At 71.5% G+C, this 57406-nt stretch carries 47 protein-coding genes, 1 tRNA gene and 1 riboswitch (2 of these 49 only partly in view); of the genes, 27 read left to right on the top strand and 21 right to left on the bottom strand.

Going from position 1 to position 57406, the window contains the following annotated elements:
- Positions 1–1698, bottom strand: the 5' portion of a protein-coding gene (locus ACFY0K_RS14580; RefSeq protein ID WP_390640114.1) for a sodium:solute symporter family protein. 3 nt of this gene lie to the left of the window's left edge; the window shows 1698 of its 1701 coding nt (coding positions 1–1698); it begins with the start codon at positions 1696–1698; its stop codon lies off the left edge, out of view.
- A 125-nt stretch (positions 1699–1823) separates the two neighbouring features.
- Between ACFY0K_RS14580 and galT the strand changes: the two genes are divergently transcribed.
- Genes galT through galK form a run of 3 tightly spaced genes read left to right on the top strand, consistent with a single transcriptional unit; the run spans position 1824 to position 5008 of the window.
- Positions 1824–2882, top strand: a complete 1059-nt coding sequence (gene galT / locus ACFY0K_RS14575; protein WP_382733395.1) for a galactose-1-phosphate uridylyltransferase — start codon at positions 1824–1826, stop codon at positions 2880–2882.
- Entirely contained in the window at positions 2882–3850 is a 969-nt protein-coding gene (gene galE / locus ACFY0K_RS14570; RefSeq protein ID WP_390640113.1) for a UDP-glucose 4-epimerase GalE, read from the top strand. Before galT ends, galE begins: the two co-directional genes overlap by 1 nt.
- Positions 3851–5008 (top strand): galactokinase, encoded by a 1158-nt coding sequence (gene galK / locus ACFY0K_RS14565; RefSeq protein WP_390640112.1) that lies wholly within the window; start codon positions 3851–3853, stop codon positions 5006–5008. It begins immediately after the preceding gene.
- A gap of 3 nt (positions 5009–5011) precedes the next feature.
- Here galK and ACFY0K_RS14560 read toward each other — a convergent pair whose 3' ends face one another.
- Positions 5012–5458, bottom strand: a complete 447-nt coding sequence (locus tag ACFY0K_RS14560) for a GNAT family N-acetyltransferase (RefSeq protein WP_390640111.1) — start codon at positions 5456–5458, stop codon at positions 5012–5014.
- 273 nt (positions 5459–5731) lie between these two features.
- Here ACFY0K_RS14560 and ACFY0K_RS14555 point away from each other — a divergent pair, with 273 nt between their 5' ends.
- A complete protein-coding gene (locus ACFY0K_RS14555; RefSeq protein WP_390640110.1) occupies positions 5732–6505 on the top strand; it encodes a LuxR C-terminal-related transcriptional regulator in 774 nt (257 codons plus the stop codon).
- A gap of 213 nt (positions 6506–6718) precedes the next feature.
- On the opposite strand, the gene tamR is transcribed toward ACFY0K_RS14555, so the two are convergent.
- Positions 6719–7216 carry a MarR family transcriptional regulator TamR gene (tamR, locus tag ACFY0K_RS14550; protein WP_093501945.1) on the bottom strand — a complete coding sequence of 166 codons (498 nt, stop codon included), beginning with the start codon at positions 7214–7216 and terminating at the stop codon, positions 6719–6721.
- Positions 7217–7304: 88 nt separating this feature from the next.
- Between tamR and ACFY0K_RS14545 the strand changes: the two genes are divergently transcribed.
- The 3 genes from ACFY0K_RS14545 (at position 7305) to ACFY0K_RS14535 (ending at position 8735) form a co-directional block, all read left to right on the top strand.
- The gene (locus ACFY0K_RS14545; RefSeq protein WP_390640109.1) at positions 7305–8120 is read left to right on the top strand and encodes a trans-aconitate 2-methyltransferase; all 816 of its coding nucleotides are present in this window, start codon (positions 7305–7307) and stop codon (positions 8118–8120) included.
- Positions 8120–8482, top strand: a complete 363-nt coding sequence (locus ACFY0K_RS14540) for a VOC family protein (protein ID WP_390640108.1) — start codon at positions 8120–8122, stop codon at positions 8480–8482. The genes ACFY0K_RS14545 and ACFY0K_RS14540 overlap by 1 nt, the downstream gene beginning before the upstream one ends.
- 79 nt (positions 8483–8561) lie before the next feature.
- Positions 8562–8735 (top strand): CsbD family protein, encoded by a 174-nt coding sequence (locus ACFY0K_RS14535; protein ID WP_093501951.1) that lies wholly within the window; start codon positions 8562–8564, stop codon positions 8733–8735.
- 28 nt (positions 8736–8763) lie between these two features.
- Here ACFY0K_RS14535 and ACFY0K_RS14530 read toward each other — a convergent pair whose 3' ends face one another.
- A complete protein-coding gene (locus ACFY0K_RS14530) occupies positions 8764–9438 on the bottom strand; it encodes a TetR/AcrR family transcriptional regulator (protein WP_351957297.1) in 675 nt (224 codons plus the stop codon).
- A complete protein-coding gene (locus ACFY0K_RS14525) occupies positions 9435–10448 on the bottom strand; it encodes an acyl-CoA desaturase (RefSeq protein WP_390640107.1) in 1014 nt (337 codons plus the stop codon). Before ACFY0K_RS14525 ends, ACFY0K_RS14530 begins: the two co-directional genes overlap by 4 nt.
- Before the next feature lie 308 nt (positions 10449–10756).
- Here ACFY0K_RS14525 and ppc point away from each other — a divergent pair, with 308 nt between their 5' ends.
- On the top strand, positions 10757–13507 hold the full coding sequence (gene ppc, locus ACFY0K_RS14520; RefSeq protein WP_390640106.1) for a phosphoenolpyruvate carboxylase: 2751 nt from the start codon (positions 10757–10759) through the stop codon (positions 13505–13507).
- Between the two features lie 72 nt (positions 13508–13579).
- Here ppc and ACFY0K_RS14515 read toward each other — a convergent pair whose 3' ends face one another.
- The 7 genes from ACFY0K_RS14515 to ACFY0K_RS14485 form a co-directional block, all read right to left on the bottom strand.
- Positions 13580–14080: a hypothetical protein gene (locus ACFY0K_RS14515; RefSeq protein WP_351957300.1), complete on the bottom strand. Its 501-nt coding sequence runs from the start codon at positions 14078–14080 to the stop codon at positions 13580–13582.
- Between the two features lie 53 nt (positions 14081–14133).
- On the bottom strand, positions 14134–14751 hold the full coding sequence (pth, locus tag ACFY0K_RS14510; protein WP_352366917.1) for an aminoacyl-tRNA hydrolase: 618 nt from the start codon (positions 14749–14751) through the stop codon (positions 14134–14136).
- A 74-nt stretch (positions 14752–14825) separates the two neighbouring features.
- Positions 14826–15422: a 50S ribosomal protein L25/general stress protein Ctc gene (locus tag ACFY0K_RS14505; protein WP_390640105.1), complete on the bottom strand. Its 597-nt coding sequence runs from the start codon at positions 15420–15422 to the stop codon at positions 14826–14828.
- Between the two features lie 203 nt (positions 15423–15625).
- Entirely contained in the window at positions 15626–16606 is a 981-nt protein-coding gene (locus tag ACFY0K_RS14500) for a ribose-phosphate diphosphokinase (RefSeq protein ID WP_294004061.1), read from the bottom strand.
- Positions 16607–16747: 141 nt separating this feature from the next.
- On the bottom strand, positions 16748–18196 hold the full coding sequence (glmU, locus tag ACFY0K_RS14495) for a bifunctional UDP-N-acetylglucosamine diphosphorylase/glucosamine-1-phosphate N-acetyltransferase GlmU (RefSeq protein WP_390640104.1): 1449 nt from the start codon (positions 18194–18196) through the stop codon (positions 16748–16750).
- 114 nt (positions 18197–18310) lie between these two features.
- Positions 18311–18385 (bottom strand) — tRNA-Gln (locus ACFY0K_RS14490).
- 14 nt (positions 18386–18399) lie between these two features.
- Entirely contained in the window at positions 18400–19263 is an 864-nt protein-coding gene (locus ACFY0K_RS14485; protein ID WP_390640103.1) for a hypothetical protein, read from the bottom strand.
- Between the two features lie 166 nt (positions 19264–19429).
- On the opposite strand from ACFY0K_RS14485, the gene ACFY0K_RS14480 reads away from it, so the two are divergent.
- Positions 19430–20764 (top strand): sensor histidine kinase, encoded by a 1335-nt coding sequence (locus ACFY0K_RS14480; RefSeq protein WP_390640102.1) that lies wholly within the window; start codon positions 19430–19432, stop codon positions 20762–20764.
- 14 nt (positions 20765–20778) lie between these two features.
- On the opposite strand, the gene ACFY0K_RS14475 is transcribed toward ACFY0K_RS14480, so the two are convergent.
- Positions 20779–21276, bottom strand: coding sequence for an SUKH-3 domain-containing protein (locus ACFY0K_RS14475; RefSeq protein WP_390640101.1), 498 nt, complete (start codon positions 21274–21276; stop codon positions 20779–20781).
- Between the two features lie 88 nt (positions 21277–21364).
- Positions 21365–21904 carry a YwqJ-related putative deaminase gene (locus ACFY0K_RS14470; RefSeq protein WP_390640100.1) on the bottom strand — a complete coding sequence of 180 codons (540 nt, stop codon included), beginning with the start codon at positions 21902–21904 and terminating at the stop codon, positions 21365–21367.
- 299 nt (positions 21905–22203) lie between these two features.
- Between ACFY0K_RS14470 and ACFY0K_RS14465 the strand changes: the two genes are divergently transcribed.
- From ACFY0K_RS14465 to ACFY0K_RS14455, 3 genes are all read left to right on the top strand, one after another.
- Complete coding sequence (locus tag ACFY0K_RS14465; protein ID WP_390640099.1) at positions 22204–23229, top strand: SMI1/KNR4 family protein; 1026 nt, start codon at positions 22204–22206, stop codon at positions 23227–23229.
- An 8-nt stretch (positions 23230–23237) separates the two neighbouring features.
- Complete coding sequence (locus tag ACFY0K_RS14460) at positions 23238–25868, top strand: SUKH-4 family immunity protein (RefSeq protein WP_390640098.1); 2631 nt, start codon at positions 23238–23240, stop codon at positions 25866–25868.
- Positions 25869–26182: 314 nt separating this feature from the next.
- On the top strand, positions 26183–27070 hold the full coding sequence (locus ACFY0K_RS14455; protein WP_390640097.1) for a cellulose-binding protein: 888 nt from the start codon (positions 26183–26185) through the stop codon (positions 27068–27070).
- A gap of 16 nt (positions 27071–27086) precedes the next feature.
- Here ACFY0K_RS14455 and ACFY0K_RS14450 read toward each other — a convergent pair whose 3' ends face one another.
- Both ACFY0K_RS14450 and ACFY0K_RS14445 read right to left on the bottom strand, forming a co-directional pair.
- A complete protein-coding gene (locus ACFY0K_RS14450; RefSeq protein WP_390640096.1) occupies positions 27087–28697 on the bottom strand; it encodes a cation acetate symporter in 1611 nt (536 codons plus the stop codon).
- Entirely contained in the window at positions 28694–29149 is a 456-nt protein-coding gene (locus tag ACFY0K_RS14445) for a DUF485 domain-containing protein (RefSeq protein WP_390640095.1), read from the bottom strand. Before ACFY0K_RS14445 ends, ACFY0K_RS14450 begins: the two co-directional genes overlap by 4 nt.
- Positions 29150–29449: 300 nt before the next feature.
- Here ACFY0K_RS14445 and ACFY0K_RS14440 point away from each other — a divergent pair, with 300 nt between their 5' ends.
- Positions 29450–30595 carry a hypothetical protein gene (locus tag ACFY0K_RS14440; RefSeq protein WP_390640094.1) on the top strand — a complete coding sequence of 382 codons (1146 nt, stop codon included), beginning with the start codon at positions 29450–29452 and terminating at the stop codon, positions 30593–30595.
- 58 nt (positions 30596–30653) lie between these two features.
- Here ACFY0K_RS14440 and ACFY0K_RS14435 read toward each other — a convergent pair whose 3' ends face one another.
- Entirely contained in the window at positions 30654–32180 is a 1527-nt protein-coding gene (locus ACFY0K_RS14435; protein ID WP_390640093.1) for an MFS transporter, read from the bottom strand.
- A gap of 469 nt (positions 32181–32649) precedes the next feature.
- Here ACFY0K_RS14435 and ACFY0K_RS14430 point away from each other — a divergent pair, with 469 nt between their 5' ends.
- The 4 genes from ACFY0K_RS14430 to ACFY0K_RS14415 all read left to right on the top strand — a co-directional run bounded on the left by ACFY0K_RS14430 (position 32650) and on the right by ACFY0K_RS14415 (position 40983).
- Positions 32650–33438, top strand: coding sequence for an ABC transporter ATP-binding protein (locus ACFY0K_RS14430; protein WP_351957312.1), 789 nt, complete (start codon positions 32650–32652; stop codon positions 33436–33438).
- The gene (locus tag ACFY0K_RS14425; protein WP_390640092.1) at positions 33435–36014 is read left to right on the top strand and encodes an ABC transporter permease; all 2580 of its coding nucleotides are present in this window, start codon (positions 33435–33437) and stop codon (positions 36012–36014) included. The genes ACFY0K_RS14430 and ACFY0K_RS14425 overlap by 4 nt, the downstream gene beginning before the upstream one ends.
- Positions 36015–36355: 341 nt before the next feature.
- Complete coding sequence (gene mfd, locus ACFY0K_RS14420; protein WP_390640091.1) at positions 36356–39913, top strand: transcription-repair coupling factor; 3558 nt, start codon at positions 36356–36358, stop codon at positions 39911–39913.
- Between the two features lie 383 nt (positions 39914–40296).
- Positions 40297–40983: an HNH endonuclease family protein gene (locus tag ACFY0K_RS14415; protein ID WP_390640521.1), complete on the top strand. Its 687-nt coding sequence runs from the start codon at positions 40297–40299 to the stop codon at positions 40981–40983.
- Between the two features lie 24 nt (positions 40984–41007).
- Here the strand turns inward: ACFY0K_RS14415 and ACFY0K_RS14410 are convergent, their stop codons facing one another.
- The 3 genes from ACFY0K_RS14410 to ACFY0K_RS14400 are packed head-to-tail and all read right to left on the bottom strand — an operon-like array spanning position 41008 to position 44735.
- Positions 41008–42132 (bottom strand): hypothetical protein, encoded by a 1125-nt coding sequence (locus ACFY0K_RS14410; protein WP_390640090.1) that lies wholly within the window; start codon positions 42130–42132, stop codon positions 41008–41010.
- Positions 42129–43994, bottom strand: coding sequence for a M48 family metalloprotease (locus ACFY0K_RS14405; RefSeq protein ID WP_390640089.1), 1866 nt, complete (start codon positions 43992–43994; stop codon positions 42129–42131). The genes ACFY0K_RS14410 and ACFY0K_RS14405 overlap by 4 nt, the downstream gene beginning before the upstream one ends.
- A 27-nt stretch (positions 43995–44021) precedes the next feature.
- The gene (locus ACFY0K_RS14400; protein ID WP_390640088.1) at positions 44022–44735 is read right to left on the bottom strand and encodes a hypothetical protein; all 714 of its coding nucleotides are present in this window, start codon (positions 44733–44735) and stop codon (positions 44022–44024) included.
- A gap of 180 nt (positions 44736–44915) precedes the next feature.
- Between ACFY0K_RS14400 and ACFY0K_RS14395 the strand changes: the two genes are divergently transcribed.
- From ACFY0K_RS14395 to ACFY0K_RS14375, 5 genes are all read left to right on the top strand, one after another.
- Positions 44916–47102, top strand: a complete 2187-nt coding sequence (locus ACFY0K_RS14395; RefSeq protein ID WP_390640087.1) for an N-6 DNA methylase — start codon at positions 44916–44918, stop codon at positions 47100–47102.
- A gap of 208 nt (positions 47103–47310) precedes the next feature.
- The gene (locus ACFY0K_RS14390) at positions 47311–47922 is read left to right on the top strand and encodes a hypothetical protein (protein WP_390640086.1); all 612 of its coding nucleotides are present in this window, start codon (positions 47311–47313) and stop codon (positions 47920–47922) included.
- Between the two features lie 38 nt (positions 47923–47960).
- On the top strand, positions 47961–49448 hold the full coding sequence (locus tag ACFY0K_RS14385; RefSeq protein ID WP_351957367.1) for a protein kinase: 1488 nt from the start codon (positions 47961–47963) through the stop codon (positions 49446–49448).
- 103 nt (positions 49449–49551) lie between these two features.
- Entirely contained in the window at positions 49552–50376 is an 825-nt protein-coding gene (locus tag ACFY0K_RS14380) for a glycoside hydrolase domain-containing protein (RefSeq protein WP_390640085.1), read from the top strand.
- A 170-nt stretch (positions 50377–50546) separates the two neighbouring features.
- Positions 50547–51194, top strand: coding sequence for a SurA N-terminal domain-containing protein (locus ACFY0K_RS14375; RefSeq protein ID WP_390640084.1), 648 nt, complete (start codon positions 50547–50549; stop codon positions 51192–51194).
- Here ACFY0K_RS14375 and ACFY0K_RS14370 read toward each other — a convergent pair.
- Complete coding sequence (locus ACFY0K_RS14370; protein ID WP_390640083.1) at positions 51163–51345, bottom strand: hypothetical protein; 183 nt, start codon at positions 51343–51345, stop codon at positions 51163–51165. The genes ACFY0K_RS14375 and ACFY0K_RS14370 overlap by 32 nt on opposite strands.
- 72 nt (positions 51346–51417) lie before the next feature.
- Between ACFY0K_RS14370 and ACFY0K_RS14365 the strand changes: the two genes are divergently transcribed.
- From ACFY0K_RS14365 to eno, 5 genes are all read left to right on the top strand, one after another.
- Positions 51418–52425, top strand: coding sequence for a nucleoside triphosphate pyrophosphohydrolase (locus ACFY0K_RS14365; RefSeq protein WP_390640082.1), 1008 nt, complete (start codon positions 51418–51420; stop codon positions 52423–52425).
- Positions 52422–53675, top strand: coding sequence for a cytochrome P450 (locus ACFY0K_RS14360; protein ID WP_390640081.1), 1254 nt, complete (start codon positions 52422–52424; stop codon positions 53673–53675). Before ACFY0K_RS14365 ends, ACFY0K_RS14360 begins: the two co-directional genes overlap by 4 nt.
- A gap of 210 nt (positions 53676–53885) precedes the next feature.
- Positions 53886–54884, top strand: coding sequence for a transglycosylase family protein (locus ACFY0K_RS14355; RefSeq protein WP_390640080.1), 999 nt, complete (start codon positions 53886–53888; stop codon positions 54882–54884).
- A gap of 193 nt (positions 54885–55077) precedes the next feature.
- Positions 55078–55252: riboswitch (cyclic di-AMP (ydaO/yuaA leader) on the top strand.
- A 4-nt stretch (positions 55253–55256) separates the two neighbouring features.
- The gene (locus ACFY0K_RS14350; RefSeq protein ID WP_390640079.1) at positions 55257–55949 is read left to right on the top strand and encodes a transglycosylase family protein; all 693 of its coding nucleotides are present in this window, start codon (positions 55257–55259) and stop codon (positions 55947–55949) included.
- A gap of 418 nt (positions 55950–56367) precedes the next feature.
- Positions 56368–57406: the 5' portion of a phosphopyruvate hydratase gene (gene eno, locus ACFY0K_RS14345; protein WP_351957329.1), read on the top strand. It continues 248 nt past the right edge of the window; only the first 1039 of its 1287 coding nucleotides appear in the window; it begins with the start codon at positions 56368–56370; the stop codon falls past the right edge of the window.

Raw genomic sequence — 57406 nt, 5'->3', positions numbered from 1 at the left:
GAACGAGAACGGGATGTAGCAGGCGGCGGCCAGGATCACCGCACCCCAGCCCAGCAGCGCCGGCCGCCGGTACCAGGCCTCGTCGCCGGGTGCGGGCGCCTCCGTCATGCCGGGCGAGCGCGTGCCGTAGACGAGCCCCGCGAGTTCCGCCTCCGGCTTGGGCGCGGTGAACAGGGACACGATCACCATCACCACCGCGCCGGCCACGAACCCGGCGATCGCGGAGACGAAGTTGGCGCCCTGGTCGGAGGGGATGCCGATGATGCCCTTCTTGTACAGGACGAAGTAGTTGACCATCGCGGTCACGGTGCCCGCGAGCAGCCCCCAGAAGCCGGACTTCGCCGAGGCCCGCTTCCAGAACATGCCGACGATGAAGACGACGAACATCGGCACGTTGAAGAAGGAGAACAGCGTCTGGAGGTAGCTCATGATGTTCGAGAAGGAGGACGCGAGGAACGCGGTACCGATCGACGCGCAGACGCCGATCGCGGTGATGAGGCGTCCGAAGCGCACGTAGTAGCCGTCCTCCCGGCCCTTCACCACGTACTTCGCCCAGATGTCCGTCGTGAACACGGTGTTGAAGGACGACACGTTGGCCGCCATACCGGCCATGAAGGCGGCCAGCAGCCCGGTCACCGCGATGCCGAGCACGCCGTTGGGCAGCAGCTGCGACATCAGGTAGGGGATCGCGTCGTTGTACTGGAGGTCCGACCCGGACGTGCCGATGTCCGGCACGAGGGCGGCGGCGACCAGGCCCGGGATCATCACGAGGAAGACGATGAAGATCTTCGGGTAGGCGGCGATCAGCGGGGTGCGCTGGGCGGCGGACAGGTTCTTCGCCGACAGGGCGCGCTGCACCTCGGCGAAGTTGGTCGTCCAGTAGCCGAAGGAGAGCACGAAGCCGAGGCCGAGGACGATGGTCAGCCAGTTCGCGCCGAGCGGGTTGACGGAGCCGATGCCGGTGCCGCCCCAGGCGGTCGTGAAGTTGTGGCCGTGGGTGGCGGTGAGCTTGTCGACCAGGCCGTCCCAGCCGCCCACCTTCTTCAGGCCCAGCACGGACAGCGGGATCAGGGCGGCCAGGATCACGAAGAACTGCAGGACCTCGTTGTAGATGGCCGAGGAGAGACCGCCGAGGGTGATGTAGGCCAGCACGAACGCGCCGGCCACGACGATCGCCACCCACTGCGGCCAGCCGAGCAGTGCCTCCACGACGATCGCCAGGGCGTACAGGTTCACACCGGCGATCAGAATGGCAGCGAAGGCGAACAGGATCGAACTGAGCAGGTGTGCGGCTCTGTCGAAGCGGAGCAGCAGCATCTCGGGGACCGAGCGGACCTTGCTGCCGTAGTAGAAGGGCATCATCACCAGGCCGAGGAAGACCATGGCCGGGATGGCACCGATCCAGTACCAGTGCACGGTGTACGCGCCGTACTGCGCGCTGTTGGCGGCCATGCCGAGGATCTCGGTGGCGGCCAGGTTGGCCGAGATGAACGCGAGGCCGGTGATCCAGGCGGGCAGTGACCGTCCGGAGAGGAAGAAGTCGAGGCTGGTCCTCACCGAGCGCCGGGCCGCGAAGCCGATGCCCAGGACGACGGCGAAGTAGATCGCGAGGATCGCGTAGTCCAGGCCGTTGGTCGGGAGCCGCAGCCCCGCAGCGAGGTATGTGGGGGATACGGGGGCATCTGTGGGGTTCTGCACCCAGTAATTCAACACTTTCGTTGTCTCACCTTGATTGATTGCGATGTTGACTGACGTGGTGAGTTGTGTTTTGGTGTGTTCGGTTCTGTTGGATGGTTGGCTGGCTCGATCAATGGGAGTCCGCAGTGAAGAAGACCTCGACCCGGCTGGCCGACGGTCGCGAACTCATCTACTACGACCTGCGCGACGACACCGTGCGGGACGCGGTGGACCGCCGTCCGCTGGAGCGGACGCACACCACCTCGGAGATCCGCCGGGACGCGCTGCTCGGCGACCAGGTCGCGATCGCCTCGCACCGGCAGGGCCGCACCTACCACCCGCCGGCCGACCAGTGCCCGCTCTGCCCGACCCAGGGCGACCGGCTGAGCGAGATCCCCGACTCGTCGTACGACGTCGTGGTCTTCGAGAACCGCTTCCCCTCGCTGGCCGGCGACTCCGGGCGCTGCGAGGTGGTCTGCTTCACCTCGGACCACGACGCGTCCTTCGCCTCCCTCACCGAGGAGCAGGCGCGGCTCGTCCTCGACGCGTGGACCGACCGGACCTCGGAACTGTCGCATCTCCCCTCCGTCGAGCAGGTGTTCTGCTTCGAGAACCGCGGCGAGGAGATCGGCGTGACGCTCGGTCACCCGCACGGCCAGATCTACGCCTACCCCTTCACCACCCCGCGCACCGCACTGATGTTGCGTTCGCTCGCGGCACACAAGGAGGCGACGGGCGGGGAGAACCTCTTCGACGCCGTCCTGCAACGTGAACTCGCCGACGAACGGGTCGTCCTTGAGGGTGAACACTGGGTCGCCTTCGTGCCGTACGCGGCGCACTGGCCCTACGAGGTCCACCTGTACCCCAGGCGCCGGGTCCCCGACCTCCTCGGGCTCGACGAGGCGGCCCGCTCAGAGTTCCCCCAGGTTTATCTGGAACTCTTGAGGCGCTTCGACCGTATCTTCGGCGAGGGTGAGCCTCCCACGCCCTACATCGCCGCCTGGCACCAGGCGCCGTTCGGGACGCTGGAGGAGTTCGAGGGTGTCACGCGCGACGATTTCGCGCTGCACCTGGAGCTTTTCACCATTCGCCGAACGTCCGGCAAGCTGAAGTTTCTCGCGGGTTCCGAATCAGGCATGAGCGTGTTCATCAACGACGTGCCGCCGGAGCGCGCGGCCGAGCGACTGCGAGAGGTAGCGAGTTGATGAAGTACCTGGTGACGGGCGGGGCAGGATACGTCGGCAGCGTGGTCGCCCAGCACCTGCTGGAGGCGGGCCACGAGGTCACCGTGCTCGACAACCTGTCCACGGGCTTCCGCGAGGGCGTCCCGGCGGGCGCCGCCTTCGTCGAGGGCGACATCCGCGACGCCGCCAAGTGGCTGGACCCCTCCTACGACGCGGTGCTGCACTTCGCCGCGTTCTCCCAGGTCGGCGAGTCCGTCGTGAAGCCCGAGAAGTACTGGGACAACAACGTCGGCGGCACCATGGCGCTGCTCGCCGCGATGCGCGAGGCCGGCGTCCGCAAGCTCGTCTTCTCCTCCACGGCGGCCACCTACGGCGAGCCGGAGCAGGTCCCCATCGTCGAGACCGCGCCGACGCGACCCACCAACCCGTACGGTGCCACCAAGCTCGCCGTCGACCACATGATCACCGGCGAGGCCGCCGCGCACGGCCTGGGCGCGGTCTCCCTGCGCTACTTCAACGTGGCCGGCGCGTACGGCGCGCAGGGCGAGCGCCACGACCCCGAGTCGCACCTGATCCCGCTGGTCCTCCAGGTCGCCCAGGGCAGGCGCGAGGCCATCTCCGTCTTCGGCGACGACTACCCGACGCCCGACGGCACCTGCATCCGCGACTACATCCACGTCGCCGACCTGGCCGACGCCCACCTGCTCGCCCTGACGGCCGCCGAGCCCGGCGAGCACCTGATCTGCAACCTCGGCAACGGCGAGGGCTTCTCGGTCCGCCAGGTCATCGAGACCGTCCGCCAGGTCACCGGCCACCCGATCCCCGAGGTCGTGGCCCCGCGCCGGGGCGGCGACCCGGCCGTCCTGGTCGCCTCGGCGGCCACCGCCCGCGAGAAGCTGGGCTGGAACCCGACCCGCGCGGACCTCGCGGGGATCGTCGCGGACGCCTGGGAGTTCGCGCAGCGCACCGGCACAGCAAGGGAGCGGTAAGTGGGGGCAGCACAGCAGGTCGCAGGCGCCTTCGAGGAGCTGTACGGCACGGCTCCCGACGGCGTCTGGGCGGCGCCGGGCCGGGTCAACCTGATCGGCGAGCACACCGACTACAACGACGGCTTCGTGATGCCGTTCGCACTGCCGCACGTGGCGACGGCCGCCGTCGCCCGCCGCACCGACGGCGTGCTGCGGCTGCACTCCTCGGACGTCGAGGGCGGGGTCGTCGAGTTCTCCCTCGACGCCCTGGAGCCCGGCACCGACGACGAGTGGACGGCGTACCCGGCGGGCGTGGTCTGGGCGCTGCGGGAGGCCGGCCACCCGGTCACCGGCGCCGACGTCCACCTCGCCTCCACCGTGCCGACCGGCGCCGGCCTGTCCTCCTCCGCGGCCCTGGAGGTGGTGATCGCCCTCGCCCTCGACGACCTCTTCGAACTGGGCCTGCAGCGCTGGCAGCTGGCCCGTCTGTGTCAGCGCGCCGAGAACGTCTACGTCGGGGCGCCGACCGGCATCATGGACCAGACGGCGTCCGCCTGCTGCGAGCAGGGCCACGCCCTGTTCCTGGACACCCGCGACCTCTCGCAGAAGCAGATCCCCTTCGACCTCGCGGCCGAGGGCATGCGCCTGCTCGTCGTCGACACCCAGGTCAAGCACGCCCACAGCGGCGGCGAGTACGGCAAGCGCCGCGCGGGCTGCGAGAAGGGCGCGGCCCTGCTCGGGGTGGACGCCCTGCGGGACATCCCCTACGACGAGCTGGACTCCGCACTCGACCGCCTCGGCGACGAGGCGGAGGTACGGCGCCTGGTCCGGCACGTCGTCACCGAGGACCACCGCGTCGAGCGCGTCGTCGCCCTCCTCGAAGCGGGCGACACCCGCGCCATCGGCCCGGTCCTCACCGAGGGCCACGCCTCCCTCCGCGACGACTTCCAGGTCTCCTGCCCCGAGCTGGACCTGGTCGTGGAGGCGGCGAACGCGGCCGGTGCGCTGGGCGCCCGGATGACCGGCGGCGGCTTCGGCGGCTCGGCGATCGTCCTCGCGGAGGCGGCCGACGTCGACACGATCGCGAAGGCGGTCGAGGAGGCCTTCGCGGCGGCCGGGTTCAAGGCCCCGCGGGTCTTCGAGGCGGTGCCGTCGGCGGGCGCCCGCCGGGCGGACTGAGGCTCAGTCCAGCCGCTTCACCAGCGTGTACTCCGTGATCCCCGGCGGGTAGTCGGGGATCACGCACACCACGTCGTATCCCTGCTTCTTGTAGAACTCCGGGGCCTGGAAGTCCCAGGTCTCCAGGCGGGCCGCGGTGCAGGCGCGGTCGGTGCGGGCGATGCGCTCGGCCTCCGCGAGCAGGCTGCCGCCGAGGCCGGTGCCGCGGTGCCGGGCGTCCACCCACAGGTACGTGACGTGCAGCCAGGACGCCCAGCTGTGCCCGACCAGGCCGCCGGCCATCCCGCCCGAACTCTCGTCCATCGCCCACAGGTGCAGTGGCACGTCGCGTTCGGCCGGGGTGCCGCGCAGCGCGGCCAGGACCGGAGAGGCCGCCGTGTTGGTGGCCAGCAGCCGCGCGCGGAGCAGATCGCGTCGTTCCTTGTCGACTTCCGCCTCAATACGAAACATGCGGCACACCATAAACGCGTCGGCCGGGCAGTTCTGCAAATTGCCTTCCGCTCACGGCGACCGGTCGTACTCTGATGAGCAGTGCCGGTGGGGGCCGGTGCTGATCAGGGGGCGAGACAAGTCGGATACGACGCCCGCGGTGGGGGTAGCAGTTCAGGCACGGCGGCGGCCGTGCGGTTCCGCCCTCCCACGGGTGTCGTGTCCGCACGGTTCGTCGTTCTCCGGACCTTGGGGTATCCCCGGCTCGTGAAGAGCACTGGGGAAGGGGGTTTCGTGGTTCGCATCCGAGTCCTGGTCGTCGACGACCACCGCATCTTCGCCGAGTCACTGGCCGCGGCACTGGCCGCCGAGCCGGACGTCGACGTGTCCGCGGCCGGCAGCGGTCCGGCCGCGCTGCGCTGCCTGGAGCGCGCGGCCGCCGAGGGCCGCCGCTACGACGTGCTGCTCGTCGACGCCGACCTGGGCGGTCAACTGCCGGGCGGCCGGGCGGCCGTGCCGGTGCAGGAGGCCAACGCGGAGGGGCTGGTCGACGGCATATCGCTGGTCGCCGGGGTCCGTTCGGCCCATCCGGCCGTCCGGGTCGTCGTCCTCGCCGAGAAGGACGACCCGCGGCGCGCGGCCCTGGCCCTGCAGGCCGGCGCCTGCGGCTGGGTCGCCAAGGACTGCTCGCTCTCCCGGCTGCTCAACGTCATCCGAGGCGTGCTGCGCGACGAGACGCATCTGCCGCCCGCCCTGCTCACGGGCGTCCTGCGGGAGCTGACCGCGGCCCGCAAGCACCGCACCGAGAGCGAGCGGCTGGTGGAGTCCCTCACGCCGAGGGAGCGCGAAGTGCTCCGGTGCATGGTGGCGGGCCTGGGGCGCAAGGCGGTCGCCGAGCGCCTCTTCCTGTCCCCGCACACCGTCCGCACCCACATGCAGAACGTCCTCGGCAAACTGGGCGTCCACTCCACCCTGGCCGCGGTGGCGCTGGCGCGCCGGGCCGGGGTAGGACCGGTGGACCTGGGACCCGCCGCCCGGATCATCCCGGAGGAGAGCAGCAGCGCCTGACAAACGCCCATCGAGGAGCGCCCCGTCAGGGGCGCGGAACGGCGCGACCAGCCACGACGGCGCCGGAGTCGGCAGAGACCGAAGTGCGGTACTTCCAGCCGCGGTCAGCCGCGGTCCGGCAGCGCCCCGTCAGGGGCGCGGGGAACTGCGCGACCAGCCACGACGGCGCCGCAGCCGCCAGAGACCGAAGTGCGGCACCCTCCAGTGGAGCGCTCAGCCGGGGATGTTGTCGAACGGTGCCGTCAACTGCCTCAGCAGTCCGGCGAGTTCAGAGCGCTGCGCGGGGGAGAGCTCGCCGAGGATCGCCCGCTCCTGGTCGAGCAGGCCCGCCAGGGCCTGGTCCGCGCGGTCCTGGCCCTCGGTGGTCAGCCGGACCAGCACGCCCCGCCGGTCGCTCGGATCCGGCAGCCGCTCGACCAGGCCCTTCTTGGCCAGCCGGTCGATGCGGTTGGTCATCGTCCCCGAGGTGACCAGGGTCTGGGTCAGCAGCTGGCCGGGGGAGAGCTGGTACGGCGTGCCGGCGCGCCTGAGCGCGGTGAGCACGTCGAACTCCCAGGGCTCCAGGCTGTGCTCGGCGAAGGCCAGCCGACGTGCCCGGTCCAGGTGCCGCGCCAGCCGGCTCACCCGGCTGAGCACCTCGAGCGGTTCCACGTCGAGGTCCGGGCGCTCCCGGCGCCACGCAGCGACCAGCCGATCGACCTCGTCCTCCATGGCGATCAGTGTAGTGGTTGTGTCGACGTGAAGTCTCTTGATGTCGAGTCTCTTGACATCGAGATATCTGCCCGGGAAGGTGGAGGACATGACGACTCCTGCCTGGGACCCCGCCCAGTACCTCCGTCACTCCGGCCACCGCGCCCGCGCCTTCGCCGACCTCCTGGCCCACGTCCCCGCCCTCCCCGGCGACCCCCCGGCCATCGCCGACCTCGGCTGCGGCCCCGGCAACGTCACCGCCGTCCTCGCCGACCGCTGGCCCACCGCGCGCATCACCGGCTACGACAACTCGCCCGCGATGCTCGACAAGGCCGAGGTCGACCACGCAGGCCCCACCCCCGGCGGCGGCCGCCTCGACTTCGCCCACGCCGACCTGCGCACCTGGACGCCCGACAGGCCGTACGACCTGATCGTGTCCAACGCGGCGCTCCAGTGGGTCCCCGGCCACCTGGACCGCTTCGCCGACTGGCTCGACGCGCTCGCCCCCGGCGCCACCTTCGCCTTCCAGGTGCCCAACAACATCGACGCGCCCCTGCACGCCCTGATGCGCGAGCTCGCCGCCACGCCCCGCTGGAAGGCCCGGCTCGCCGACGTGCTGCGCCACGAGGACTCCGTCCACCCGCCCGCCGCCTACCTCGACCGGCTCGCCCGCCTCGGCTGCGCCACCGACGTCTGGGAGACCACCTACCTGCACGTCCTGACCGGCGAGGACCCCGTCCTGGACTGGGTCAAGGGCACCGGGCTGCGCCCCGTCCTCACCGCCCTCGGCGACGACCCCGAGGCCCGGGACGCCTTCGTCGCCGACTACCGCGACCTGCTGCGGGAGGCCTACCCGAGCGCCCCCTACGGCACGCTCCTGCCCTTCCGCCGCCTGTTCGCCGTCGCCCGCAAGGAGGACGCCTGATGCTCACCGCCCTCGACCACGTCCAGCTCGCCGTACCGCCGGGCTCGGAGGACCTGCTGCGGGCCTATTACCGCGACCTCCTCGGAATGACGGAGATCCCCAAGCCGCCCGTGCTCGCGGCGCGCGGCGGCTGCTGGTTCCGGGCCGGGACCGTCCACCTGCACCTGGGGGTCGAGGCCGCCTTCCGGCCGGCCCTCCAGGCCCACCCGGGACTGCGGGTCACGGACATCGAGGCCTGCGCCGAACGGCTCGAAGCCGGCGGCGCCCCCGTCGCCTGGGACCACGACCTCCCCGGACACCGCCGCTTCTACTCCCAGGACCCCGTCGGCAACCGCCTGGAGTTCCTGGAACCGGTTCTCTGAGCCCCCGTTTGCCCCGGCCCGCTCCTGGTTACCCGAAGCAATGACCCCACGTACCTATCCGCCTCAGGAGGGACCGACGGTGTCAGGACACCAGAAGGCCAAGGGCAAGAAGGAACAGATCAAGGGCAAGGCCAAGGAGGTCGGCGGGCGCGCGACCCGCGACGTGCCCCTGGAGGCCGAAGGGCGCCTGGAGCAGTCCAAGGGCGACGCCCGCCAGGCCAAGGAGAAGATGAAGGACATCTTCAAGCACTGATGCGCGACGGCGCGCGGCACCGCAGGGCTCACGCCTTGCGGTGCCCTATCAGCCGCGGCTTCTGCTCCAGGCCGTCCAGACCGTGCCAGGCGAGGTTCACCAGGTGGGCGGCCACCTCCGCCTTCTTCGGGCGGCGCACGTCCAGCCACCACTGGCCGGTCAGCGCGACCATCCCCACCAGCGCCTGCGCGTACAGCGGCGCCAGCTTGGGGTCGAAGCCGCGGCTCTTGAACTCGCGGCCCAGGATGTCCTCCACCTGCGTCGCGATGTCCGAGATGAGCGAGGCGAAGGAACCCGTCGACTGCGGGATGGGGGAGTCCCGGACCAGGATCCGGAAGCCGTCCGTGTACTCCTCGATGTAGTCGAGCAGCGCGAACGCCGCCTGCTCGCACAGCTCCCGCGGGTGACCGGCCGTGAGCGATCCGGTCACCATGTCCAGCAGGCGCCGCATCTCCCGGTCGACCACCACCGCGTACAGGCCCTCCTTGCCGCCGAAGTGCTCGTACACCACCGGCTTGGACACCCCGGCCTTCGCCGCGATCTCCTCCACCGACGTGCCCTCGAACCCCTTCGCCGCGAAGAGGGTGCGACCGATCTCCAGCAACTGCTGGCGGCGCTCCGCGCCGGTCATACGGGTACGACGCGCCCGCCGCTGCTTGTCGGTACTGGGGGTGCTGGAGTCGGTCGCCACGGCGTCAATCATGCCGCCTTCGCGGCCTCCGCCCCTTGCGGGGAGCCGCCTTTCCCGGTGTTACGGCGCGAATCGATACGCGAGCGTGACGGCCAGCGCACGTCGTACGCCCAGCCCAGCTGCTCGCACCAGCGGATGATCCGCGCCGACGAGTCGATCTGGCCGCGCTCCACCCCGTGCCGCGCGGACGTCGGGTCGGCATGGTGCAGGTTGTGCCAGGACTCGCCGCAGGACAGGACCGCCAGCCACCACACGTTGCCCGACCGGTCCCGCGACTTGAACGGCCGCTTGCCCACCGCGTGACAGATCGAGTTGATCGACCACGTCACGTGATGGAGGAGGGCCACCCGGACGAGTGAACCCCAGAAGAACGCGGTGAACGCACCCCACCAGGACATCGTCACCAGCCCGCCGATCAGCGGCGGCAGCGCCAGGGAGAGCACGGTCCAGTAGATGAACTGCCGGGAGATCGTCCGGATGGCCGGGTCCTTGACCAGATCCGGCGCGTACTTGTCCTGCGGAGTCCGCTCCTCGTCGAACATCCAGGCGATATGCGCCCACCACAGGCCCTTGATCAGCGCCGGCACGGTCTCGCCGTAGCGCCACGGCGAGTGCGGGTCGCCCTCGGCGTCGGAGAACTTGTGGTGCTTGCGGTGATCGGCCACCCAGCGCACCAGCGGGCCCTCCACCGCCATCGACCCCGCGATCGCCAGCGCGATCCTGAGCGGCCGTTTCGCCTTGAAGGAACCATGGGTGAAGTAACGGTGGTAACCGATGGTCACACCATGGCAGCCGAGATAGTAGAAGAACACCATCAGGCCCAGGTCGAGCCAGCTCACGCCCCCCCACCCCCACGCCAGTGGCACCGCCGCCAGCAGCGCGAGGAACGGCACGACGATGAACAGGAGCAGAGTGACCTGCTCCAGCGAACCCTTCCGCTCACCCCCCAGGGTGGCGGACGGGATCGCGGCGTCGGCCGCCTTCCGGGGGTCTTCGATCACATCGGAACTAGACGAGGTCATGCGCGTCCCCTGTGGGGTCGAGGGTTGAGAGATGCGCCGATCCGCGGCGACCGAACGGGACGGCAAAGAAGCTTCCCTACGGTTCCGTAACCTACGGCGACGTAAGTATGGCAGCGGGGCGTCTCACGGCAAGAGCCCCAGCACCTGCGCGTCCTCATGGACACCTATCCTTGGAATCGGTCGGACAGCGCGGTCCGCTCTGTTTCCTTCCCTGATGTCCGGCCGCTATGCGGACAGGCGCAACCTGCCGCCCGGCCGACGGAAGGGTTCCCTCCAGACGAGCTTCAACACTGCAAGGAGCCGCACCTGTGAGCAGTGCCGACGACCAGACCACCACGACCGGCAGTGAGCTGCGCGCCGACATCCGCCGGCTGGGCGACCTCCTCGGCGAGACCCTCGTCCGCCAGGAGGGCCCCGAGCTGCTGGAGCTCGTCGAGAAGGTCCGCCGCCTCACCCGCGAGGACGGCGAGGCAGCCGCCGAACTGCTGCGCGGCACCGAACTGGAGACCGCCGCCAAGCTGGTACGCGCCTTCTCCACCTACTTCCACCTCGCCAACGTCACCGAGCAGGTGCACCGCGGCCGCGAGCTGCGCGCCCGCCGCGCCGCCGAGGGCGGCCTCCTCGCCCGCACCGCCGACCGGCTCAAGGACGCCGACCCCGAGCACCTGCGCGAGACCGTGCAGAACCTCAACGTCCGCCCGGTGTTCACGGCCCACCCCACCGAGGCCGCACGCCGTTCGGTCCTCAACAAGCTCCGGCGCATCGCCGCACTCCTGGACACCCCGGTCATCGAGTCCGACCGCCGCCGCACCGACATCCGCCTCGCCGAGAACATCGACCTCGTCTGGCAGACCGACGAGCTCCGCGTCGTCCGCCCCGAGCCCGCCGACGAGGCCCGCAACGCCATCTACTACCTGGACGAACTGCACGCCGACGCGGTCGGCGACGTCCTGGAGGACCTCACCGCCGAACTGGAGCGCGTCGGCGTCAGGCTCCCCGACGACACCCGCCCCCTCACCTTCGGCACCTGGATCGGCGGCGACCGCGACGGCAACCCCAACGTCACCCCCCAGGTCACCTGGGACGTCCTCATCCTCCAGCACGAGCACGGCATCAACGACGCCCTGGAGATGATCGACGAACTGCGCGGCCTCCTCTCCAACTCCATCCGCTACACGGGCGCCACCGAGGAACTGCTGGAGTCCCTCCGGGCCGACCTGGAACTGCTCCCCGGGATCAGCCCCCGCTACAAGCGCCTCAACGCCGAGGAGCCCTACCGCCTCAAGGCCACCTGCATCCGGCAGAAGCTCACCAACACCAAGCAGCGCCTGGCCACCGGCACCCCGCACGAACCCGGCCGCGACTACCTCGGCACCGCCGAACTCCTCGCCGACCTGCGCCTCATCCAGACCTCCCTGCGCGAACACCGCGGCGGCCTGTTCGCCGACGGCCGCCTGGCCCGGACCATCCGCACCCTCGCCGCCTTCGGCCTCCAGCTCGCCACCATGGACGTCCGCGAACACGCCGACGCCCACCACCACGCCCTCGGCCAGCTCTTCGACCGCCTCGGCGAGGAGTCCTGGCGCTACGCCGACATGCCCCGCGAGTACCGCGCAAAGCTCCTCGCCAAGGAACTCCGCTCACGCCGGCCGCTCGCCCCGACCCCGGCCCCCGTCGACGCGGCCGGCGCCAAGACCCTCGGCGTCTTCGAGACCGTGAAGAAGGCCCTGGAGATCTTCGGCCCCGAGGTCGTCGAGTCGTACATCATCTCCATGTGCCAGGGCGCCGACGACGTCTTCGCCGCCGCCGTCCTCGCCCGCGAGGCCGGACTGATGGACCTGCACGCCGGCTGGGCGAAGATCGGCATCGTGCCGCTCCTGGAGACCACCGACGAGCTCAAGGCCGCCGACACCATCCTGGAGGACATGCTCTCCGACCCGTCCTACCGCCGCCTGGTGGCATTGCGCGGAGACGTCCAGGAGGTCATGCTCGGCTACTCCGACTCCTCCAAGTTCGGCGGCATCACCACCAGCCAGTGGGAGATCCACCGCGCCCAGCGCCGGCTGCGCGACGTCGCCCACCGCTACGGCGTACGCCTGCGGCTCTTCCACGGCCGCGGCGGCACCGTCGGCCGCGGCGGCGGCCCCTCCCACGACGCCATCCTCGCCCAGCCCTGGGGCACCCTGGAGGGCGAGATCAAGGTGACCGAACAGGGCGAGGTCATCTCCGACAAGTACCTCATCCCCTCCCTGGCCCGGGAGAACCTGGAACTGACCGTCGCGGCCACCCTCCAGGCCTCCGCCCTGCACACCGCCCCCCGCCAGTCCGTCGAGGCCCTGGCCCGCTGGGACGCCGCCATGGACATCGTCTCCGACGCCGCCCACGCGGCCTACCGCCGCCTGGTGGAGGACCCCGACCTGCCGACGTACTTCCTCGCGTCGACGCCGGTGGACCAGCTCGCCGACCTGCACCTGGGCTCCCGGCCCTCCCGCCGCCCCGGCTCCGGCGTCTCGCTCGACGGCCTGCGCGCCATCCCGTGGGTGTTCGGCTGGACCCAGTCCCGGCAGATCGTCCCCGGCTGGTTCGGCGTCGGCTCCGGCCTCAAGGCACTGCGCGAGGCCGGCCTGACGGCAACACTGGGAGGAGAGGGCGTCCTCGACGAGATGCACGAACAGTGGCACTTCTTCCGCAACTTCATCTCCAACGTCGAGATGACCCTCGCCAAGACCGACCTGCGGATCGCCCAGCACTACGTCGACACCCTCGTCCCCGACGAGCTCAAGCACGTCTTCGACACGATCCGCGAAGAGCACGCCCTGACCGTCGCCGAAGTCCTGAAGATCACCGGCGAGGCCGAGCTCCTCGACGCCACCCCGGTCCTCAAGCAGACCTTCACCATCCGCGACGCCTACCTGGACCCGATCTCCTACCTCCAGGTCACCCTGCTCAAGCGCCAGCGCGACGCGGCAGCCGCAGGCGAACCGGCCGACCCGCTCCTCGCCCGCGCCCTGCTCCTGACCGTCAACGGCGTGGCAGCGGGCCTGCGCAACACCGGCTGACGCCCGTCAGCCAGGCATGACGGTGCCCCCGGGGTCGGACACCCCGGGGGCACCGGCCGTTCTCCGCACGGCTCACTGCAACGCCGCGAACGCCGCCGTGAGCAGCGCGAACCCACAAACCCCCAGCACCCACGCCACCCGCCGCAGCCGCAGCCCCCCGGCCACCACCACCGACGCCAGCAGCAACGCACCGCCCAGCGGCACCCACGCGTACAGGACGCCGGCCGGCCCCGACCGGACCACATCCCCGGTACCGGGCTTCACGATCACGTCGTACGTCTGCCCCTTGCGCACCCCGACCGACTTGTCGAGCACGACACTCGCCCGCCTCGACGCGCCGGCCGAAGCGGGCGCGAACGGCCCCGTGCAGGTGTCGGCACCGCACACCGACACCGTCACCGTGCCCCGCTCCTTGCCCTTCGTCAGCATCACGTCCTGCGCGGTGCCCCACGACCCCCACACCCCGGCGACCAGGATCAGCACGGCGACCGCCCCCATCAACAGGACACGCAACGCGTCGACCGGGGCCGTACGGGAGGAGGCGGCGGAGGCAGCAGGCATGGCCGGGATCATTGGCCATGTCCCCACGGCCGGTCAACTGCCGTAAGGGACAGGCGGGGGACAAGTCAGGAGTTGTACGAGCTTTGCGCCCGCTCAAGACCCTCGGCGACCAGCGCCTCCACCGCGTCGGCGGCCCGGTCCACGAAGTAGTCCAGTTCCTTGCGCTCGGCCGAGGAGAAGTCCTTCAGCACGAAGTCCGCGACCTGCATACGACCCGGAGGCCGCCCGATCCCGAACCGCACCCGGTGATAGTCCGGGCCCATCGCCTTCGTCATCGACTTCAGCCCGTTGTGCCCGTTGTCGCCACCGCCCAGCTTGAGGCGGAGCACGCCGTAGTCGATGTCCAGCTCGTCATGGACCGCGACGATGTTGGCGACCGGCACCTTGTAGAAGTCGCGCAGCGCGTTCACCGGGCCACCGGAGAGATTCATGAACGACATCGGCTTCGCCAGCACCACCCGCCGGCTGCCCGGCCCCGGCGCCCCGAGCCGCCCCTCCACGACCTGCGCCTGAGCCTTCCCGGCCCGCTTGAACTTCCCGCCGATCCGGTCGGCGAGCAGGTCCGCGACCATGAACCCGACGTTGTGCCGGTTCATCGCGTACTCCGGCCCGGGATTACCGAGCCCGACGATCAGCCAGGGGGCGTTGGCGGGGGAGGCCCCGGTGGGGGTGGTCACGTCCATGTCTCCTTGATACGCGCCAGCCGCCGCTCCCGGGAGGAAGCAGCGGCTGACGAACGATGAAACGAAGGTGAGGATCAGGCCTCGGCGGCCTCTTCGCCCTCGGCGGCCGCGCCCTCCGGGGCCTCCTCCGCCTGCGCGGCCAGCACCTGGAGGACGACCGCGTCCTCCTCGACGGCCAGCGTGGTGCCCTTCGGGAGGGTGATGTCCTTGGCGAGGACGGAGGCGCCGGCCTCCAGGCCCTCGACGGAGACGGTGACGGCCTCGGGGATGTGCGTGGCCTCGGCCTCCACCGGCAGCGCGTTGAGCACGTGCTCCAGCAGGTAGCCGCCGGGGGCCAGCTCGCCCTCGGTGTGCACCGGGATCTCGACCGTGACCTTCTCGCCGCGCTTGACCAGCAGCAGGTCGACGTGCTCCAGGAAGCCCTTGATCGGGTCGCGCTGCACGGACTTCGGGATCGCCAGCTCGTTGGTCTTGCCGTCGATGTCCAGGGAGATCAGGACGTTCGGCGTACGCAGCGCGAGCAGCAGGTCGTGGCCCGGCAGGGTCAGGTGCAGCGGGTCCGAACCGTGGCCGTACAGGACACCGGGGACCTTGCTGTCACGGCGGATACGGCGCGCGGCACCCTTGCCGAACTCGGTGCGCGTCTGGGCGGTGATCTTCACCTCGGACATGGTGATCACTCCTCGTAGAGGTAGGAACGGACGTGGTCACCCGGCCACGAACGGCCTGCTACGAAGAGCGCGTCGATAACGGAGGCGTGGCCTCCCTCGCCGAGCAACTGGAGCAGTCTACTCGGCGCGAGAGGCCACGGAGAAATCGATCATTGTCCGCCGGACGCGGACGATCATGCAGAAGCGTTTTTACAGCTCACAGCTCACTGCTCGTCGAACAGGCTCGTCACCGAACCGTCCTCGAACACCTCACGCACCGCACTCGCGATCGTCGGCGCGATCGACAGCACCGTGATCTTGTCCAGATCCCGGCTCAGCTCACCCGGCGTCGGCAGCGTGTTCGTCAGCACGAACTCGCTCACCCGCGAGTTCTTCAGCCGGTCCGCCGCCGGACCCGACAGCACACCGTGCGTCGCCGTCACGATGACGTCCTCCGCACCGTGCGCGAACAGCGCGTCCGCCGCCGCACAGATCGTGCCACCCGTGTCGATCATGTCGTCGACCAGAACGCACACCCGGCCCTTGACCTCACCCACGACCTCGTGGACGGTCACCTGGTTCGCCACGTCCTTGTCACGCCGCTTGTGCACGATGGCGAGAGGCGCACCGAGACGGTCGCACCAGCGGTCCGCCACCCGCACCCGGCCGGCGTCCGGAGACACGATCGTCAGCTTGTCCTTGTCCACCTTCGTGCCCACGTAGTCCGCGAGCAGCGGAAGCGCGAACAGGTGGTCCACCGGACCGTCGAAGAAACCCTGGATCTGGTCCGTGTGCAGATCCACCGTCAGGATCCGGTCCGCACCCGCCGTCTTCATCAGATCCGCGATCAGCCGCGCCGAGATCGGTTCACGACCCCGGTGCTTCTTGTCCTGCCGCGCGTAACCGTAGAACGGCACAATCACCGTGACGGACCGCGCCGACGCCCGCTTCAACGCGTCGATCATGATCAACTGCTCCATGATCCACTGGTTGATCGGAGCCGTGTGGCTCTGGATCACGAAGCAGTCGGCACCACGCGCCGACTCCTGGTAACGCACGTAGATCTCGCCGTTCGCGAAGTCGAAGGCCTTCGTCGGGACGACCCCGACACCCAGCTGGTGGGCGACCTCCTCGGCAAGCTCGGGGTGGGCGCGGCCGGAGAAGAACATCATCTTCTTCTCGCCGGTCGTCTTGATCCCGGTCACAGCACTGTCTCCTCAGAGGTGTCTCAGCCGTACAGCTGGATCTTCCGCGCCCCGAGTGCCTGGCGCGGAAGGGCGAAACAGCTGGTTAGGTGCGGGTGTGCACTTATCACGGTACGACGTCTTCGGCGCACCTGTTTCCGGTCAGTCCTCGCTCGCGCCCCGCCGGGAAGCCGCCTCGGCAGCCTTCGCCGCCGCACTCCCCGGACGCTTCCGGGCCACCCAACCCTCGATATTCCGCTGCTGACCGCGGGCCACGGCCAGCGAACCGGGCGGCACATCCTTCGTGATCACGGACCCGGCAGCGGTGTAAGCACCGTCCCCGACCGTGACAGGCGCCACAAACATGTTGTCCGAACCCGTCTTGCAGTGCGACCCGACAGTGGTGTGGTGCTTGCTCTCACCGTCGTAGTTCACGAACACACTCGCCGCACCGATGTTCGAGTACTCGCCGATCGTCGCATCCCCCACATACGACAGATGCGGAACCTTCGTCCCCTCCCCGATCGACGCGTTCTTCGTCTCCACGTACGTACCGATCTTGCCCTTCGCCCCCAACCGGGTCCCCGGCCGCAGATAGGCATACGGTCCCACGCTCGCGTCCGCACCGACATGAGCGGAATCGGACACCGTGTTGCTCACCCGCGCCCCCGCATCCACCCGAGTGTCCTTCAGCCGGCTGTTCGGCCCGACCTCCGCACCCTGCCCGACATGCGTCGACCCGAGCAGCTGCGTCCCCGGGTGGACGACGGCGTCCTGCTCGAAGGTCACGGTCACGTCGACCCATGTCGTGGCCGGGTCGACGACCGTCACGCCGTCCAGCATCGCCCGCTCCAACAACCGGTCGTTCAAGATCCGCCGCGCCTGAGCCAACTGCACCCGGTTGTTGATCCCGGCGATCTCCCGATGGTCCACCGCCACCGACGCCCCCACCCGGTGCCCCGCCTCCCGCAGGATCCCCAGCACGTCCGTCAGGTACTCCTCACCCTGGCTGTTGTCCGTCCGCACCTTCCCCAGCGCGTCCGCCAGCAACTGCCCGTCGAACGCGAACACCCCGGAATTGATCTCCCGGATCGCCCGCTGCTCCTCCGAGGCGTCCTTGTGCTCCACGATCGCCGTCACGGCCCCCGAGGCCGCGTCCCGCACGATCCGGCCGTAACCGGTCGCGTCCGGCACCTCCGCCGTCAGCACCGTCACCGCGTTGCCGTCACCGTGATGCGCCCCGGCGAGCCGCCGCAGCGTCTCCCCGGTCAGCAGCGGAGTGTCCCCGCACACCACCACCACGGTCCCGTCGACCGACCCGCCCAGCTCCTCCAACGCCATCCGCACGGCGTGCCCGGTGCCGTTCTGCTGCTCCTGCACGGCGGTACGGACGCCGGCGTCGACCTCGCCGAGATGCGCGGCGACCTGCTCACGCGCGTGCCCGACGACGACGACCAGGTGCTCGGGGTCCAACTCACGGGACGCGGCGAGCACATGACCCACCAGGGAACGGCCGCAGATGTCGTGCAGGACCTTCGGTGTGGCCGACTTCATACGGGTGCCCTCACCCGCTGCGAGAACGACGACGGCTGCCGGGCGAATGGCGCTCACGGGGTTGCCCTTCGGCTTCTTGGATGGTGGGGGTGACATCCGCAGGATACCGGGGCGTTTCAGGGGCGACATGAGAGCGGGCCCTGACGGAGCTGTCAGGACCCGAACCGAGCATGGCTCCCCCGCCAGGACTCGAACCTGAAATACATTATCCAAAGTAATGTGTGTTGCCGATTACACTACGGGGGATCACCGAGGGCAGCCTACGCGGTTCGCAGCTTGGCCTCCACCACCATGCCAGACCACCACCCCTCGATGCGACGGTACAAGTCGGCTCCGGCGCGAACATCGATGCGAAGGCAACCGTAGTAGTTCTCGTCGATGTTCTTCCGGTTCGTGCTCGGGTTGTGCTTCTTGATGGTGGTCTTGAGGAACGCGCCCCTTTCGACGCCCACGTGGTTCTCCCAGAACTCCTCGGCGGCCGTGATGTCAGCGGTTTCGTGGATCTGCACGGCGAACTTGAGCCGCTCGGGCTCCACATCGAGCAGGCGGAGCCACGCCAGGTACAGGCTGATCATGTCGGGGTCGCTGTTGACGAAGGTGACCCGCTCCTGGCGCCGGTACGGCTTGCTCTTCGAACCCTCAGCCCAGTAGAGCCCCACACCGACCAGGAACAGCTCGCGATCGGTCATCTGTCCAATCTCTCGTGCTGCCAAGAGTTTGGTCCGCTGCCGTTCCTCGTCCCTCAACCGCAGTGTGGCTTCCCAGCCGCGCTTGGCGATGGCCGACGCCTCTTCCCGGGTCCGCTTCTTGCGCTCCGGCGCGGGCAGATCCCGTACCCACAGCGAGATCGAACTCTTCGAGCACCCCAGCTCCACCTGGATCTGGTCGTACGTCCAGCCCTGGAGCCGTAGCTCCCGTGCCCTCTCCCGCAGGTCGTCCTTGGCGTTCGGGCGGTTCGTCCAGTCCGGGGGCGGTTCGCCCTCCAGGAGGCGGTTGAGGATGTCGTTGTTGTCGACGTGGAGGCGGTCGCGGATCTGGCGGCGGCTGAGTCCGGCCCGTCGCAGCGCCACCGCCTGCTCCCGCAGGCCCTCGAAGTCCTGGTACTTGCTGTGTGGATGTGCCATGGGCATACCGTCCGGGCGGAATGGTCGGTTCCGGGGTCGAACGTGGGTGGTTCAGTAGTTCGAGGGATTCCAGTGGGTTTCGGTGTTGTTCGGTTACGGAGTGTGGTGTAGGCGAGTAGACGAAACTCACCGGAAAAGCCCACCCTCGCGCCCGTAGGCTGGAGGCATGACCACGACGGGGGCAGACCACGCGACGGCCTTGACCGGGCCGTGGTGGTGGGTGCGGTGGCGTAGTGCGGTGCTGGACGTGGGGCTCGCGCTGGTGTCGGCGCTGGAGTGCGCCGCGGAGGGGATTCCGTTCGCGCGGGACGCGGGGATCCCGGTGTCGGTGGGGATCGTGTTCGGTTTGCTGGCCGGTTCCGTGCTGGTGCTGCGCCGGAAGTGGCCGATAGCCGTGGTGCTGGTCGCGATCGCGATCACGCCGGCCCAGATGGGTTTCCTGATGGGGATCGTCGGCCTGTACACGCTGGCGGCGGCGGAGCTGCCGCGGCGGATCATCGTGGCGCTGGCGGGGATGACGTTCCTGGGGACGTTGATCGTGACGTTCGTGCGGGTGCGGCAGAGCATGGCGCGGGGGGATCTGACGCTGGGGGACTGGTTCGTTCCGTTCGCGTCGCTGGCGACGTCGTTGGGGTTGACGGCGCCTCCGGTGCTGTGGGGGTTGTACGTGGGGGCGCGGCGGCGGCTGATGGAGAGTCTGCGGGAGCGGGCGGACAGTCTGGAGCGGGAGCTTCAGCTGCTGGCGGAGCGGGCGGAGGAGCGTGCGGAGTGGGCGCGGGGTGAGGAGCGGACGCGGATCGCGCGGGAGATGCATGACGTGGTGGCGCACCGGGTGTCGTTGATGGTGGTGCATGCGGCGGCGTTGCAGGCGGTGGCGCGGAAGGATCCGGAGAAGGCGGTGAAGAACGCGGCGCTGGTGGGGGACATGGGGCGGCAGGCGTTGACGGAGTTGCGGGAGATGCTGGGGGTGTTGCGTTCGGGGGAGGCGGCTCAGCGGCGTACGGCTACGGCTACGACTGCGGCGTCGGCGTCGGTTGCGGTGCCGTTGGCTGTGGTGGGGGTGGCGGCTGCGGCGGCGGCTTCGCGGGTGGTGGCCGAGGAGGAGGGGCCGTGGCTGTCGGAGCTTGAGGTGCTGGTGGGGCAGTCGGCGGCGGCGGGGATGGTGGTGGATCTGTCCGTCGAGGGGGATGTGCGGTCGTATGCGGCGGTGATCGAGCAGACGGCGTTCCGGGTGGTGCAGGAGGCGCTGACGAACGTGCACAAGCATGCGGCGGGTGCGAAGACGCATGTGCGGTTGGCGCATCGGGTGGCGGAGATCGCGATGCAGGTGGAGAACGAGCCGCCGCCGGAGCCGGCGTCCGCGGCGGCCGCGGGGCTGCCGTCGGGTGGGAACGGTCTGGTGGGGATGCGTGAGCGGGTGCTGGGGCTGGGCGGGGTGTTCGTGTCGGGGCCGACGGATGCCGGGGGTTTCCGGGTGTCGGCGGTGATTCCGTCGGCCTGACGGCCGGAGAGCCGTTAGGGCTGGGTGGTGAGGCGTTGGGGTTCGACGCCTGCGATGAGGGTGGTGAGGGCGTGGTCGATGTCGGGGCCGACGTACCAGTCGCCGGTGTGGTCGAGGGTGTAGATGCGGCCTTCGGCGTCGATGGCGAGGAGGGATTGGGTGTCGGTCTCGGCGCCGAGGGGGCAGATCTCGGTGTCGAGGGCGCGGCCGAGGTCGCCGAGGGTGCGGGCGAGGTGGAGGCCGTGGAGGGGGTCGAGGTGGAGGGTGGCGGGGGCGATCTGGCGGCCGGTGCCGGTGGGGTTGATGTGGAGGCCGCCGAATTCGGCCCAGGCTTCTACGGCGGCGGGGAAGACGGCGTGCCGGTGTCCGGCGGGTGAGGTGTGGTCGCGCAGGGTGTCGGCCCATACTTCGGCTTGTTTTATGTCCCAGCGTCCGGGTTGCCAGCCGGCGGTGCGCAGGGCTGCGTCGACGGGCACGGAGAAGCGTGTGGAGGTGGTGCGGTCGGCGTGCATCTGCCCTTCGATCGTCCTGGTTGCTGTGCGGGTGCGGGTGCGGGTGCGGGTGTGTGGCGCGTGGGTGTGTGGCGCGTGCGTGTGTGTGTCAGGCGTCGTCGGTGGTGGGGTCGACGATGCGGACGCCGAAGTGGGCGGTGAGGGCGGCGCAGGCCCGGCAGGGGGCGGCGAAGCTGCCGTGCAGGGGGTCGCCGTCCTCGCGTATGCGGCGGGCGGTGAGTTTGGCCTGCTTGAGGGATTTGCGGGCTTCGCCGTTGGTCATGGGTTTGCGGGCGGCGCGTTTGCTGCGGGCGCTGTCGGCGGTGCTGAGGTGCCGGGAGATGAGGATGGCCTCGGCGCAGCGGCCGGTGAAGCGGTCGCGTTGTCCGCTGGGGAGGGTGTCGAGGAACTCCTGGACCAGCGGGTGCAGCGGGGGCGGCTGGTCGCCGCGGGCGGCGGTGCCGGTGAGGGTGGCGCCGCGGACGGAGAGCGCGGCGGCGACGGTGGGCAGGATGCCGTCGCGGCGGTGCTGGAGAGTGGGGGCGGGAGGTATTTCGTTGCTGCTCCAGCCGATGCGGGGGTCGCCGTGGGTGGCGCCGTGGGTGGCGCCGGACATGGCGGTGTGTGGTCCCGTCTGTGTGGTGTTCATGATCGTCTTCCCCTCCCGGGCATCCCCCCGAAAGTCACAGACTGCCAAATCCCGTGGCGGGTGCGGTAGCTGGGGCGGCGCGACACGCCCGGGTCCGGGCAGGCTGTCACGTTGGGGTGACGGCTGGTCACGGAACCGGAGGGCCGGTGACCGGGGTTCGTGTACCGCATAGGCTGTCGGCAACCGGGACGGGCGCGGTCGACGCGTCCGGGACGTGGGAGAGACAGCCGGATACGGGCCGTGCCGCGCCGCAGGGGTGTGATGCCGGTTCGTACAGAGTGCCGCAGGGGGCATCGGTCATGACGACAGGTCGGCTCGGGCTGGGGGCACCGCCCAGCGGCCAGGCTGGGGGACAGGCCGCGCCGCCGAACGCGGCCTATGCCGGGCAGGTCGTGCATTTCCCGGATCCGGTGCGGGCGGCACGTCACCCGAGAGGGGTACGGATCGACGAGCGTGGTTACCCCGATTTCTCGCCTTACGCGCGTGCGGCGGCGGAGATCGCCGATCCGCCGGAGGGTTTCGGTGTCGACGAGTTGCGGCTGACGGACTTCGTGTCCGCGAACGCGGTGCTGGCGGCTTCCGGTCATGAGCTGTGGGACACGGTGCCGGTGGTGGCGACTCCGCACGGCTGGACGTGGCACCACGTGGCGGGGTCGCGGCGGCTGGAGTTGGTCCCGGTCGAGGTGAAGGCGCTGTTGCGGCACCACGGTGGGGTGGCGACGGCGCGGGTGGACCACGACAAGCGGGGGACGCGGCCGTTGCAGGAGACGCGGCCGGCGCACTTCGGGCTGCCGAAGTCGGGTGTGGCGGTGTCGGAGTCGCAGGTGCAGGGGGTCGAGGAGGATCTCGGGTACCGGTTGCCGGGTGCGTACCGTTCGTTCCTGAAGGCGGCGGGGGGTTGTGCGCCGGTGGGTACGGCCCTGGACGCGGGTCTCGGGCTGCTGGTGGATCAGCCGTTCTTCACGGTCCGGGACGAGGCAGCGGTGAACGACCTCGTGTACGTGAACAAGTGTCTGCGCGACCATCTCACCAAGGACTACCTGGGCGTCGGTTTCGTGCAGGGTGGTCTGGTGGCGGTGAAGGTCAGGGGGGACCGGCTGGGTTCGGTGTGGTTCTGCGCTTACGACGACGCGCGTGACGTGGATCCGGGGTGGCCGCCGGCGGAGCGGGTGGAGCGTCTGCTGCTGCCGTGCGGTGAGGACTTCGACGTGTTCCTGTCGCGGCTGGCGGGGTCTCCGCCGGAGTTGGAGACGGTGGCGAACCTGATGGTCGACGGTGGTTTCGCGCGTGCCGTGCCGGTGTCCTCGGCCGGCTCGGGGGAGTGAGGTCCGGCATGGTGACGTTCGCGCAGGCGCAGGAGCGCGCCGAGGAGTGGGTCAACGGTGACGTCCCGGCGTACCAGCATCGTGAGGTGCGGGTGCGGGAGTTCGGGCTCGGGTTCGTGGTGTGGGGCGAGGACCGTGCGGAGGGTCCGCGGTCGGACGGGGGCGGGCAGCGGCTGGTGATCGCCCGTGACAGCGGTGAGGCCACGCTGTGGCCCGCGCTGCCGGTGGGCGAGGTGATCCGCCGGTACGAGGAGGAGTACGGCCGGGAGGCCGAGGTTGCCGACGCGGTGCCGGCGCCCGCGGCCCGGGTGGACCTGAACCAGACGTCGTTCCTGTTGAGTCCGCCGGAGTGGCTCCAGGAGGCGGCGGACAAGCTGGGGATTCCGGATCGGCGGCAGGAAGGTGACGGGGCGTCGGCCGGTGCGGGCGCCGGTGCTGCTCCGGTTCCCAACTCCGGTTCCGGTTCCGTTGGGTTCGCCGAGACGCAGGCCGGGGTGCCGGCGGCTGCCGGTGGGACTCCTTGGGCCGGTACCGACACCAACGCCGATGCCGGCGAGGACCGTTCCGTCCCGTTGCCCGCGACGGTGTTCGCACCGCCGCTGAGCGATGCCGACGACGGGGCGCTGGGAGAGGCCGAGACGGCGCTGATGGCGGGCGGCAGTCAACTGCCGCGCACGGCGGTGAGTCCGGCGCTCGACGAGGCGCGTGCGCAGGGTGGCACGCCCCCGTCGCCTCCGCGGGATGCCGCGTCGTACGGCTACCCGCAGGGGCCGGCGGCTCCCGGCACGCCCTCGCCGAGTGCGCCGTCGCGTCCGCAGGCGCCCGCGACGCCGCCCGCGTCCTCCTACGGCTATCCGCAGGCCCCGGCCGCTCCGGACTACGGCTATCCGCAGGCGCCGGCCGGTGCTCCGGGCGCGCCCCAGCCGCCGGCGGGTCCGGCGGGTCCCGGCCGGCCGCTCGCGCCGAACGCCAGTGACATAGCGGACGCCGCGACGAGCCGGGCCGCGCCTCCTTTGCGCAGGGCGCGCGGCGGGGCCGGTGCGCCGCCTCCGCCGCCGGGAGCGCCGGGAGCGCCGGGCGTGACGGGCGTACCGGGAGCACCGGGTGCTCACCCGGGGGGCGGGCCTCAGCCGCCCGCGGTTGGCTATGCGCCGACGCAGATGGTGTCGGCGCCCGGTGCCAAGGGGCCCGAGGGTCCGGCACCGGGGCCGGGCGCGCAGACCCCGCCGGGCGCCTCCAACTCGCCCGGTGCGCCGGGTGCTCCGGGCGGCCCACCGCCGGGCGACGTTCATCGTGCGGCCACGATGCTGGCCGACCCGAGCGGGATGGGTGGCGGCGCGCAGCGTCCTCCGGGCGCCCCTGGCGCACCCTTCGCCCCCGGTGCGTCGCAGCCTCCGGGCGCCCCGGCCACGTCTCCCAGGCCCCCTGTGCCTCCTGCGCAGGGCTCTGCCGGTGGTGCGGGCGGCGCGGGGGTGCACCACGCGGAGACGGTGCTGGCCGCGCCTCCGGTGGGTGCTCCGCCCGCCCCCGGCAGGCCGCCGGGCGCCCCGCAGATGCCGCCGCCGATGCCGGCCGGTGCGATGCCGCCGGCCGGTGCGATGCCGCCGCCCGGTCAGCCCGTGCCGGGGCAGCAGCCGCCGGCCTACGGCTACCCGCAGCAGGGGCAGCCGACGGTCGGGCCGGGATATCAGGCGGTGCTGCGCTACCGGGCGCAGGACGGTTCGGAGCAGCAGCTGATCCGGCGTTCGGCGCCGGGCACGCCGCACCCGGAGTGGCAGATCTTCCACGAGCTGCGGGCCATGAACGTGCCGCCGGACCAGGTGCTGGAGCTGCACACGGAGCTGGAGTCGTGCGAGCTGCCGGGTGCGTACTGTGCGCGGATGATCCGGGAGCAGTGGCCGCAGGCGCGGCTGGCGAGCATCGCGCCGTACGGCACGGATCACGCGAGCCGGCAGCAGGGGATGCGGCAATTGCTGGCGCATCAGGGCGAGTTGCACCAGGTGGCGGCGGGTCCCGCGCGGCCCGCGCCGGTGCGGGCGCCGCTGCCGCAGGTGCAGGCGGCGCAGCCGATCCCGCCGGAGGCGGTCGCGCAGGAGCTGGCCGCTGCGTTCGGTCCCGGGGTGTTCCGGTTCGAGCAGGCGGCGGTGTCGCGCCAGGGTGTGCCGCCGATCGTGGCGCACACGCTGGTGGCAGCGGGGCTGCCGCTGGACATGGGGCCGTTCTTCTGGGCGCAGGCGCAGCCGGGCCGGCCGGTGCCGACGCTGGCGGAGCTGGCGCAGGAGCGCGGGTTGCAGCCGGCGCCGGACGCGGCGTCGTACCTCGTGATGGGGACCGACTTCGGCAAGGCGGTCTGTGTGCAGTACGGCACCGCGAACATCGTGGCCGTGCCCGTGGAGGCGGGGCCTGGCGGGGCGTCGGTGCCGCCGCAGTTCGTGAACACGGGGCTGCCGGAGTTCGCCCGCTGCCTGGCGCTGCTGGGCCGGATGTGGCGGCTCAGGTTCGGCCTGAACCAGGAGCAGGCGGGCCGCTGGACCGTCGACTTCCAGGCCCAGCTGGCCTCCCTGGACCCGGCGGCGCTCGGCTCGCCGGAGAGCTGGTGGTCGGTGCTGCTGGAGCAGATGTGGGACGGGCTGCTGTAGCGCGGGGGTAGGACGGCCTTACGGGGGCCGGTCGGGTCGGGAGACCTGGCCGGCCCCTTCGCGTGCGTGCGCGTCGCGTCCGGCGGGTCCGCCGGTTTCGCGTGGATCAGCTGTGCGTGCGAGGGTGCCGGCCGCTGCCGAGGGGCGCGCGGTTGGGCTTGCGCGCCCCCAGGCGCGCTTCCCTCTTCCCGGTACGGCGTGCGGTGTTTCCGGCGCGGCATGCGGAGTGTCGCGTTATGAACACTTACGTCCGATCCATCAAGATGTCCGCGAAATCATCATTTTCGTGCGGGTCCGGCGGAGAGGGGTTCCAGGTGAGCAGCGCATCGATGTCGCCGTACGAGTTCGTGACCGTCCGGGGGCGTGGCTACAGCCCCGACCAGGTCGACGCGTTCATGGTGGAGCTGGGTGAGGACCGGGACGCGGCGTGGGAGCGTGCCGCGCGGCTCACCGTGCTCGCCAAGGAGATGGAGGTGGAGGCCGAGCGGATGCGCGCCGTGGTCGAGGAGCTTCCGCCGCAGACGTACGAGGCGCTCGGGGACCGCGCGCACCGGATCTTCCGGCTCGTGCTGGAGGAGGCGAAGACCCTGCGCGAGGGCGCCCGCCGGGAGCTGACGGAGGGGGTCGTGGAGGCCGCGGCGCGCGCCGACGGCGAGTGCGACGCGGTACGGGAGCGGGCCGACGCGCTCCGTGCGGACACCGAGGAACGCGCCCGCCAGGTGCTCCTCGCGGCGAGCGCCGAGGCGGACGACATCCGCATCAACGCCCGTCTGGAGGTCAAGGAGCAGCGGGGCGAGGCGCTTTCGGCCCTGCGCGAGATGCGGCAGCGCACCACCGCGATGCTCGCCGAGCTGGCCAAGGAGCACGCGGAGCGCTGGGCCGAGGAGGAGCGCGAGGAGGCCGCGCGCGCCGCCGCGGTCGACGCGCACAACGCCGAACGCATCGCGCGCGCCGAGGCCGCCCTGGCGGAGGCGGAACGGGCCCTGGAGGAGGCCGGGGAGTCGGCGCGCCGTTCCGAGGAGGAGGCCGAGGAGCGTGCCCGCGAGGTTCTCGCGGAGGCCAAGGCCCGCGAGGAGCAGATCGCGCGGGAGACCGAGCGGGTGCTGCGCGAGCACGGCGAGACCTGGGACGACGTGCAGGCGCACATGGACCACATGCGGGACAGCCTCATGACCCTGACGGGGCGCGCGGCGGCGGAATAGCGCCTCCCCCGCGCCCTCAGTCGGTCCTCCGTACCGCCCCCGCCAGGATCCACCCCTCCACCGCCTCGTACTGCCGGCGCTGTTCCGCGGCCCTGCGCCGGCCGGAGGCCACCGTCCCCAGCCAGCCCAGGAAGAACCCGGCCGGGACGGAGACCAGGCCGGTGGTGGTGAAGGGGAACCAGTTGAGGTCGGCGTGCGGGAAGGCGGCGCCCGGCGAGCCCGAGACCAGGTTGGTGCCGGGCATCAGGAGCAGCACGGTGAGGGTGCCGCCGAGCAGGGTGCACAGCAGGCCGGCGCGGGTGTAGCGGCGCCAGAAGAGGCCGTAGACCAGGGCGGGTGCGAGGGCGGAGGCGCCGACGCAGAAGGAGAGGGTGATCAGGGGCTGCAGGCTGTGGTGCTGCACGAGGGTCGCCAGCAGGATCGTGGGGACTCCTATGGCGAGCGCGGAGACGCGGGCCAGGGTCATCTCGCGGCGGGCCGGCATCTCCTGGACGCGGGTCGCGAAGACGTCGTGGGCGAGGGAGTTGGCGCAGGCGAGGATCATGCCGGCGACGGAGGCGAGCAGGGTCAGGAAGATCGCCGTGGTGACGGTGGTGAAGAGCAGGGTCTCCGCCGTCGAGACGTCGGTGCCGAAGGCCGCGCGGGAGCCCAGCAGGTAGGCGGTGTTGCCCTGCGGGTCGGCGGCGGTGACGGCGGCGCGGCCGACCAGGGCGGTGGCGCCGAAGCCGACGACGCTGACGACCAGCACGAACAGGGCCACGCAGGACACCGCCCAGGACATCGACCGGCGGACCTGGCGGGCGCTGGAGGCGGTGTACATGCGCATGGTGATGTGCGGCAGGCAGGCGCCGCCGAGGACGACGGTCAGCTCCGAGCTGATCATGTCGAGGCGGGGGGCGGGGCCGCCGGTGAACTGGAGGCCGGAGCGCAGGTAGAAGGTTCCGGCGCCGCTGCCCCGGGCCGCCGCGGCGAGCAGGGCGCCCGGGTCCCAGGCGAAGCGGTGCAGGACCAGCAGGGCGACCACGGTGCCGGAACCGAGCAGCATCACGATCTTCAGGATCTGGATGAGGGCGGTGCCCTTCATGCCGCCGATGGCCGCGTAGCTGATCATCAGGGCGCCGAGGCCGATGACGCAGCCGGTCTGCACGGCCTCGTTGGAGAAACCGAGGACGAAGGCCATCAGCTGTCCGGCGCCGGCGAGCTGGACCAGCATCAGCGGCAGCAGGGCGGCGATGGTCACCGCGCAGGCCGCGATCCGTACGCTGCGGCCGGGCATCCGGCGGGCCAGTGCGTCGCCCATGGTGAACCGGCCCGCGTTGCGCAGCGGTTCGGCCAGCAGGAACATCAGCAGCAGCAGTGACAGGGCCGTGCTGAGGGCGAGGACGACGCCGTCGTAGCCGCACAGGGCGATCACACCGCCGGTGGCGAGGACGCCGGCTCCGGAGATGTAGTCGCCGGCGATCGCCAGGCCGTTGCGGAGCGGGGAGAGGGAGCCGTAGCCGGTGTAGAACTCGTCGAGGTCGTCGCGGTCCGGGCCGGTCATCACGCACAGCAGGAGGGTGAGTGTCGCGACGACGGTGAAGGCGACCAGCGACATGGACTGGGCGGAGCCGCTGAAGCCGGTCACCGTACGGCCCCGCGCCTGGTGTCCAGTTCGGCGGTGCGGCGGATGCGGTCGGCGAGCGGGTCGACGTGGCGGCGCGCGGAGTGCTCGTAGAGGGCGATCGCCAGCCAGGTGACGGGAAGCTGGAGGAGGGCGAGGAGCAGGCCCGCGGGTACGCCGTCGGCGACCGTGCTCGTCATCAGGTCAGGGGCGAACGCCGACAGCACCAGGAACAGGGTGAAGTAGCCGAGTGCGGTGAGGGTCGCGGTGCGCCGCCGCAGGCGGTAGGCGCCGCGCAGCACCCGCAGGTCGCTGTGGTGGCCGACCGGCTCCCGGTGCGGCACGTGGCGGGGTCTCGGCGGCTCGGGCGGCAGCGGCTGCCAGGGGTAGGTGAGGTGTGCCGGTCCGTGCGCGGACGGGCCGGAAGGGGCGGCGGAGCCGGCTGGGCCGGCTGGGTCGGAAAGGTCGTGGGCCATCCCGGTGCTCCTTGCGTGGCTCGGGTCCGTGGCGGCGGACCGCAGGGAGAGGAGGGAGCGGGGGACGCACGTTACTCGCAGGTATGCGGGGTGTGCGGCTTTTTCCTCCAACTGGCCGGTCGGTATGCGCTTACTGTGCGGCGGCGCGCCTGACCTCGGGTGTTACCCGCGTTAACTCCGATTTCCCGGGCTCTCCGTCGGTCTCCGCAACCGTTCGGCGGCGGCGGGAGTCTGATGAGCGGGCACGTGCCGTGCCCCGCCGTTCGCCCGTCCGTCACCGAGGCTTCATGCGAGGACCCCATGTTCCAGACGTCTCCCGGACCTCGCGCCCTTCGGTGGACCGCCGGCACGGTCGGTGTCCTCGCCCTGCTCGCGCTGGGCGCCACGCCCGCCACGCCCGCCGCGGCCGACGACCCGTCACCCGGGGTGGTCCTGGGCAAGATCGCACCGGTCGACGGGGTCGAGCCGGGCAGTACCTTCCAGGTGCCGGTCGGCTTCACCAACACGGGCACGGAGGCGCTCGGCAAGGTCTGGCTGTCGTACTCGCTCAGCCATGGACTGAGCCGCACGGAACTGGCCGAACTGCCCTCCAACTGCAAGTACCTGACGATCCCGTCGGTGGACGAGGCGCCGGACTCGACCGAAGCGATCTGCGAGTTCGACCAGACGGTGAAGACCGGTGTCGTCTACACGCCCGAGAAACAGCTGGCCATCCGCGTGCGCGACAGCGCGCTGTACGACCATGTCCGGGTGGGGGTCAACACCGACGGGTTCCCCTACCCCGGGGACAACTTCTCGCATCCGGTGCCCGGAACCGCACCCGCGGTCAAGCTGGTCGAGCAGCCCGACGCCACCCCCGCGCCCTCCGGCAGCGCGAAGCGCAGCTTCTCGGACGCGACCGATGCGACGGTGACCGCCGTGAACACGGCCGACTTCAAGGTTGCCGGGGCGCGGTTGAAGGGGGCCGTCGGGGACACCGTTCCCCTGACCGTGAGGTTGACGAACGCCGGGCCGGCCTGGGTGCAGCGGAACGGCGATACCCGGGGGGCGGAGATCGTGATCAAGATGCCCGCCGGTACGACGGTGGTCAAGAACGACTCCTGCCTCAAGAGGGGATCCGGTCGCTACGCCTGCGGCACCGGCCCCAACTGGGTCAAGGAAGGTGACGAGGAGAACTACACCTTCCAGCTGAAGATCGACAAGGCGGTGCCGGGGGCCCGGGGATCGGTCGAACTGACCGGCCCCTCCCGGCCGTTCGACACCGTCACGCAGAACGACAAGGCCGACATCCGGCTCGACGTCGCCGGTGGTGACGGGGCGTCCGGCGGCGACACGGCCAACACCGGTGCCGGTACGGCCCTCCCGCTCGTGGGCGCCGCGGCGGCGGTCGCCGCCCTCGGGGCGGGCGCGTTCCTGGTGGCGCGCCGCCGCGCGCACAGGCGATAGGCGACAGCGGGGGCGGGCTTTCGGGCGGCGGCGACCGCTCGTGGGAAGGCGGCCGTCCTCACCGCTCCGTCAGGACCGGAAACCGCCGGGGCGCCAGTACCAGGAGCACCACGAACGCCAGTGCGGCCGCGCACGCCGCCCCGAAGTACACCGCGTGGACCGCGTCCGCGATGGCGTGCCGGGTGGCCTCGGGGGCCGTTCCGTCGTCCAGTGCGCGCGTGACGGAGTCGAGGTCGCCCGCGCCGCCCAGCCGGGTGGCCAGCACCCCGTTGGCGACCGCGCCGAACACCGACGCCCCGATCGTCTGGCCGGTCTGCCGGCAGAACAGCACCGACGCGGTCGTCGTGCCCCGCTCCGCCCAGCCCACCGTCGACTGCACGCCCACGATCAGCGGCAGCTGGAACAGGCCCAGCGCGGCGCCGAGCAGGAGCATGAGCAGCGTCGGCTGCCAGGCCGACCCCGGGTAGGGCAGGAACGGGAACGCGAACAGGATCAGCGTGGCCGCGCCGATGCCGAGCAGCGCGGTGTCGCGGAAGCCGATCCGCCGGTACACGTGCTGGCTGAGGGCCGCCGAGACCGGCCAGGTCAGCGTCCACACCGACAGCACGAACCCGGCGGCCACCGGGGCGAGCCCGAGCACCGACTGCGCGTACGTGGGCAGGAACACCGTCGGCGCCACCATCAGCAGGCCCAGTGCGCCGAGCGCGAGGTTGACGGCCGCGATCGTGCGGCGCCGCCACACCCACCCCGGGATGATCGGCTCGGCGGCCCGGCGCTCGGTCCACACCACGAGCCCCGCCAGGGCGAGCCCGGTGGCGAACAGCGCGCACGACGGCGCGGACCACCACGCCCACGCCACCCCGCCCTGCACGAGCGCCGTCAGCAGCACCCCACCGCACGCGAAGACGGCCAGCGCGCCCGCCCAGTCCACCCGCGGGGGCGTACGCGGCGCGCGCTTCGGCTCGTGGAGGTGACGCACTATCAGCCAGAGTGCCGCCGCGCCGATCGGCAGGTTGATCAGGAAGATCCACCGCCAGTCCGCGTACGCGGCCAGCACCCCGCCGAGCCCCGGCCCGGCGACCGCGGACACCGCCCACACCGTGGACAGCTTCGACTGGATCTTCGGGCGCTCCTTGAGCGGGTAGAGGTCGGCCGCGAGGGTCTGCACGGTGCCCTGCAGCGCCCCGCCGCCGAGGCCCTGCACGATCCGGAACGCGATCAGCGCGGCCATGTTCCAGGCGGCCGCGCACAACAGCGACCCCAGCAGGAACACCGCGGCGCCCGCGACCAGCACCGGCTTGCGGCCGAAGGTGTCGGAGAGCTTGCCGTACACCGGCAGCGTCACGGTGACGGCCAGCAGGTAGCCGGAGAAGAGCCAGGAGAAGACCGAGAAGCCGCCGAGGTCGCCGACGATCTGGGGGACGGCGGTGGAGACGACGGTGGAGTCGAGCGCCGCCAGCGCCATGGCGAGCATCAGGGCGGCCACCACGGCCCCCCGCCGGTCCGTCCCGGCCTCGCGCGCCGCCGCGCGTATCGCGGGTTCCGCGTTCCCCTTCTTCGCCGTCTCCGCGTTCTCCCGCTCCACGCCGGATCCCCTCCCCGTGCCTCCGCCATGTATCTATGTCGCGCACAACAGCTTCCCACCCGTCCCGGCACGGCGGGAGTCCGCGTCCACCTGGTGAGAGGGCGCGACCGCTTGACCCTCACGCGGCGGAAGGGTGGACGCTTCCTGGGGCGGTGGGTGGAGACCGACCCCGAGAAGGACTCCACCCGGCGGTGGACGTCCCCTAGGGGCTTCTCCGTACTACGGCTCGGGGAGGGTTCGTACCGCCGGAGGACGAGACGGCACACCGCCCGTCCTTAACCTGGCTTTACGCCGCCGGGGGGGCGGTTGACCGAACCGGCGGGGGTGGGGTTTTCCCCCGGGCAAGACGGGGCTCCGCACCAGCGCGGAGCGACCCCGCCGGCCGCGAGACTCGTCGTCGTACCGAAACGCTGCACAGCAAGGGGCGGCACCGCGCTGCCCATTGGCTGACCGACTTAGGAGACATACCGTGACATCGGCTGTGACCATTCCCAGGCACGGGGGTACTGGAGGGCGTACGGCCGTTGCCGCGCGGGCGCGGCAGGTCGTCAAGGCGTACGGGGCCGGGGAGACCCGGGTCGTCGCCCTTGACCACGTCGACGTGGACATCATGCGCGGGCAGTTCACCGCGATCATGGGCCCCTCGGGGTCCGGGAAGTCCACCCTGATGCACTGCCTCGCCGGGCTCGACACCGTGACGAGCGGTCAGATCCACCTGGACGAGACCGAGATCACCGGCCTGAAGGACAAGAAGCTCACCAAGCTGCGCCGGGACCGGATCGGCTTCATCTTCCAGGCGTTCAACCTGCTGCCGACGCTGAACGCGCTGGAGAACATCACGCTGCCCATGGACATCGCCGGGCGCAAGCCCGACAAGGAGTGGCTGCGGCGCGTGGTCGACACCGTGGGGCTCGCGGACCGGCTCAAGCACCGCCCCACCCAGCTCTCGGGCGGCCAGCAGCAGCGCGTGGCCGTGGCGCGCGCCCTCGCCGCCCGCCCCGAGATCATCTTCGGGGACGAGCCGACCGGAAACCTCGACTCGCGCGCGGGCGCCGAGGTCCTCGGCTTCCTACGCAGCTCCGTCGACGACCTGGGCCAGACGATCGTGATGGTCACGCACGACCCGGTCGCCGCCTCCTACGCGGACCGCGTGCTCTACCTCGCCGACGGCCGGATCGTCGACGAGATGTTCAAGCCGACCGCGGAGACCGTCCTGGACCGCATGAAGGACTTCGACGCGCGGGGGCGTACGTCATGACCGTCCTGAAGACCTCGATGCGCAACTTCTTCGCGCACAAGGGGCGCATGGCCCTCTCCGCGGTCGCCGTGCTGCTGTCGGTGGCGTTCGTGTGCGGCACGCTGGTGTTCACCGACACCATGAACACGACGTTCGACAAGCTGTTCGCGGCCACCTCGTCCGACGTGACGGTCAGCGCCAAGGGCGCCTCCGACACCGGCGAGACCACCTCCGACAACGGCAGGCCGCCGGTCATGCCGGCCACGGCGGTCGGCAGGGTCCGCGCCGCGAACGGCGTCAAGGCGGCTGAGGGGACGGTCTTCTCGACGTCCGTGACCGTCGTCGACGCCAAGAAGGACAGCCTGTCCCCGTCCAGCGGCGCGCCGACCATCGTCGGCAGCTGGAACTCCAACGACGCCCGCACCATGAAGATCACCTCCGGTACGGCGCCGCAGAACTCCGGCCAGGTCATGGTGGACGCCGACACCGCCGACAAGCACCACCTCAGGCTGGGTGACGAGATCGGCGTGATCAGCGCGGTCGGCACGCACACCGCGAGGATCTCGGGTATCGCCGACTTCACCGTCACCAACCCCGGTGCCGCGATCTTCTACCTGGACACGAGGACCGCCCAGCAGACGCTCGTCGGGCGGACCGGCGTCTTCACCAACATCAACGTGACGGCCGCGCCGGGCGTGACGGACGCGCAGCTGAAGAAGAACGTCGCCGGCGAACTCGGCACCGCCTACAAGGTGCAGACCGCCAAGGAGACCGCCGACGCCAACCAGAAGGACGTCGAGGGCTTCCTGGGCGTCATGAAGTACGCGATGCTCGGCTTCGCCGGAATCGCCTTCCTGGTCGGCATCTTCCTGATCATCAACACCTTCTCCATGCTGGTCGCCCAGCGCACCCGCGAGATCGGCCTGATGCGCGCCATCGGCGCCGGCCGCCGCCAGGTCAACCGGTCCGTGCTCGTCGAGGCCCTGCTGCTCGGCGTGGTCGGCTCGGTCCTGGGCGTCGGCGCGGGCGTCGGCATCGCGGTCGGCCTGATGAAGCTCATGGGCTCCATGGGCATGCACCTGTCGACCAGTGACCTGACGGTCGCCTGGACCACCCCGGTGCTCGGCCTGGTCCTCGGCGTCGCCGTCACCGTCCTCGCCGCCTACCTGCCCGCACGCCGCGCCGGCAAGGTCTCCCCGATGGCCGCGCTGCGCGACGCGGGCGCCCCCGCCGACGCCAGGGCGGGCCGCATACGCGCCCTCACCGGCCTCGTGCTGACCGGCGCGGGCGGCTACGGCCTCTACCTCGCCTCGGCCGCAGACAAGGCCAAGGAGGGCTCGGCCTGGCTCGGCCTCGGCATCGTCCTCTCGCTCCTCGGGTTCGTCGTCATCGGCCCGCTGCTCGCCGGCGGTGTCGTACGGGTCCTCGGCGCCGTCCTGCTGCGGATGTTCGGCCCGGTCGGCCGCATGGCCGAGCGCAACGCGCTGCGCAACCCGCGCCGCACCGGCGCCACCGGTGCCGCCCTGATGATCGGACTGGCGCTGGTCGCCTGCCTCTCGGTGGTCGGCTCCTCCATGGTCGCCTCCGCCTCCGACCAGCTCGACAAGACCGTCGGCACGGACTTCATCATCCAGTCCGACAGCGGCCAGCGGATCACCCCGCAGGCCGTCAAGGCCGTCAAGGACGTCCCCGGACTCGCCCGCGTCACCGAGTACCGCACCACCACCGCCGACTACACCACGCCCGACGGCAAGACCCTCAAGGACACCGACATCACGGCGGCCGACCCCACCTACGCCACCGACCTGCGCACCAAGACCGTCGCCGGTGACCTCAAGGACGCCTACCTGCCCGACTCGATGTCCGTGCACGACAAGTTCGCCAAGGCGCACGGCATCCACCTCGGCTCGAAGATCACCGTCAGGTTCAAGGACGGCCGCACCGCCCACCTGACGGTCCGGGCGATCACCAGCAGCGACGGCCTCATCGACGCCGGCTCCAAGTACACGAACATCACCACGCTCGCCAAGTACGTGCCGGCCGCCAAGATGCCCCTCGACGACCTGGTCTTCGCCACCGCCAAGGACGGGCAGCAGGACGCCGCGTACAAGGCGCTCAAGTCCGCGCTGCACGACTACCCGCAGTACACCGTGCGCGACCAGACCGACTACAAGAAGGCGCTCAAGGACCAGATCGGCCAGCTGCTGAACCTGATCTACGGCCTGCTCGCCCTCGCGATCATCGTCGCGGTCCTCGGTGTCGTGAACACCCTGGCCCTGTCGGTGGTCGAGCGGACGAGGGAGATCGGCCTGATGCGGGCCATCGGCCTCTCCCGCCGCCAGCTGCGCCGCATGATCCGCATGGAGTCCGTGGTGATCGCCCTCTTCGGCGCCCTGCTGGGCCTCGGCCTGGGCATGGGCTGGGGCGCCACCGCCCAGAAGCTGCTCGCCCTGCAGGGCCTGAAGGTCCTGGAGATCCCCTGGCCGACGATCACCGGCGTCTTCGTCGGCTCGGCCTTCGTGGGCCTGTTCGCCGCCCTGATCCCGGCGTTCCGCGCGGGCCGCATGAACGTCCTGAACGCGATCGCGACCGACTGACCGCGACCGCCCGACAGACCACCGCACACGGGGGCTGCGGGGGAACGCCCGGCGCCGCGGAGTCCTGGGGACTCTTCGGCGCCGGGCGCTGTCGTGCTTCTGTCTTTCGAGTCCCGCCTTTCGACTTCACCGAGTCGGGTGGCGGGTGGGCATAGGCTTCGGGGGGTCCAAGGGGCGGAGCCCCCTGGTACGGCCACCGCGACGCACGGCGCCCCAGCGGGCCACGGAGGTTATCCACAGCCCCGGCACTCGCGCCCGCGTAGTCGTAGGCTGGAGACCCCCCGGTCGCAGCCCGCGCCGGGCACTTCGTGTTGCCCACCCCCCGAAGAAAGCCGCCCTGAATGAGCCTGCACGGTCTGCTCGACGCCGTCGTCAAGGACCCCGCCCTCGCGGAAGCGATCAAGGCGGCCGCGGACGGCAACCGCATGCACGTCGACCTGGTCGGCCCCCCGGCGGCCCGCCCCCTCGCGGTAGCCGCCCTGGCCCGCGAGACCGGCCGCCCCGTGCTCGCCGTCACCGCCACCGGCCGCGAGGCCGAGGACCTGGCGTCGGCGCTGCGCACCCTGCTGCCGTCCGAGGGCGTCGCCGAGTACCCCTCCTGGGAGACGCTCCCGCACGAGCGGCTCAGCCCGCGCAGCGACACCGTCGGCCGCCGCCTCGCCGTCCTGCGCCGCCTCGCCCACCCCCGCTCCGACGACCCCGAGACCGGCCCGGTCTCCGTCGTCGTCGCCCCCGTACGCTCCGTGCTCCAGCCGCAGGTCAAGGGCCTCGGCGACCTGGAACCGGTGGCACTGCGCACCGGGCAGACCGCCGACCTGAACGAGGTGGTGGAAGCCCTCGCCGCGGCCGCCTACGCGCGCGTGGAGCTCGTCGAGAAACGCGGCGAGTTCGCCGTACGCGGCGGCATCCTGGACGTCTTCCCGCCCACCGAGGAACACCCCCTGCGGGTCGAGTTCTGGGGCGACGACGTCGAGGAGATCCGCTACTTCAAGGTCGCCGACCAGCGCTCCCTGGAGGTCGCCGAGCACGGCCTGTGGGCGCCGCCCTGCCGCGAGCTGCTGCTCACCGAGGACGTCCGGGCACGCGCGCGGGCCCTCGCCGAGGAGCACCCCGAGCTCGGCGAACTGCTCAACAAGATCGCCGAGGGGATCGCCGTCGAGGGCATGGAGTCCCTCGCCCCGGTCCTGGTCGACGACATGGAACTGCTGCTCGACGTGCTGCCCAAGGGCGCGATGGCCGTCGTGTGCGACCCGGAGCGGGTCCGCACCCGTGCCGCCGACCTGGTGGCCACGAGCCAGGAGTTCCTCCAGGCGTCCTGGGCGGCCACCGCGGGCGGCGGCGAGGCGCCCATCGACGTCGGCGCGGCCTCCCTGTGGTCCATCGCGGACGTCCGCGACCGTGCCCGCGAGCTGGACATGATGTGGTGGTCGGTGTCCCCGTTCGCCGCCGACGAGTCGTTCACCCACGCCTCCGACGTGGTGGGGACGGGCGACACCCTCAAGCTGGGCATGCACGCCACGGAGACCTACCGCGGCGACACCGCGAAGGCGCTCGCCGACACCAAGGGCTGGCTGGCCGACGGCTGGCGCACGGTGTACGTCACCGAGGGCCACGGCACCGCCTCCCGCACCGTCGAGGTGCTCGGCGGCGAGGGCATCGCGGCCCGCCTCGACGTCGACCTGGGCGAGCTGAGCCCCTCGGTCGTGCACGTGTCGTGCGGCTCGATCGACTACGGCTTCGTCGACCCGGCGCTCCGGCTCGCCGTCCTGACCGAGACCGACCTGTCCGGGCAGAAGGCGGCCGGCAAGGACGGCGCGCGGATGCCGGCCCGCCGCCGCAAGACCATCGACCCGCTCACCCTGGAGGCGGGCGACTACATCGTCCACGAGCAGCACGGCGTCGGGCGCTACATCGAGATGGTGCAGCGCACCGTGCAGGGCGCCACCCGCGAGTACCTGGTCGTGGAGTACGCCCCCGCCAAGCGCGGCCAGCCCGGCGACCGGCTGTACATCCCGACCGACCAGCTGGAGCAGATCACCAAGTACGTCGGCGGCGAGGCCCCCACCCTGCACCGCCTGGGCGGCGCGGACTGGACGAAGACCAAGGCGCGCGCGAAGAAGGCCGTCAAGGAGATCGCCGCCGACCTGATCAAGCTCTACAGCGCCCGGATGGCCGCCCCCGGACACTCGTTCGGCACGGACACACCCTGGCAGCGCGAGCTGGAGGACGCCTTCCCGTACGCGGAGACCCCCGACCAGCTGACCACCATCGCCGAGGTCAAGGACGACATGGAGAAGTCGGTCCCCATGGACCGCCTGATCTGCGGCGACGTCGGCTACGGCAAGACCGAGATCGCGGTGCGGGCCGCCTTCAAGGCCGTCCAGGACGGCAAGCAGGTCGCCGTCCTGGTCCCCACCACCCTGCTGGTGCAGCAGCACTTCGGGACGTTCTCCGAGCGCTACTCGCAGTTCCCGGTGAGCGTGAAGGCGCTCTCCCGCTTCCAGACCGACACCGAGGCGAAGGCGACCCTGGAGGGTCTCAGGGAGGGCGCCGTCGACGTCGTCATCGGCACCCACCGCCTCTTCTCCTCGGAGACCAAGTTCAAGGACCTGGGCCTGGTCATCGTCGACGAGGAGCAGCGCTTCGGCGTCGAGCACAAGGAGCAGCTGAAGAAGCTCCGCGCCAACGTCGACGTGCTCACCATGTCGGCCACGCCCATCCCCCGCACCCTTGAGATGGCGGTCACCGGCATCCGCGAGATGTCCACGATCACCACGCCCCCGGAGGAGCGCCACCCGGTGCTCACCTTCGTCGGGCCCTACGAGGAGAAGCAGATCGGCGCCGCCATCCGCCGTGAACTGCTGCGCGAGGGCCAGGTCTTCTACATCCACAACCGGGTCGAGTCGATCGACCGCGCCGCGGCCAGGCTCCGCGACATCGTCCCCGAGGCCCGCATCGCGACCGCCCACGGCCAGATGTCCGAGTCGGCCCTCGAACAGGTCGTCGTCGACTTCTGGGAGAAGAAGTTCGACGTCCTCGTCTCGACCACGATCGTCGAGTCCGGCATCGACATCTCCAACGCCAACACCCTCATCGTCGAACGCGGTGACACCTTCGGCCTGTCCCAGCTGCACCAGCTGCGCGGCCGCGTCGGCCGTGGCCGGGAGCGCGGCTACGCGTACTTCCTCTACCCGCCGGAGAAGCCTCTGACGGAGACGGCCCACGAGCGCCTCGCCACCATCGCCCAGCACACCGAGATGGGCGCCGGCATGTACGTCGCCATGAAGGACCTGGAGATCCGCGGCGCGGGCAACCTGCTCGGCGGCGAGCAGTCCGGGCACATCGCGGGCGTCGGCTTCGACCTGTACGTCCGCATGGTCGGCGAGGCCGTGGCGGACTACCGGCGGCAGCTGGAGACCGGCGAGATCGAGGAGGAGCCGCCGCTGGAGGTCAAGATCGAGCTGCCCGTCGATGCGCACGTGCCGCACGACTACGCGCCCGGCGAGCGGCTGCGCCTCCAGGCCTACCGTGCCATCGCCTCCGCCAACTCGGAGGACGACATCAGAGCGGTCCGCGAGGAACTCACCGACCGCTACGGCAAGTTGCCCGAGCCGGTGGAGAACCTGCTGCTCGTCGCCGGGCTGCGGATGCTCGCCCGCGCGTGCGGGGTCGGCGAGATCGTCCTCCAGGGCACCAACATCCGCTTCGCCCCCGTGGAGTTGCGCGAGTCGCAGGAACTGCGCGTCAAGCGCCTCTACCCCGGAACGGTCATCAAACCGGCCGTCCACCAGTTGCTGGTACCTCGCCCCAAGACCGCGAAGGTCGGCGGCAAGCCGCTCGTCGGGCGGGAACTGCTGAGCTGGGTCGGGGAGTTCCTCGCCTCGATCCTGGGGTCGTAGCAGGACCCGGCCTCCGGAGCAGCGGAGTCGTGAAGCCACGGAGTCGTGAAGCCACGGAGTCGTGAAGCCACGGCTCCGCGGTTCGTTCTCCGGCCGGAAGCCGTGCGCGCACGGCAAGGCGTGAGGCGGTCCATCGGGGGCATTCGCTCGCCGCGGGGAGTGAGCGGGCGCGAAGGCGTACGGCCCGGGCTTCGTCCGGGGTGACAACCGGACGCCTATGACGGCGAGTTGCGGGCATGTGTCGTTTTGCGCCCTGTCTGGCGCGAACCGCGCGGCGGTTACCTTGGGACCAGCGGAAATCCGCCCGTGCGGAGGCGGACCGGGGCAAGGAAGAGGGGGCGCACGTGGCGCGTCTGAGGGGCGGGGCGGTCGTGGCCGTCATCATGGTGTTCGCCGTGGCCGGCTGCAAGGACCTGCAGGACAAGGGGGCTTCGGGAGCTCCGGGAGCTCCGGCCGCGACAGGCGGGGGAGCGGCCCTGACGGCCGCCGACTCGCTGACCGTCAAGGGGCGGGCGCCGAAGACCGGTTACTCCCGGGAGAGGTTCGGCTCCGCCTGGGCGGACACCGACTCCAACTCCTGCGACACCCGGGACGACATACTCAAGCGCGACCTGAAGGACGTGAAGTACACCGGCGGCGACTGCAAGGTCTCCTCCGGCGTGCTGGAGCCGGACCCTTATTCCGGCAAGGAGGTCACCTACAAGCGTGGCCGCAGCCTGGTCGACATCGACCACCTCGTCGCCCTCTCGGACGCCTGGCAGACGGGCGCCAAGTACTGGGACGCCAGCAAACGGATAGCCCTGGCCAACGACCCGCTCAACCTCCTGGCCGTCGACGCGAGCGCCAACCGCGGCAAGGGTGACGGCGACACCGCCACCTGGCTGCCGCCCGACAAGTCCTACCGCTGCACCTACGTCGCCGCGCAGGTCGCCGTGAAGAAGAAGTACGGCCTGTGGGTCACCGCCGCCGAGAAGGCCGCGATGAAGAAGGTGCTCGCCGCCTGCCCGGGCCAGAAACTCCCCTCGGGCGGCAACCCGACCAACGCACCGTCCCGCTTCACGGCGCGCTGAACCGGCGCGGGACCGCCGCGTGTGTCACTGCCCCGGGTAGTGGCCGCGCGGCGCAGGGGCCGGGCAGCCCGCCTTCTCCCACGCCACGAAGGTGTTGGTGCGGGCGAAGACGAACGCCTTGACCGGGTTGGCGGAGTACGACCACGGCGGGCTGCCGACGTATCCGCCGACCGCCCGGAACTGCTCGACGGCCTCCGGGTACCGCTTCGTCTGGAACAGGGTGTCCGCCAGCAGGTGCCGCACCGTCGGCAGCCGGTGGTGTCCGGCCGGAGCACGGTCCACGGCGTCCAGGGTGGCGTCCACGGCGGTCCGTACGAACGGCTGGTTGTACACGGGTGACCTGGGCTCCCGGACCGCGTGCTCCATCAGGGCGTACAGGGGCAGTACGGACAGCAGGCTGCCCTGCGGTGCGGCGGCCGCGGCCTGCCCGGCGAACGCGTACATCAGTTCGTGCGAACCACGCCACTTGGCGCACCAGTACTGCAGCGCGCTCATGTGGGCTCCGAAGTGGTGCGGGTCGCGGGCGACGATCTCGGTCCACAGCGCCCGGAAGTCGTCGTGCGACCAGCCGAGTCCCAGCGCGATGGTGATCTGCGCGATCCAGGGGCAGGGGTCCTCGGGGGCCGTCCAGGCGGCCTCCTGGCAGGCGGGCAGTGCCTCGGCCAGCAACCGGTGGAAGCCCTCGAACTGCTCCGCCGTGGTGTTCTTCGCCCGGTTCGCGCCGCGGACCTTGCCCGCGAGCACGACCAGCGCGTCGGCGTGCACCAGGGTGGCGGACGGGTCGCCGGGGTACTCGGTCCGCCATGCCTTGAGCCAGGCGTCGTCCTCGGCGGCGGCGTGCACGAGGATGCCGAGCCGGTACCACCGCAGGTCCCAGTCGCGGCCCGCCCCGGCCAGGTAGGCGGCGGCCCGCCGCCAGTCACCGGCGAGGGCGGCCGCCGCGACCGCGTCGGCCTCGGGATCGGGGCCCGCCGAACGGCTGTCGAGCTGAGCGGCGGGTACCAGCCCATACTTGGCGGGGTCGATGTTGACCGGTGCCTTGGCCTTCGCCTCCGCCCGGAGCGCACGCCCCTTGCGGATATTGCGCGGGAGGGTGACGAGCGCGTAGACGAGAATGCCGGCACCGGCTATGTCGATCAGGACGTTCATACCGGGTCTTTCGGGTAGGGGCCGCCGGAGGAGACGGCTGACGAGAAGGCCGACGAGGCCGTGGACGTGGGCGTCGCCGTCGGAGGACGGCCGCCGCCGGCCAGCAGAGCCCGCAGGGGAGAGGTGCCGGGCGGCTCGGCGATCGCGTGGTCCAGCGCCTCCTCCAGCGCCTCGGCGAACCCTTCGGGTGCCACGGCCCGCACCGCGGGTCCGGACCAGCACAGTTCCCACCGGCACAGCCCGGTGTCCAGCGCGGTGAGCAGGGCGAGCCGGCGCAGGGCGGAGCGGAAGGCCGTCCGGGCGAACTCGCGTGCCGCGCGCCCACTGCTCCGGCCGGCCTGCTCCGACCTGGGCAGCCGGCCGGCGATGTCGTACAGCAGGCCGTGGTCGATCAGGTCCAGGAGCCGGTGGAGGTGCGGCACCGCGGATGCCCGGGACACGTGGACGCTCCTCGCGCCGGTCAGCTGGGCCATGGCTTCCAGCAGCGGCTGCGCTTCCCGCGCCCAGCTCTCGCGCCGGGTCCACGCGGGCAGTTCCGCCCAGGGCACGCGCCGCCAGGACAGCGTCTCCCGGCTCAGTACGGCTCGTTCCAGTCCGGTGAGGACGCGGTCCGGCTCCCGGAGCAGCGCGAGGGCGGGGCGCCGGGGGTGCGTGGTGGTGCGTCCGGTGGTGCGTCCGGCGTCGGGGAGTGCGTGGTGTGCGGGGAGTTCGGGGAGGGCGGGGAGCGCCTCCAGCGCCGCGATGCGGTCGGCTGTGAGCGGGTGGCTGTCGTAAGGAGAGCTCTCCTCGGACACCACCTCCTGGAGCGGCCCGCGGGTCCACGCGTCCAGTTCCGCCCGGCGCGCGGGGTCCGCGAGCAGCTGGGCGAGACCGCCGTGGAACTGCCCTTCCGGCGGCAGCAGGCCGGCGTCCCGGCCCATCAGGGCGTACTCGCGCAGATAGAGGTCGTCGGCGGCTTCGAGCGCGGGAATGCGGCGCAGTGCGGCGGCCGTGGTGTCCCGTCCGGCGACGCGGGCGGCCACCTGGTCGGCCGCGTACTCCTGCCTGCGGCTGACGGCCTCGGTCAGCCGCAGGCACAGCCGCGCGTACGCGCAGAAGACGAGGGCCAGATAGTGGTCAGGGCCCGGTTTCGGCTCCCGCTTGAGCGCGGGCGGCTTGCCGGCCGTACGGCGCCGGGCGGCCCGTGCGGCGGTCCTCGCCCGCTCCTCGGCCTCGTCTCGCGCAGCCCGGCGACGCAAGGTGTGGACGGTGTGCTGCAGCCTGCCGTGCAGCGCCCAGAGCAGTCCCCCCAGCCGGGTGTCGTCGTGGGCGTAGTGGCCGAGTTCGTGCCCGAGTACGGCGTCCAGTTCGTCCTGGGGCAGGCCGATCAGCAGCGTTACGCCGAGGAAGAGCCGCCGTTCGCCCGCGATCAGCCCGAGCCACCGGGCGTCCTCCCGCACCATGGCGTTGGCCCCTGGGACCACCCGGATCTCCGTGGGCGGCCGGGTGCCCACCCGCTCGGCCAGGTTCCGCACATGCCGCCACAGCTCCGGCTGCTCACTCGGTGTCAGCGACACTCCGGGCACCTCGTCCCGCCCGTCCCCGGGGCCGCGGGTGAGCAGGACGGCCCGCACCACGCACCAGGCGATCGCCAGCGAGCCGAGGTAGCCCTCGACCGCCACGACCGTGAGGCCGGGGCCCCGGGCCAGGAAGAGGTCCAGGACCGCCAGCACGAAGAGGAGGAGCAGGGCCAGCACGTAGAACCCGAGGAGCAGACCGAGAACGAGCGCGGCACGCAGCGGCGTTCCGGGCACGCCGTGTTCTCGTACGGCGGGTTCGCCGGCAGCCGCCGCCCGGTCGGCGGGGCGGGACGTCAGGCGCATCGGCATCCTTCGCGGGAACGGATCAAGCTACTTCTTCAGCGCCGACAGGACCGTCGTCGTCACCTTCCTCGCCGTCGCGGCTCCGTTGTCGGTGCCCGCCGTGGACAGCACGGTGACCACGGAGCCGCCGGAACGCGCCGCGATCAGCGTGGTGCCGTTCTCCCAGTAGCCGCTCGTCAGCGTCATCGTGTAGGCCTCGTCGCCGAGTCCGGCCGTGTCGCTGCCGGTGAGCTTCACCTTGGCGTGCGCGTCGGTGTCCGTGTACGTGGCGCACTCGGCGGCGACGGTCCGCAGCGCCTTCATCACCGCGGCCGCCGTGCTGCCCTGGAAGGCGTCGATCTCCTGGTCCACTTCCTCCGTCTTGCTCGCGTAGCCGTTCTGCGCGAACGACACCCCGCCCTTGTAGCCGGACACCTGGATCCAGGACGTGGTCTCCAGTCTCGTGCAGTCCGGCTTCCCCGCCTTCCGGGCGGCCGGGGAGAGGAACTGGCCGCCGCTGTCCGCGGAGCCGTCGGACTCGAGGGTGAGCCCGGACGGGAAGGCCGATGCGGGCGCCAGCGCCTTCTTCAGCTCGGTGCCTGTGAACAGGCCGGAGTTGGGGTCCTTCGCCTTGGCCGGCTCGGCGCTCGTGGCGGTACCGGAGTCGGTGCCCGCGCCGGTGGATCCGGCGGAGCAGGCGGTCAGGGCCAGCGGGAGGGCCGCGGCGGCCAGCAGCATCACGGCACGGGACGGGAGGCGCATCGGGAGTCCTTCGGGAGTCGTTGAAACGCAGTCGTTGAAGCGGTGGGTCAATAACAGCAGAGGCTGTGAACCGAGTCAACATGATGGAGTCGAGGTGGGGTGTACACGTCCGTGAAGTAGGGGATCTTGTGTGCGTCGGTATGCTCGGTGCACACATGGGACGAGGGGAGCGGAAGCCGCGTGCAGGACGACACCACAGAGGTGACCGCGGCCGGCATCGCACGGCTCGCCGGGGTGGGCCGCGCCGCCGTAAGCAACTGGCGCCGCCGGCACGCCGACTTCCCCAAGCCGGTCGGCGGCACCGAGACCAGCCCGTCCTTCGCGCTCGCCGAGGTCGAGTCCTGGCTGCGCAAGCAGGGCAAACTAGCCCAGGTCCCGCTGCGTGAGCGGGTCTGGCAGCAACTCGCCGGGCACCCCGAAGGCGCGCTGACGGCGCTGGTGCACGCGGGGTGTGTGCTGTTGCTGATCCACGAGCGCCCCACCGTCTGGCTGCACGTGAGCGCCGGCACGGACGAGCGGCTGGCCGCGATGCTGCCGGCCGCGCTGGACGAGGTGTTGACCGCACGTCTCGGCGGGACGGCCGACCCCACGGTTCACAGTGGCCGGGGCGCGGACGCCGCCGAAGCTGTGAACAGGTCGGGCCGCGCGATGGCTGTGAACGGGTCCGGCGGTGCGGACGGTGTGAACACCGCGCACCCCGCTGCCGCTGCCGCTGCCGCTGCCGCTGCCACCCCCGCCACCCCCGCCGTCCGCACCCCCACCGGCCCCCAGCTACTCCCCTCCGCCCCCCTCCTGCGCGGCGCGGCCGAACTGGCCGCCGAGGCCGGGGCCCGGCAGGCCTTCGAGTTCCTGCTGGGGCGGCACCTGGACGCCAACCCACGCCAGTACACGCTCACCCCGTCCGAACTCGCCGGCCTCATGGCCGACCTGGCCGGCCCCGCCCGCACCGTGCTGGACCCGGCCTGCGGAACCGGCGCCCTGCTGCGGGCCGTCGGCGTCCGCCCCGACCAGGAGCTGTACGCCCAGGACAGCGCCCCCGACCTCGCCGCGCTCACCGCGCTGCGGCTCGCGCTGCACTCCCGGGCCGGCCTGCACGGCGCCGCCGGCGACACCCTGCGCGCCGACGCCTTCCCGGACCTGCGCGCGGACGCGGTCCTGTGCCATCCGCCGTTCAACGAGCGCAACTGGGGCCACGACGAGCTGGCGTACGACGCGCGCTGGGAGTACGGCTTCCCCGCCCGTACCGAGTCCGAACTGGCCTGGGTGCAGCACGCCCTGGCCCGGCTCGCCGACGGCGGCACCGCGGTCCTGCTGATGCCGCCGGCCGTGGCGTCCCGCCGTTCCGGACGCCGGATCCGTGCCGACCTGCTGCGCCGGGGCGCGCTGCGGGCGCTCGTCGCGCTGCCGGCCGGGGCGGCACCGCCGCACAGCATCCCGCTGCACCTGTGGGTGCTGCGCCGGCCGGAGCGGACACCGGCCACGCCCGAGGTGCTGCTCGTGGACACCGGAAGGTTCAGCGGGGAGGGGCGGGGCGGCCCCGACCTGGCGGCGGTACGGGACGCCGTCCTGGACGCCTGGCGTGCCTTCGAGCGCGACGGGGGGCCGGTGCAGCGCCCGGGGCTGGCCCGTTCGGTGCCGGTCATCGAACTCCTCGACGACGACGTGGACCTCGCGCCCGCCCGCCACCTGCCCCCGGCCGCCGCGGCCGACGGCGCGGAGGAGCTCACGGCGGTCCGCGAACGGCTCGGCGCGACCCTGCGCCTGACCGTCGACCTCACCCCGCCGCCCGCCGACCAGGCGCCGCCCGCGCGGTGGCCGCTCACCACCGTCGGCGAACTCGCCCGCGGGGGCGCGCTGCTGCTGCGCACCGGAGGCATCGGCGGCCCCGCGCGCGTGCCCGTGCTCACCGACCACGACGTCCTCGCCGCGACGGCTCCCTCGGGCACGCTTCCCGAGAGCGAGGAGGAGGCCGTGCTGACCGAGCCGGGCGACGTCGTCGTACCGGTCCTCGGCGGAGGCTCGGTGGCACGCGTGGTCGACGACGCGACGGCGGGCGCCGCCCTGGGGCGCAACCTGGTGCTGCTGCGACCCGACCGCACGGCCCTCGACCCGTGGTTCCTCGCCGGCTTCCTGCGCGGCACCGCCAACAACCGGCAGGCCAGCAGCTACGCGTCCACGGCGACCCGGCTTGACGTGCGCCGGCTGCAGCTGCCCCGGCTGCCCCTGGAGGAACAGCGGCGCTACGGCGCGCGGTTCCGCGCACTCGACGAGTTCGAGCGGGCGCTGCGGCATGCGAGCCGGCTCGGGGAGCACCTCGTGCGCGGGATGTACGACGGCCTCACCGACGGGACCGTCGCGCCGGGCTGACCGCCGACCGGGACCCGCCGGGACCCGCGGGGCTCCGCCGGGATCGGCCGGCAGTCGGTCCGACAACGGTTCGGTACAACCCGAACCGGTTGTCCGCGCCGGGCCATATGCTCGATCCGACCATCGCACGACCGGTGCCGTCCGCGGGCGGACGGCACCGGACGGGCACGTACGCCCTTTTCCAGGCACCAGGCACACAGGAGCGACCATGCAAGGCCAGGGCCATGCGCAGCCGGTGCGGCGGCCGCCGCACGACGCGGTACTGGTCCTGGTGCGTGTGGTGTTCGTGGCGCTCGGGGTGTTCAGCGCCGGCTTCCTGGCGTGGGCGATGCTGCTGCGGCTGGCCGTCGTGACCCGCAGGCCGGTCGACGTCGGCGTGCTGGTGACGGCGGTGGCGGCCGACGTCCTCAGCATCGTGCTGCTGGGCAGCGAACCCGGCGACGACGTGCACACCCCCGGCGGCTACCTGGGGATCACGCTGCTGTTCGGCACGCTCCTGGGAGCCGTCGTCTACTACCTGGCGGCCGACGTACGCCACTTCCAGCGGCAGCGCGAGGCGTACACGGCGCAGCAGTACGCCTACGCGCCCCCCGCTTCGCCGTACACCACGGGGACGATGCCCCCGCACACCCCGGCCCCGTCCGCGCACTCCGTCACCCCGATGCCCCGGCCGCCGCTCCCGCAGCCTCCGATACCCGCGCCGCCCCAGCGCCCGGCGCCCGCCCGGATCGAGCAGGTGCGCGCCGAACTCGACGAGCTCAGTGACTACCTGCGCAAGCACGACGGGCACCGCGGGGGCGGCCACGAGGGCGGACGGTGACCGTGGCGGCAGGACGGGTCGTCGCCGGCCGCTACGAGCTGTCCACGCTCATCGGGCAGGGCGGCATGGGCCAGGTGTGGACGGCGTACGACCAGCGGCTCGACCGGCGGGTGGCGGTGAAGCTGCTGCGCCCCGACAAGGTGGCGGGCGCGGAGGCGGAGGAGCTGCGCCGCCGGTTCCTGCGGGAGTGCCGGGTCACCGCGCAGGTCGACCACCCCGGCCTGGTCACCGTGCACGACGCGGGCAGCGAGGGCGAGGAGCTCTTCCTGGTCATGCAGTACGTGGACGGCGCCGACCTCTCCGACCACCTGGCCGAACACGACCCGTACCCGTGGCAGTGGGCGGTCGCGGTGGCCGCACAGCTGTGCGCCGTGCTGAGCGCCGTGCACGCCGTGCCGATCGTCCACCGCGACCTCAAGCCGCGCAACGTGATGGTGAAGCAGGACGGCACGGTCACCGTCCTCGACCTGGGCGTCGCCTCCGTCATGGACACCGACACCACCCGTCTGACCCACACCGGATCGCCGATCGGCTCGCCCGCCTACATGGCGCCCGAGCAGGCGATGGGCGGCGCGGTCGGCCCGTACACCGACCTGTACGCGCTCGGCGTGCTCCTGCACGAACTGCTCAGCGGGGAGGTCCCGTTCGCGGGTTCCACGGCGCTCGGCGTGCTGCACCGGCACCTGTACGAGCCGCCGGTGCCGGTACGCCGGACCCGTCCCGAGGTCCCCGAACCACTCGAAAGCCTCGTGCTGCGCCTGCTCGCCAAGGACCCGCAGCACCGCCCGGCGTCCGCACAGGAGGTCTACGAGGACCTGGCGGCGCTCCTGCCCGCGCGCGGGACGCCGTCCGGGTCGCCCCTGGACCCCACGCGCCCCTTCCTGCGCCCCCACGCCCCCTGGCCCGACCGGGCGCGGACCCCCGCACCGCAGCCCGCCGCCCCCGTGGCCGCCGTACCCGGCAGGCCGGATGTCGCCGCCGCCGTCGACGAGGTCAAGCGGCTGCTCGGGGAGGGGCGCATCACCCAGGCCGTCGACATCCTGGGCGCGATCCTGCCCGCCGCCGCCGACCAGCACGGTGAGCGCTCCACGGTCGTCCGCACGCTGCGCAAGCAGTACGCGGCCACGCTGATGGACGACGGACAGTACCGGCGGGCGCTGCCCGAACTGCGCCGCCTCGCCGACGAACGCGCCGCCGAGGCGGGCCAGGCCGACCCGCAGGTCCTGCGCTTCCGCTACGAGACCGCCCAGTGCCTGGAACAGCTCGGCGAACCGGCGGCGGCGCTCGCGGAGTACCGCGCGCTGCTGCCGTACTACGAGAACCAGTACGTGGCCGGCGACCCGCAGCTCGCGCACGAGGTGCGCCGCCGGATCGGGCATCTGCTGCTCGCGCTCGGCGACCGGCCGGCCGCCCACGACACGCTCACCCGGCTGCTGTTCGACGTGGAACGGCTGCACGGGCCCGGCCACCCGCTGGCGGGCGAGGTGCGGCGGACGCTGCACTGGCTGGGGCAGATGCGCGGCTAGTTCCCGCACAGTGCATACTGCACCTGCTTTTCGCACAACCTGTCGCACAGCAACGGCGGCACAGGCAAAGACACAAGTAAAGACACAGGGGTGGGGTTCCGGCATGTCCAGCCATCGGCAGTCGAAGAAGCGCAGATACATCACCTGGGGCGTCGCGGGTGCCGCGGTCGTCGCCGGGGCCGGCATCGCCGCGCAGACCTCCATGGCGGCCACCACCTGGCCCGCCCAGAAGACGTTCACCGGCCGCGCGTTCGACACCTGCACCGCGCCCTCGCTCGCCGCGATGAAGGCCTGGAACACCGGCTTCTACGGCGCCGCCGCCGTCTACATCGGCGGCAAGAACCGCGGCTGCAACCAGCCCAACCTCACCGCCTCCTGGGTCAAGTCCGTCTCCGCGGCCGGCTGGAAGCTCATCCCGCTCTACGTCGGCGCCCAGCCGTCCTGCGGATCCGGCGGCTCCGTGAAGATCAGCGCGGCCACCGCGGCCGCCACCGGCAAGTCCGAGGCGGACGACGCCGTGGCCAAGGCCGCCGCGCTCGGCATGAAGGCCGGAAGCCCGATCTACCTCGACATGGAGGCGTACGACACGACGAACACGTCGTGCAACAACGCCGTGCTGACCTACGTCCGCGCCTTCGACAAGGAACTGCGCGCGAAGACCTACCGCGCCGGCTACTACGGCTTCACCAGCTCCAGCGCCAAGGCGATCGCGAACGCCACCGACAAGACCGACCTGCCGGGCAACCTCTGGTACGCGCTGTGGGACAAGCAGAACACCACGACCGCGGACTGGCCGTTCGGCGCGTCCCAGTACACCGGGCACAGCCGGGCCCACCAGTACTTGGTGAACAGCAAGGAGACGCGCGGCGGTTACACGATCACCGTGGACCGTGACGCGTGGGACGCCCCGGTGGCGATCACGGGCTGAGCGGGATCCGCGCGGGATCAGTACCGCAAACCCTTCCGGAGGGTGGTGCGGCGGTGCCGGAAGTGCGTGTGAATCGTTGGTCGAATGGGTTGGCCAGAGCTTGCCCACTGCCTACCATCGATCACCGCAAGACTTTGTGCACCGTCGCACAATCTCCTCGGGAGGCACCCTTGCACCGCCGCCGTCGCACCGCGCTCCTCCTCTCCGCCGCGATCGCCGCCGCGGCCCCCTTCCTGACCGCCTGCGGAAGCGACGCGCACCCGGGCGCGGCGGCCGTCGTGGGTGGCCAGCGGATCACCGTCTCGCAGCTGGAGAACCGCGTGAACGAGGTGCGCCGGGCGCAGCGCGCCGCGGTGCCCGACGCGACGCAGTACCAGCAGGTCCTCGCCTCCACCAGCAGCCTCACCCGGGACACCCTGTACAACATGGTCCTCGACAAGGTGCTGCACCGGGCCGCCCAGGACGCCGGCGTCGGCGTCACCCGCGCGGAGGTCGAGCAGATGCGCTCCGGCCTCGAACAGCAGGCCGGCGGTTCCGCGGCGCTGCAGACGGCCTGGCTGCAGAAGTACGGCATCGCCCCCCAGCGGCTGGACGACAACCTCCGCTTCCAGGTGGAGGCCAAGAAGCTCGCCGAGGCGCTCGGCACCGACACCTCGCAGCCCGCCTTCTGGAAGGCCCTGGCCAACGCCTCCAAGGAACTGCACGTCGACCTCAACCCGCGCTACGGCGCCTGGGACGTCCAGAAGAGCAGCCGGGTGGACGCCAAGACCCCGTGGGTACGGGAGGTCACCTCGGGCGGGACGCAGGCGTCGGCGTAGGGCGGCCCCGGGCCATCGGTGCGGCCACCTCCGCTGCTACCACGGCGATCACCGCGATCACCGCGAGCACCGCGGTCACGGTGAGCACGGCGATCACCGCGGTCACGGTGAGCACGGCGATCACCGCGGTCACGGTGAGCACGGCGGTCATACGATCACTTGATCGCCGCCGCCCTGTGGACAAACCGCGAGGTGGGCGGCGGCGGTGCGTTACGTTCGGAGCGTGAACACCACCAGGCCCGAACCCACCACCCCGGACCCCTCTCCCGCGGCCGCCGACGCCGGCCGGGTCGTCCTGCTCACCACCAGCCACCGGGTCGCCCCCGGCCTGCTGTCCTGGCCCGCCTGGCAGGCACTGCGCGCGGCGGACCGCGTGCTGTGCGCGGACGGCGCGCATCCGCAGCTGCCGTATCTGCGGGAGGCCGGGACCGCCGTGGACGAGGCCGCCCCCACCGCCGAGGAGCTGGTCGACGCCTGCGCCGGCGGCCGGACCGTGGTGGTCGTGGCGACGGGCGAGGGCGAGCCGGCCCTCACGGACGGCCTGGCCCGCCTGGCCGGCTCGGGCCGGGTCCGGATGCCCGAGCTGGAGCTCCTCCCCGCCTCCTACGACCTGCCCGGCGCCCGCCTCCTCGACCTCGTCCAGGTCATGGACCGGATCCGCGCGGAGTGCCCCTGGTCGTCCCGGCAGACCCACCGCGGCCTCGCGAAGTACGGCATCGAGGAGGCCTACGAACTCGTCGAGGCGATCGAGGAGGGCGACCGCGACGAACTGCGCGAGGAACTGGGCGACGTGCTCCTCCAGGTCGTCTTCCACGCGCGGATCGCGGAGGAGGACCCGGAGGCCCCCTTCTCGATCGACGACGTCGCGGGCGGCATCGTCGCCAAGCTCATCCACCGCCACCCGCACGTCTTCGGCGACGAGACCGCGTCGACGCCGGAGGAGGTCAAGGAGCACTGGCTGCGGACCAAGGCGGTGGAGAAGCGCCGCGAGTCGGTGACGGACGGGATACCCCTCGCGCAGCCGGGCCTCGCCCTGGCGGCGAAGCTGGCCTCGCGGGTGCGCACGGCGGGCCTCGAGGTGCCGCTGCCGCAGGCACCGGGCATAGGCTACGAACTGCTCGCGCTGGCGGCCCGCGCGGAGGCGGAGGGCGTCGACCCGGAGGCGGCCCTGCGCGCGGCGGCCCGGGCCTACCGGGACGCGGTGCGGGCGGCGGAGGGAGTGGCGAAGTGACCGCCGTCCCGGACCTGTTCACCTGGGAGTTCGCCGCCGACCCCTACCCCGCCTACGCCTGGCTGCGGGAGCACGAGCCGGTGCGGCGAACCCGGCTGCCCAGCGGGGTGGAGGCCTGGCTGGTCACGCGGTACGCCGATGCCAAGCAGGCCCTCGCCGACCCCCGTCTGTCCAAGAACCCGGCGCATCACGACGAGCCCGCGCACGCCAAGGGGAAGACCGGCATCCCCGGTGAGCGCAAGGCCGAGCTGATGACGCACCTGCTGAACATCGACCCGCCGGACCACACCCGGCTGCGGCGGCTGGTGAGCAAGGCGTTCACACCGCGCCGGGTGGCCGAGTTCGCGCCGCGGGTGCGGGAGCTGACCGACCGGCTCATCGACGGGTTCGCGGAGCGGGGCGAGGCCGACCTCATCCACGAGTTCGCCTTCCCGCTTCCCATCTACGCCATCTGCGACCTGCTCGGCGTCCCGCCCGAGGACCAGGACGACTTCCGGGACTGGGCGGGGATGATGATCCGGCACGGGGGCGGGCCGCGGGGCGGGGTCGCGCGGTCCGTGAAGAAGATGCGCGGGTATCTGGCCGAGCTGATCCACCGGAAGCGGGAGGCGCTGTCCGCCGAGGCCGGGCCAGGCGAGGACCTCATCTCGGGGCTCATCCGGGCCTCGGACCACGGTGAGCACCTCACCGAGAACGAGGCCGCGGCAATGGCCTTCATCCTGTTGTTCGCCGGTTTCGAGACCACCGTCAACCTGATCGGCAATGGCACGTACGCGCTGCTCACCCACCCCGGGCAGCGGGCCCGGCTGCAGGAGTCCCTGGCGGCCGGCGAGCACGGGCTGCTGGAGACCGGGGTCGAGGAACTGCTCCGCTACGACGGACCGGTGGAGCTGGCCACCTGGCGGTTCGCCACCGAGCCGGTCGCGATCGGCGGGCAGCACATCGCGCCCGGCGACCCGGTCCTGGTCGTCCTGGCCGCGGCCGACCGGGATCCGGAGCGGTTCGCGGAGCCGGACACCCTCGACCTCTCCCGGCGGGACAACCAGCACCTCGGCTACGGCCACGGCATCCACTACTGCCTCGGCGCCCCGCTCGCCCGCCTGGAGGGCCAGACCGCGCTCGCCGGCCTCCTCACCCGCCTTCCGGACCTGCGACTCGCCGTCGACGAGGGGGAGTTGCGGTGGCGCGGCGGACTCATCATGCGCGGACTGCGCACCCTCCCCGTGGAGTTCACACCCGCCGGTCGGTGAACCCTCGCCGGGCCTTCGGCGAGCCTTCGCCGAGGCCACTACCGGCCCGTACGGGCAAAAGGTGACCGGCGTTCAAGTCTGTGATCTTCACGTGATCTGCGCGGCATTAACTTGTGACAAGTGATCGTCTGCCGATACGTTCACCCATCAGCGCGGCGCCCTTGCGGGACCCGCCGCGCCGGTCACCGCTGTCGCTCGAAAGGTTTCCGCATGCTCTCCGGGAACGGTCGTCACCGTCGCCCCCGCCAGGCTCCGGCACTCCTCGTCGCGGCCGGGGTGACCGGCTCGGCCATCGCCATCCCGCTCCTCGGCGCGGTGAACGCCAGCGCGGCCGACGGCTCCACCTGGGACCAGGTGGCCGAGTGCGAGAGCGGCGGCTCCTGGAGCGCCGACAACGGCACGGGCTACTACGGCGGTCTTCAGATCTCCCTGGAGGACTGGAGCAAGTACGGGGGCCAGGAGTACGCCTCCACGCCGGACCAGGCGAGCCGTTCGCAGCAGATCGCGGTCGCCGAGAAGATGCTCGCCGACCAGGGCACCAAAGCGTGGCGGACCTGCGCCCTGCTCGCCGGACTCTCGTCCGACGACGCCTCGGTGAACGTGGACACGGGTCTCGGCAACTCGGGTGGTTCGTCCGGTTCATCCGGATCCTCGGACTCGTCCTCAGGTCTGTCCGACTCGTCCTCTTCCTCCGGTTCCGACACCTCTTCGGGTGTCACGGACTCCGGGAGTGACTCCGCCACCCCCTCTCCGGGCGCGAGTGCCGGCGGCGACTCCGAGGTCGACTCCTCCGGCAAATCCAGCAAGACGGACAAGTCGGAAACGTCCGACTCCGATTCCGGCTCCGGCGCGCCGAAGGTGAGTGAGAGTCCCGCCACCTCCGGGGCTGACGACTCGGACAAATCGTGGCAGACCGGCGGGTCTTGGAGTCTGGTGGACACGGGGGCCGTCAGTGGCGGCGGCAAGCACCGCGGCGGTTCGGCGGACGAAAGCGTGACAAACGGTCAGAGTGTCACCTCCTCCGGCCGGCACGCCTCCGGCGACAGCGGCACCTACACCGTCCGCGACGGCGACACCCTCGCCTCCATCGCCGACTCCCTTGGCCTGGACGGCGGATGGCGCGCGCTCTATGACGCGAACAAGGCTGATATCGGCTCCGACCCGAATGCCATCACCCCCGGTCAGACCCTGAAACTCGGCACCGAATAGGACGAAAGGCGGCGGGAGTTGACGCCCCGTTCGAGCCGAATGTCCGTTTTGGTGAAAGTGTGGGATGAGTCTCAGAAGCCCTGATCATCTTTGAAATTCATCTGATCGTCTGTTTACGGTCGAGGCCGCTCGTCACCACGAGCCCCGGCCGTCGCAACGCCGAGTCCTGCCAGCGGCTGCCCGGGAACAGTCGTCGCGTCATGCGCCGTAGGCAGGAGCGGGGGACCCAAGGTAAGTGCCGGGACCGGTGGTTGAGACCGCCGATCCGGCTCGGGGTGAAGCCGCGCACCGACACACAGGTGTGCGGCCGGGCAACTCAACCGGCCCGAACCCGACAGCTCACCTCGCAGGCGTCGGTGAGGGGATCGATCCATGCTGTTCTCCGGCAAGGGCAAGCACCGTCGTCCGTCCAAGGCCGTCCGCGCCATCGCTGTCGCCGGTGTCACCGGCGTCGCCGTCGCCGCCCCGCTGATGGCGGCCGGCAGCGCCTCCGCCGCCACCGCCTCCGAGTGGGACGCCGTCGCCCAGTGCGAGTCCGGCGGCAACTGGGCCATCAACACCGGCAACGGCTACTACGGCGGTCTGCAGTTCTCCGCCTCCACCTGGGCCGCGTACGGCGGCACGCAGTACGCCGCGCAGGCCAACCAGGCCACCAAGGCGCAGCAGATCCAGATCGCCGAGAAGGTCCTCGCCGCCCAGGGCAAGGGTGCCTGGCCGGTCTGCGGCACGGGCCTGTCCGGTGCCACCTACACCGGCAGCAGCTCCAGCAGCTCCAGCAACTCCGCCGGCTCGTCGAGCAGCAGCACCAGCACCCGCTCGACCGACACCCAGGCCGCGTCCCGCTCCGCCGAGCGTCCGGCCGCCAAGAAGACCGTCACCACCCCGACCGGCAAGAAGGTCAAGAAGGGCGACGGCGAGTACAAGGTCGTCAAGGGCGACACCCTCAGCTCGATCGCCGAGAAGCACAAGGTCAAGGGCGGCTGGCAGGCGCTGTTCAAGCTGAACAAGGACATCGTCGAGGACGCCGACTTCATCTACCCGGGCCAGCAGCTGCACCTGAAGTAGGGCACCTGACGCAGCCCGCGGGCGGCCGCCGAAAGTACTGGGCGGTGCCCAGCTGAACCACAGCTCTCCCACAACCGTGGTCCCCATAGTGGAGACCACGTGAGGGCCACCCCCGTCCCCCACGGACCCCCGCCCCGGTGCGTTTTCCCCCGAACGCACCGGGGCGGGGTTTCTCTGTGCCGCCACCCCACCGCCCCGTCGGCCCCGTCGTCCCCTTCTTGGTCCGCTCTTCTCCCGTTCTTCATCGGGCCCCCCTTTGTTCCGCGCGTGAACAATGAGTACCGTCTGTGTGTCCACGGGCCGGTCGGTCGTGCCGGCCGACGGCCCCGGGACGGTTAGGCTCTAGTCGCAAGGCTGAGCAAGGGCCGACGAGGCCCGCGTGCGCCCCGCACAACCAGCGTCACATCCCAAGAAGGAGATGCTCGTGCCGTCCATCGACGTCGTCGTAGCCCGGGAAATCCTGGACTCCCGAGGCAACCCCACGGTCGAGGTCGAGGTCGGCCTCGACGACGGCAGCACGGGTCGTGCCGCCGTCCCGTCCGGCGCCTCCACCGGTGCCTTCGAGGCCATCGAGCTCCGTGACGGCGACCCCAACCGCTACCAGGGCAAGGGCGTCGAGAAGGCCGTCCTCGCCGTCATCGAGCAGATCGGCCCGGAGCTCGTCGGCTACGACGCCACCGAGCAGCGCCTGATCGACCAGGCGATGTTCGACCTGGACGCCACCGACAACAAGGGCTCGCTCGGCGCCAACGCCATCCTCGGCGTCTCCCTCGCCGTCGCGCACGCCGCCTCCGAGGCGTCCGACCTGCCGCTGTTCCGCTACCTCGGCGGCCCGAACGCCCACCTGCTGCCCGTCCCGATGATGAACATCCTCAACGGCGGCTCGCACGCGGACTCCAACGTCGACATCCAGGAGTTCATGATCGCCCCGATCGGCGCGGAGTCCTTCTCCGAGGCGCTGCGCTGGGGTGCCGAGGTCTACCACACCCTGAAGAAGGTCCTGAAGGGCAAGGGCCTGGCCACCGGCCTCGGCGACGAGGGCGGCTTCGCCCCGAACCTGGAGTCGAACCGCGCCGCGCTCGACCTCATCCTGGAGGCCATCAAGCAGGCCGGTTACGTCCCCGGCGAGCAGATCGCGCTCGCGCTCGACGTCGCCGCGTCCGAGTTCTACAAGGACGGCAAGTACGAGTTCGAGGGCAAGTCCCGCTCGGCCGCCGAGATGACCGAGTACTACGAGGAGCTCGTCGCCTCCTACCCGCTGGTCTCCATCGAGGACCCGCTGTTCGAGGACGACTGGGCGGGCTGGAAGGTCCTCACCGACAAGCTCGGCGACAAAGTGCAGATCGTCGGCGACGACCTGTTCGTCACCAACCCGGAGCGCCTGGCCCGCGGCATCGAGGAGGGCACCGCCAACGCCCTGCTCGTCAAGGTGAACCAGATCGGTTCGCTGACCGAGA

This window comes from Streptomyces sp. NPDC001507 (genome assembly GCF_042894765.1).
In the GTDB taxonomy this organism is placed as follows: domain Bacteria; phylum Actinomycetota; class Actinomycetes; order Streptomycetales; family Streptomycetaceae; genus Streptomyces.
The sequence above is the reverse complement of the archived record's forward strand: the minus strand, read 5'-3'. Positions and strand labels throughout refer to the sequence as shown.

Coding starts and splice junctions, on each gene's coding strand:
- ACFY0K_RS14415 (WP_390640521.1), top strand. CDS start 40,297: ATGGTGTTCGCCGTGGCCGGCTGCAAGGACCTGCAGGACAAGGGGGCT.
- ACFY0K_RS14470 (WP_390640100.1), bottom strand. CDS start 21,904: ATGAACACCACACAGACGGGACCACACACCGCCATGTCCGGCGCCACC.
- ACFY0K_RS14540 (WP_390640108.1), top strand. CDS start 8,120: ATGCTCACCGCCCTCGACCACGTCCAGCTCGCCGTACCGCCGGGCTCG.
- ACFY0K_RS14475 (WP_390640101.1), bottom strand. CDS start 21,276: ATGCACGCCGACCGCACCACCTCCACACGCTTCTCCGTGCCCGTCGAC.
- ACFY0K_RS14445 (WP_390640095.1), bottom strand. CDS start 29,149: ATGGCCCACGACCTTTCCGACCCAGCCGGCCCAGCCGGCTCCGCCGCC.
- ACFY0K_RS14465 (WP_390640099.1), top strand. CDS start 22,204: ATGACGACAGGTCGGCTCGGGCTGGGGGCACCGCCCAGCGGCCAGGCT.
- ACFY0K_RS14370 (WP_390640083.1), bottom strand. CDS start 51,345: ATGACCGCCGTGCTCACCGTGACCGCGGTGATCGCCGTGCTCACCGTG.
- galE (WP_390640113.1), top strand. CDS start 2,882: ATGAAGTACCTGGTGACGGGCGGGGCAGGATACGTCGGCAGCGTGGTC.
- ACFY0K_RS14405 (WP_390640089.1), bottom strand. CDS start 43,994: ATGCGCCTGACGTCCCGCCCCGCCGACCGGGCGGCGGCTGCCGGCGAA.
- ACFY0K_RS14525 (WP_390640107.1), bottom strand. CDS start 10,448: ATGACCTCGTCTAGTTCCGATGTGATCGAAGACCCCCGGAAGGCGGCC.
- ACFY0K_RS14440 (WP_390640094.1), top strand. CDS start 29,450: ATGTTCCAGACGTCTCCCGGACCTCGCGCCCTTCGGTGGACCGCCGGC.
- pth (WP_352366917.1), bottom strand. CDS start 14,751: ATGGACGTGACCACCCCCACCGGGGCCTCCCCCGCCAACGCCCCCTGG.
- mfd (WP_390640091.1), top strand. CDS start 36,356: ATGAGCCTGCACGGTCTGCTCGACGCCGTCGTCAAGGACCCCGCCCTC.
- ACFY0K_RS14380 (WP_390640085.1), top strand. CDS start 49,552: ATGTCCAGCCATCGGCAGTCGAAGAAGCGCAGATACATCACCTGGGGC.
- ACFY0K_RS14480 (WP_390640102.1), top strand. CDS start 19,430: ATGACCACGACGGGGGCAGACCACGCGACGGCCTTGACCGGGCCGTGG.
- ACFY0K_RS14485 (WP_390640103.1), bottom strand. CDS start 19,263: ATGGCACATCCACACAGCAAGTACCAGGACTTCGAGGGCCTGCGGGAG.
- ACFY0K_RS14560 (WP_390640111.1), bottom strand. CDS start 5,458: ATGTTTCGTATTGAGGCGGAAGTCGACAAGGAACGACGCGATCTGCTC.
- ACFY0K_RS14425 (WP_390640092.1), top strand. CDS start 33,435: ATGACCGTCCTGAAGACCTCGATGCGCAACTTCTTCGCGCACAAGGGG.
- ACFY0K_RS14505 (WP_390640105.1), bottom strand. CDS start 15,422: ATGTCCGAGGTGAAGATCACCGCCCAGACGCGCACCGAGTTCGGCAAG.
- ACFY0K_RS14545 (WP_390640109.1), top strand. CDS start 7,305: ATGACGACTCCTGCCTGGGACCCCGCCCAGTACCTCCGTCACTCCGGC.
- ACFY0K_RS14400 (WP_390640088.1), bottom strand. CDS start 44,735: ATGCGCCTCCCGTCCCGTGCCGTGATGCTGCTGGCCGCCGCGGCCCTC.
- ACFY0K_RS14390 (WP_390640086.1), top strand. CDS start 47,311: ATGCAAGGCCAGGGCCATGCGCAGCCGGTGCGGCGGCCGCCGCACGAC.
- ACFY0K_RS14530 (WP_351957297.1), bottom strand. CDS start 9,438: ATGATTGACGCCGTGGCGACCGACTCCAGCACCCCCAGTACCGACAAG.
- ACFY0K_RS14350 (WP_390640079.1), top strand. CDS start 55,257: ATGCTGTTCTCCGGCAAGGGCAAGCACCGTCGTCCGTCCAAGGCCGTC.
- ACFY0K_RS14410 (WP_390640090.1), bottom strand. CDS start 42,132: ATGAACGTCCTGATCGACATAGCCGGTGCCGGCATTCTCGTCTACGCG.
- tamR (WP_093501945.1), bottom strand. CDS start 7,216: ATGGAGGACGAGGTCGATCGGCTGGTCGCTGCGTGGCGCCGGGAGCGC.
- ACFY0K_RS14355 (WP_390640080.1), top strand. CDS start 53,886: ATGCTCTCCGGGAACGGTCGTCACCGTCGCCCCCGCCAGGCTCCGGCA.
- ACFY0K_RS14515 (WP_351957300.1), bottom strand. CDS start 14,080: ATGATCCCGGCCATGCCTGCTGCCTCCGCCGCCTCCTCCCGTACGGCC.
- ACFY0K_RS14460 (WP_390640098.1), top strand. CDS start 23,238: ATGGTGACGTTCGCGCAGGCGCAGGAGCGCGCCGAGGAGTGGGTCAAC.